Origin of the sequence: Shewanella piezotolerans WP3 (assembly GCF_000014885.1) — a bacterium.
Lineage (GTDB): Bacteria > Pseudomonadota > Gammaproteobacteria > Enterobacterales > Shewanellaceae > Shewanella > Shewanella piezotolerans.
Genome location: NC_011566.1, coordinates 5,305,774 through 5,363,444, shown reverse-complemented (window position 1 = coordinate 5,363,444; position 57,671 = coordinate 5,305,774). Strand labels below are relative to the sequence as shown.

Below are 57,671 nucleotides of genomic sequence, written 5' to 3'. Positions count from 1 at the left end.
AGTGATTAAGAAATCAACGCTTAGAAAACTTCTTAAAATAAGCGCTTGACGCCGACACTGGAGAGTGTAGAATACGCCTCCTCAAGCCAACGACCTAGCGTCTTCGGCGAAGTATGAAAGATGACTTCACGCTCTTTAACAATATGACAAGCAAATCTGTGTGGGCACTCACAGGTGTTGAGTTATTCGAAATTGCATCTTAGATGCAATCAAAAATATTTCTCAATGAACCACTGAGTGACCATAGCAATATGTAAACTTTGAATATCTTCGGATATTTGAAAAACAGTATAATTCATTGAGCCGTTTCACTCTTAACCGAGTGGGGCAAAAAACTTTAATTGAAGAGTTTGATCATGGCTCAGATTGAACGCTGGCGGCAGGCCTAACACATGCAAGTCGAGCGGTAACACAAGGGAGCTTGCTCCTGAGGTGACGAGCGGCGGACGGGTGAGTAATGCCTAGGTATCTGCCCAGTCGAGGGGGATAACAGTTGGAAACGACTGCTAATACCGCATACGCCCTACGGGGGAAAGGAGGGGACCTTCGGGCCTTTCGCGATTGGATGAACCTAGGTGGGATTAGCTAGTAGGTGGGGTAATGGCTCACCTAGGCAACGATCCCTAGCTGGTCTGAGAGGATGATCAGCCACACTGGAACTGAGACACGGTCCAGACTCCTACGGGAGGCAGCAGTGGGGAATATTGCACAATGGGCGAAAGCCTGATGCAGCCATGCCGCGTGTATGAAGAAGGCCTTCGGGTTGTAAAGTACTTTCAGCGAGGAGGAAAGGTTGTTGGTTAATAACCAACAGCTGTGACGTTACTCGCAGAAGAAGCACCGGCTAACTTCGTGCCAGCAGCCGCGGTAATACGAGGGGTGCAAGCGTTAATCGGAATTACTGGGCGTAAAGCGTACGCAGGCGGTTTGTTAAGCGAGATGTGAAAGCCCCGGGCTCAACCTGGGAACTGCATTTCGAACTGGCAAACTAGAGTCTTGTAGAGGGGGGTAGAATTTCAGGTGTAGCGGTGAAATGCGTAGAGATCTGAAGGAATACCGGTGGCGAAGGCGGCCCCCTGGACAAAGACTGACGCTCAGGTACGAAAGCGTGGGGAGCAAACAGGATTAGATACCCTGGTAGTCCACGCCGTAACGATGTCTACTCGGAATTTGGTGTCTTGAACACTGGGTTCTCAAGCTAACGCATTAAGTAGACCGCCTGGGGAGTACGGCCGCAAGGTTAAAACTCAAATGAATTGACGGGGGCCCGCACAAGCGGTGGAGCATGTGGTTTAATTCGATGCAACGCGAAGAACCTTACCTACTCTTGACATCCAGAGAATTTTCCAGAGATGGATTAGTGCCTTCGGGAACTCTGAGACAGGTGCTGCATGGCTGTCGTCAGCTCGTGTTGTGAAATGTTGGGTTAAGTCCCGCAACGAGCGCAACCCTTATCCTTATTTGCCAGCACGTAATGGTGGGAACTTTAGGGAGACTGCCGGTGATAAACCGGAGGAAGGTGGGGACGACGTCAAGTCATCATGGCCCTTACGAGTAGGGCTACACACGTGCTACAATGGTCGGTACAGAGGGTTGCAAAGCCGCGAGGTGGAGCTAATCTCACAAAGCCGGTCGTAGTCCGGATTGGAGTCTGCAACTCGACTCCATGAAGTCGGAATCGCTAGTAATCGTAGATCAGAATGCTACGGTGAATACGTTCCCGGGCCTTGTACACACCGCCCGTCACACCATGGGAGTGGGCTGCACCAGAAGTAGATAGCTTAACCTTCGGGAGGGCGTTTACCACGGTGTGGTTCATGACTGGGGTGAAGTCGTAACAAGGTAGCCCTAGGGGAACCTGGGGCTGGATCACCTCCTTACCTATACGACTAACTCACATCTGTTAGTAAGAAATTACGTTGAGTGTTCACACAGATTGCTTGTTAATGAGCAAACATATCCTGCCTTGTTGCAGTGATATCGTTCTTTAAAAATTTGGAAAGCTGATAGTGTTAATCTGAAAGGGATAACAGCTACGATTTATCGTATTGTTATTTATAGGATTAACGCGAAATTAAAAAATTGAGTTCTAAACACTTAAACATTAAGTGTCTTGGCTTGTGACTTAACGGTTACGAGTTAAAAATTCTAATTTTGGCGAAAGTAGAAACCATTAGTTACGATACGACTGTTTTGAGCTTACCCGCTTAAAACAACGGATATCTCTCATAGAGACTTATTTGGGTTGTATGGTTAAGTGACTAAGCGTATATGGTGGATGCCTTGGCAGTCAGAGGCGATGAAGGACGTAGTAACTTGCGAAAAGCGTTGGCGAGCTAGTAACAAGCATTTGAGCTAACGATGTCCGAATGGGGAAACCCACATGCATAAGCATGTATCTTTAACTGAATTCATAGGTTAAAGAGGCAAACCCGGGGAACTGAAACATCTAAGTACCCGGAGGAAAAGAAATCAACCGAGATTCCCCTAGTAGCGGCGAGCGAACGGGGATTAGCCCTTAAGCGTAGAGGGTGTTAGTGGAATGTGTTGGAAAGCACAGCGGCACAGGGTGATAGCCCCGTACATGAAAACTAACTTTACGTGAAAACGAGTAGGACGGGACACGTGACATCTTGTCTGAACATGGGGGGACCATCCTCCAAGGCTAAATACTCCTGACTGACCGATAGTGAACCAGTACCGTGAGGGAAAGGCGAAAAGAACCCCTGTGAGGGGAGTGAAATAGAACCTGAAACCGTATACGTACAAGCAGTGGGAGCGGTTCTTGAGACCGTGACTGCGTACCTTTTGTATAATGGGTCAGCGACTTACATTTTGTAGCGAGGTTAAGCGAATAGCGGAGCCGTAGGGAAACCGAGTGTTAACTGCGCGTTTAGTTGCAAGGTGTAGACCCGAAACCCGGTGATCTAGCCATGGGCAGGTTGAAGGTTGAGTAACATCAACTGGAGGACCGAACCGACTTATGTTGAAAAATGAGCGGATGACTTGTGGCTGGGGGTGAAAGGCCAATCAAACCGGGAGATATCTGGTTCTCCTCGAAAGCTATTTAGGTAGCGCCTCGTACGAATACCATTGGGGGTAGAGCACTGTTAAGGCTAGGGGGTCATCCCGACTTACCAACCCTTTGCAAACTCCGAATACCAATGAGTACTATACGGGAGACACACGGCGGGTGCTAACGTCCGTCGTGAAAAGGGAAACAACCCAGACCATCAGCTAAGGTCCCAAAGTTATTGCTAAGTGGGAAACGATGTGGGAAGGCTTAGACAGCTAGGATGTTGGCTTAGAAGCAGCCATCATTTAAAGAAAGCGTAATAGCTCACTAGTCGAGTCGGCCTGCGCGGAAGATTTAACGGGGCTAAGCAATACACCGAAGCTATGGGTACTAGTGTTTACACTAGTGCGGTAGAGGAGCGTTCTGTAAGCCGTTGAAGGTGAAGGGGTAACCCACACTGGAGGTATCAGAAGTGCGAATGCTGACATGAGTAACGATAAAGGGAGTGAAAAACTCCCTCGCCGAAAGACCAAGGGTTCCTGTCCAATGTTAATCAGGGCAGGGTGAGTCGACCCCTAAGGCGAGGCCGAAAGGCGTAGTCGATGGGAAACAGGTTAATATTCCTGTACTTCTGCTAACTGCGATGGAGAGACGGAGAAGGCTAGGCTAGCGCGGCGTTGGTTGTCCGCGTTTAAGGCTGTAGGCTGTGTACTTAGGCAAATCCGGGTACACACTAGGCTGAGAGTTGATGACGAGGTCCTAAGGGACTGAAGTAGTTGATGCCATGCTTCCAGGAAAATCTTCTAAGCTTCAGGTTAGTAGGAATCGTACCCCAAACCGACACAGGTGGTTGGGTAGAGAATACCAAGGCGCTTGAGAGAACTCGGCTGAAGGAACTAGGCAAAATGGTACCGTAACTTCGGGAGAAGGTACGCTGCCGGCGGTGATGGGACTTGCTCCTTAAGCTGTTGGCAGTCGCAGATACCAGGTGGCTGCAACTGTTTATCAAAAACACAGTACTGTGCAAACTCGCAAGAGGAAGTATACGGTATGACGCCTGCCCGGTGCCGGAAGGTTAATTGATTGGGTTATCTTCGGAGAAGCTCATGATCGAAGCCCCGGTAAACGGCGGCCGTAACTATAACGGTCCTAAGGTAGCGAAATTCCTTGTCGGGTAAGTTCCGACCTGCACGAATGGCGTAATGATGGCCACGCTGTCTCCAGCCGAGACTCAGTGAAGTTGAAATTGCGGTGAAGATGCCGTATACCCGCGGCTAGACGGAAAGACCCCGTGCACCTTTACTATAGCTTGGCACTGAACATTGAACCTACATGTGTAGGATAGGTGGGAGACTTTGAAGCTTCGTCGCTAGATGGAGTGGAGTCAACCTTGAAATACCACCCTTGTAGTTTTGATGTTCTAACCGCGGCCCCTGAATCGGGGTTCGGGACAGTGCCTGGTGGGTAGTTTGACTGGGGCGGTCTCCTCCCAAAGAGTAACGGAGGAGCACGAAGGTTGGCTAAGTACGGTCGGACATCGTACGGTTAGTGCAATGGCATAAGCCAGCTTAACTGCGAGACATACACGTCGAGCAGGTACGAAAGTAGGTCATAGTGATCCGGTGGTTCTGTATGGAAGGGCCATCGCTCAACGGATAAAAGGTACGCCGGGGATAACAGGCTGATACCGCCCAAGAGTTCATATCGACGGCGGTGTTTGGCACCTCGATGTCGGCTCATCACATCCTGGGGCTGAAGTCGGTCCCAAGGGTATGGCTGTTCGCCATTTAAAGTGGTACGCGAGCTGGGTTCAGAACGTCGTGAGACAGTTCGGTCCCTATCTGCCGTGGGCGTTGGATGATTGAAGGAAGCTGCTCCTAGTACGAGAGGACCGGAGTGGACGAACCGCTGGTGTTCGGGTTGTTATGCCAATAGCATTGCCCGGTAGCTACGTTCGGAATCGATAACCGCTGAAAGCATCTAAGCGGGAAGCGAGTCCTAAGATGAGTCATCCCTAGGAATTTAATTCCTCTAAAGAGCCGTTCGAGACTAGGACGTTGATAGGTCAGGTGTGTAAGCGTTGTGAGGCGTTGAGCTAACTGATACTAATGACTCGTGAGGCTTAACCATACAACCCTGATGGGTTTTTGTATGAGACTGATGTTTTTACCTCATCGAAGTTAGAACTACTCTGAAAAGAGTGACACTTAATGTGGTGTCGAACTCAATAATTTAATATTTACTTGCCGTAGCGAGTAACAGCTTTCTAAATTTGCCAAATTTGTCTGGAAACCATAGAGCTGTGGTCCCACCTGATCCCATTCCGAACTCAGAAGTGAAACACAGTATCGCCGATGGTAGTGTGGGGTTTCCCCATGTGAGAGTAGGTCATTTCCAGGCGCCTAATTAAGTCGTTTATTTAATTGCAGTGATGTTTCACATAAGACAAATAAATACATGCACGGTTTTGCTGATATGGCTCAGTCGGTAGAGCGCATCCTTGGTAAGGATGAGGTCCCCAGTTCGATTCTGGGTATCAGCACCATTTTAAAAGAATTTGTTTGGAAACCATAGAGCTGTGGTCCCACCTGATCCCATTCCGAACTCAGAAGTGAAACACAGTATCGCCGATGGTAGTGTGGGGTTTCCCCATGTGAGAGTAGGTCATTTCCAAGCGCCTAATTTCTCGTTAAGAGAGTATTAAGCCCGTTGCTAACGCAACGGGCTTTTTTACGTCTGTAATTTGAATCTGTTAATTATAAAGCTATAGCCCTTAGCGTTACACTGATAGTGATGTGGCTGATATATCCATGTGTGGTTAGAGCATTTTTAGGCGGCTTTGTATTCTCGAAAGAGAGGCGATATGTCTCTAGCACTTTTTGCTAGTTTTTTCGTTTAACGGATCTTTGAACTGGAAACTCGATCATAGGAAGTAAAAAGCCTAAATATAGTGAGACTCATATCCATGTGTTAAGCAGTAAATAGCTCTTGTATATAGAGCTTTCCACATCCTTGGTAGTTAAGGGGGCAGGCGCCTACGTTTATTAATATCTGTCTCGTGTAGAGAGTTGAAAGCTCACTAGCAGGTGATGGGCTTTTTTACATCTGTAAATTGAGGTTTGAGATACAGTGATGATGGCAGAAAAATTGCTATCACAACAAACATAGCTGTTTGAGTACGCGCCTCAACCTAGGATAATTAAGAGAAAAGCATGATCAAGTGTTTACTGTTAGCTTTGAATGCGAAGCAAAAGTTAGTCGTTAGCGAGAGAACAGTATATGCAGAGCGGTAAAAGCTCCTAATTCAATAATGGTAAGTTAATGTCATTAACCTAACGATAGATTGGCGTATCATGTATATACCAACATGAAAGTGGACTGTCTTAGTAGGACTTAATTGACTGGCCTTAATATTCCCAATGAGAGGTTAATTGAACATTGTCACCTGTTTTGATATCGGTGATTTATAAGGCGTTAGTCATTAGCAGATTGAATACCCCTGAAAAGACAGCCTTGTTAGTGACAATGCTGTACGGAAAGGGGGGATTACCGCTTACAGTTACAACTTGTTCTTATGCCAGTTGTTGAAGAGCAATTCGTAAATATTTCGTGCGCTAGAATAGTGGACTCTTATTCTTTTTATTCAATGTCTGCTCCTTCAGGTTTCATATAGATAAGCAGGCATCAGTGTTGGCTTGAAAGTTAAATCTATTCGATAAGATGCAAGCAATAAACTGGCATAGTGTTTACGGAACATGAATTAACTCCTATACATGGTATCAACCCATGTTAGCTAAGGTAACCTCCACCTTGTCCTAGCTAGACAGGTAGGGCTTCAATAAAGTAATGCAGCTGACATGAGTTATTGTAGTTATGGTCATTATATTTCCGATATCTAGGCACTTAAGTAAGTTAAGAGTATTTACAGTAATGTCGTGCAAGTTTTTAATACTGTACTAGACTCATTATCCCGCTTGGCGGTTCAGGTTTAGATTTTTGCCTGGATTGTGGGTAAGTCTGGGGGTAAGTAGTGTGTATGATGTGGCTTATCTGTGACTTTTAAAAAAGGTTGTTTTAATTGATAAAAGCGCTTGCGCTTGCGCAGGAACTCCCTATAATGCGCATCCACTGACACGGCACAGCAGGCCAATCGCTCTTAGCAAAAGCTAGGTAGTATGGGGCTTGCAGCGTAATCAGTACCTCTTTTGACGAAGAGGTGAGAGATTAACTTCTTCGGAAATTAGCCTCAGGTGACAATCGCTTTTAAGGCTTCGGGTAATGATGGATTTCACGAGAGTGATTAAGAAATCAACGCTTAGAAAACTTCTTAAAATAAGCGCTTGACGCCGACACTGGAGGGTGTAGAATACGCCTCCTCAAGCCAACGACCTAGCGTCTTCGGCGAAGTATGAAAGATGACTTCACGCTCTTTAACAATATGACAAGCAAATCTGTGTGGGCACTCACAGGTGTTGAGTTATTCGAAATTGCATCTTAGATGCAATCAAAAATATTTCTCAATGAACCACTGAGTGACCATAGCAATATGTAAACTTCGAATATCTTCGGGTATTTGAAAAACAGTATAATTCATTGAGCCGTTTCACTCTTAACCGAGTGGGACAAAAAAACTTTAATTGAAGAGTTTGATCATGGCTCAGATTGAACGCTGGCGGCAGGCCTAACACATGCAAGTCGAGCGGAAACACAAGGGAGCTTGCTCCTGAGGTGACGAGCGGCGGACGGGTGAGTAATGCCTAGGTATCTGCCCAGTCGAGGGGGATAACAGTTGGAAACGACTGCTAATACCGCATACGCCCTACGGGGGAAAGGAGGGGACCTTCGGGCCTTTCGCGATTGGATGAACCTAGGTGGGATTAGCTAGTAGGTGGGGTAATGGCTCACCTAGGCAACGATCCCTAGCTGGTCTGAGAGGATGATCAGCCACACTGGAACTGAGACACGGTCCAGACTCCTACGGGAGGCAGCAGTGGGGAATATTGCACAATGGGCGAAAGCCTGATGCAGCCATGCCGCGTGTATGAAGAAGGCCTTCGGGTTGTAAAGTACTTTCAGCGAGGAGGAAAGGTTGTTGGTTAATAACCAACAGCTGTGACGTTACTCGCAGAAGAAGCACCGGCTAACTTCGTGCCAGCAGCCGCGGTAATACGAGGGGTGCAAGCGTTAATCGGAATTACTGGGCGTAAAGCGTACGCAGGCGGTTTGTTAAGCGAGATGTGAAAGCCCCGGGCTCAACCTGGGAACTGCATTTCGAACTGGCAAACTAGAGTCTTGTAGAGGGGGGTAGAATTTCAGGTGTAGCGGTGAAATGCGTAGAGATCTGAAGGAATACCGGTGGCGAAGGCGGCCCCCTGGACAAAGACTGACGCTCAGGTACGAAAGCGTGGGGAGCAAACAGGATTAGATACCCTGGTAGTCCACGCCGTAAACGATGTCTACTCGGAATTTGGTGTCTTGAACACTGGGTTCTCAAGCTAACGCATTAAGTAGACCGCCTGGGGAGTACGGCCGCAAGGTTAAAACTCAAATGAATTGACGGGGGCCCGCACAAGCGGTGGAGCATGTGGTTTAATTCGATGCAACGCGAAGAACCTTACCTACTCTTGACATCCAGAGAATTTTCCAGAGATGGATTAGTGCCTTCGGGAACTCTGAGACAGGTGCTGCATGGCTGTCGTCAGCTCGTGTTGTGAAATGTTGGGTTAAGTCCCGCAACGAGCGCAACCCTTATCCTTATTTGCCAGCACGTAATGGTGGGAACTTTAGGGAGACTGCCGGTGATAAACCGGAGGAAGGTGGGGACGACGTCAAGTCATCATGGCCCTTACGAGTAGGGCTACACACGTGCTACAATGGTCGGTACAGAGGGTTGCAAAGCCGCGAGGTGGAGCTAATCTCACAAAGCCGGTCGTAGTCCGGATTGGAGTCTGCAACTCGACTCCATGAAGTCGGAATCGCTAGTAATCGTAGATCAGAATGCTACGGTGAATACGTTCCCGGGCCTTGTACACACCGCCCGTCACACCATGGGAGTGGGCTGCACCAGAAGTAGATAGCTTAACCTTCGGGAGGGCGTTTACCACGGTGTGGTTCATGACTGGGGTGAAGTCGTAACAAGGTAGCCCTAGGGGAACCTGGGGCTGGATCACCTCCTTACCTATACGACTAACTCACATCTGTTAGTAAGAAATTACGTTGAGTGTTCACACAGATTGCTTGTTAATGAGCAAACATATCCTGCCTTGTTGCAGTGATATCGTTCTTTAAAAATTTGGAAAGCTGATAGTGTTAATCTGAAAGGGATAACAACTACGATTTATCGTATTGTTATTTATAGGATTAACGCGAAATTAAAAAATTGAGTTCTAAACACTTAAACATTAAGTGTCTTGGCTTGTGACTTAACGGTTACGAGTTAAAAATTCTAATTTTGGCGAAAGTAGAAACCATTAGTTACGATACGACTGTTTTGAGCTTACCCGCTTAAAACAACGGATATCTCTCATAGAGACTTATTTGGGTTGTATGGTTAAGTGACTAAGCGTATATGGTGGATGCCTTGGCAGTCAGAGGCGATGAAGGACGTAGTAACTTGCGAAAAGCGTTGGCGAGCTAGTAACAAGCATTTGAGCTAACGATGTCCGAATGGGGAAACCCACATGCATAAGCATGTATCTTTAACTGAATTCATAGGTTAAAGAGGCAAACCCGGGGAACTGAAACATCTAAGTACCCGGAGGAAAAGAAATCAACCGAGATTCCCCTAGTAGCGGCGAGCGAACGGGGATTAGCCCTTAAGCGTAGAGGGTGTTAGTGGAATGTGTTGGAAAGCACAGCGGCACAGGGTGATAGCCCCGTACATGAAAACTAACTTTACGTGAAAACGAGTAGGACGGGACACGTGACATCTTGTCTGAACATGGGGGGACCATCCTCCAAGGCTAAATACTCCTGACTGACCGATAGTGAACCAGTACCGTGAGGGAAAGGCGAAAAGAACCCCTGTGAGGGGAGTGAAATAGAACCTGAAACCGTATACGTACAAGCAGTGGGAGCGGTTCTTGAGACTGTGACTGCGTACCTTTTGTATAATGGGTCAGCGACTTACATTTTGTAGCGAGGTTAAGCGAATAGCGGAGCCGTAGGGAAACCGAGTGTTAACTGCGCGTTTAGTTGCAAGGTGTAGACCCGAAACCCGGTGATCTAGCCATGGGCAGGTTGAAGGTTGAGTAACATCAACTGGAGGACCGAACCGACTTATGTTGAAAAATGAGCGGATGACTTGTGGCTGGGGGTGAAAGGCCAATCAAACCGGGAGATATCTGGTTCTCCTCGAAAGCTATTTAGGTAGCGCCTCGTACGAATACCATTGGGGGTAGAGCACTGTTAAGGCTAGGGGGTCATCCCGACTTACCAACCCTTTGCAAACTCCGAATACCAATGAGTACTATACGGGAGACACACGGCGGGTGCTAACGTCCGTCGTGAAAAGGGAAACAACCCAGACCATCAGCTAAGGTCCCAAAGTTATTGCTAAGTGGGAAACGATGTGGGAAGGCTTAGACAGCTAGGATGTTGGCTTAGAAGCAGCCATCATTTAAAGAAAGCGTAATAGCTCACTAGTCGAGTCGGCCTGCGCGGAAGATTTAACGGGGCTAAGCAATACACCGAAGCTATGGGTACTAGTGTTTACACTAGTGCGGTAGAGGAGCGTTCTGTAAGCCGTTGAAGGTGAAGGGGTAACCCACACTGGAGGTATCAGAAGTGCGAATGCTGACATGAGTAACGATAAAGGGAGTGAAAAACTCCCTCGCCGAAAGACCAAGGGTTCCTGTCCAATGTTAATCAGGGCAGGGTGAGTCGACCCCTAAGGCGAGGCCGAAAGGCGTAGTCGATGGGAAACAGGTTAATATTCCTGTACTTCTGCTAACTGCGATGGAGAGACGGAGAAGGCTAGGCTAGCGCGGCGTTGGTTGTCCGCGTTTAAGGCTGTAGGCTGTGTACTTAGGCAAATCCGGGTACACACTAGGCTGAGAGTTGATGACGAGGTCCTAAGGGACTGAAGTAGTTGATGCCATGCTTCCAGGAAAATCTTCTAAGCTTCAGGTTAGTAGGAATCGTACCCCAAACCGACACAGGTGGTTGGGTAGAGAATACCAAGGCGCTTGAGAGAACTCGGCTGAAGGAACTAGGCAAAATGGTACCGTAACTTCGGGAGAAGGTACGCTGCCGGCGGTGATGGGACTTGCTCCTTAAGCTGCTGGCAGTCGCAGATACCAGGTGGCTGCAACTGTTTATCAAAAACACAGTACTGTGCAAACTCGCAAGAGGAAGTATACGGTATGACGCCTGCCCGGTGCCGGAAGGTTAATTGATTGGGTTATCTTCGGAGAAGCTCATGATCGAAGCCCCGGTAAACGGCGGCCGTAACTATAACGGTCCTAAGGTAGCGAAATTCCTTGTCGGGTAAGTTCCGACCTGCACGAATGGCGTAATGATGGCCACGCTGTCTCCAGCCGAGACTCAGTGAAGTTGAAATTGCGGTGAAGATGCCGTATACCCGCGGCTAGACGGAAAGACCCCGTGCACCTTTACTATAGCTTGGCACTGAACATTGAACCTACATGTGTAGGATAGGTGGGAGACTTTGAAGCTTCGTCGCTAGATGGAGTGGAGTCAACCTTGAAATACCACCCTTGTAGTTTTGATGTTCTAACCGCGGCCCCTGAATCGGGGTTCGGGACAGTGCCTGGTGGGTAGTTTGACTGGGGCGGTCTCCTCCCAAAGAGTAACGGAGGAGCACGAAGGTTGGCTAAGTACGGTCGGACATCGTACGGTTAGTGCAATGGCATAAGCCAGCTTAACTGCGAGACATACACGTCGAGCAGGTACGAAAGTAGGTCATAGTGATCCGGTGGTTCTGTATGGAAGGGCCATCGCTCAACGGATAAAAGGTACGCCGGGGATAACAGGCTGATACCGCCCAAGAGTTCATATCGACGGCGGTGTTTGGCACCTCGATGTCGGCTCATCACATCCTGGGGCTGAAGTCGGTCCCAAGGGTATGGCTGTTCGCCATTTAAAGTGGTACGCGAGCTGGGTTCAGAACGTCGTGAGACAGTTCGGTCCCTATCTGCCGTGGGCGTTGGATGATTGAAGGAAGCTGCTCCTAGTACGAGAGGACCGGAGTGGACGAACCGCTGGTGTTCGGGTTGTTATGCCAATAGCATTGCCCGGTAGCTACGTTCGGAATCGATAACCGCTGAAAGCATCTAAGCGGGAAGCGAGTCCTAAGATGAGTCATCCCTAGGAATTTAATTCCTCTAAAGAGCCGTTCGAGACTAGGACGTTGATAGGTCAGGTGTGTAAGCGTTGTGAGGCGTTGAGCTAACTGATACTAATGACTCGTGAGGCTTAACCATACAACCCTGATGGGTTTTGGCCAAAAATGCTCCATGCATTTAAGGCACTTCCTCCATCCATGGAGGGTGTATGAGACTGATGTTTTTACCTCATCGAAGTTAGAACTACTCTGCAAAGAGTGACACTTAATGTGGTGTCGAACTCAATAATTTAATATGTACTTGCCGTAGCGAGTAACAGCTTTCTAAATTTGCCAAATTTGTCTGGAAACCATAGAGCTGTGGTCCCACCTGATCCCATTCCGAACTCAGAAGTGAAACACAGTATCGCCGATGGTAGTGTGGGGTTTCCCCATGTGAGAGTAGGTCATTTCCAGGCGCCTAATACGAGAAAGCCCGTTGCTAACGCAACGGGCTTTTTTACGTCTGGGATATGGATAAGTTAATCATTTAGCTGTAGTGCTACACTGACTGTGGTGTGGTTGATATGCCCATGTATGAGTAGGTCATTTCCAGGCGCCTAATTACGATAAATCCCTAGTGCTCTGCGCTAGGGATTTTTTCGTTTATTAGCTTTTGAATTATACCAATTGCATTAAAAGTTTGACCATTCAGCGGGAATTCAAAACGTTGTAGGCAAGTAATGGGATTTGAGCTAATAGTTATTCTATATCCAAACCTCATAGCGAAGCATACAGCGTTTTGAAACCCGCACTACGTGAGCCCTTCAGTCTTTCCACTTCTGCTTTGCATTGGCTTAAAAGGGAACAACCATTTCTTTACCAATGCGCTTTGAATTGAAAAGACTGAGGGGCTCTGAACTGGTCAAATACTTAATGCAATTGGTATTACTGACTCGAACGACACCTCGCTTAACATAAACTCGCGTTGCTGCTGAGTTAACGGCTCATGTGGCATAATAATGACCTCTTTTAATCATACGAATTAGGGTTGCCAACCTGCTAGCAGCAATGCTTTGAAACGGCTACTTATTCTTCATCTGTTGGGAGATATTTACCGGATGTGATGATAGCCGCAAGCTTTTTTGATTGAGCGGTATTTTTGAGGTTAACAGGGGGAAGTAACCTCATTATTTGTTATTGCTTCAATGCTTTACTATATGTGCAAAGAGCGAGGATCTGTAGCTATTTGCTAAGTGCTTTTAGTTGAAAAAAAAGAAGTAGGCTAACAGTAGGAATGACAGTAGAGCACCTGCTATAACAGGATAAATTAGGTAACTATCGCTCGATCTGCGTGCACGCTTAAAACACAAATTGACTAAAAGGAAGTTAAACAGTGTCACCATAATTGAGGCGGCGACCCCTTGCTTAAATGGCATCTCTTTCAGCTCAGTGGTTAAGTACAGTAGGATAAACCAATCAAGTAATATCAAATACAGAAAGAGCTTTTGTAGACCATCCGGGCCTTTTCGCTCATATGATGAAGCCATTATTATCTCCCTACTGTCGATGATACTCATTCTGTATTACGCTGATTTATCGCTTAATGCTTGTATTCTCTTAATAATATTAAGGGACTTATCTTGATCTTCTATTGCCCATCTAGCACCAATAAAATTAAGTTTGTCATTGATAACCTGTACTCGCATTACTATGATTGGTATCAATTCATCATCGACGGCTATTGATACTTGCTGCTCATGTTTTAGCTTGCTGCGGCTTATAAACCCTACGCCACCTAAGCCAATATCCTTGATATTGGCTATACCTATAGCTTTATTGCCGTGCCAAGTCGACTGGTATAGGGAAACTGTTACACCGTCACAGGCAAGCACTATGCTCTTGTCAGTGTCTTCTCGTAACGAGTGCCTAGTGTGTTGCCGGCTATCAATGCTTGGTGTTGATTGCTGTTCCTGTTGAGTGGCTGGTATGAATTCACCATGCTGTATTAAGGGATCGTTCACGGCTAGCGATATCTCATTCTAGGTTTATTGGCTTCAGCTGTATTCTTTGCGCTATCTAGCTCTTTATTGGGCTGCGGCTGTTCGCTAGACATGCCCATCATCTGTCTTATTTGAGTTTCTGCTGCAGAGGTCATCACGAGCATCTCTATTCTTCTATTGGCCGCAGCTGCTGGATCGTCAGCAATATAGGGCGCTTGGTCTGCCATTCCTGTGACCTGAATGACTTGGTCACGTTGTACGCCTGAATATTCCAATACACGTCGAGCTAGCAACGCTCGCTTGCTTGAAAGTTCCCAGTTAGTAAATGTCTTGCCTGCGTAAGGGCTTGAGTCTGTATGACCGGAGATACTCATTTTGTTTTCGACTTTGCCCAGTATCGGCCCTAATGCCATAAGCAGGTCTTCAAAGTAAGGCTTCATATTTGAACTGCCACGGGTAAACATGAACTGGTTGATGTTGTCGTGCATGAGTATTCGCACCCCTTGGGGGACAACTTGCAGTTCAACATTCGCATTCATGCTTACATCAGTGATCACTTGCTCTATTTCTCTCGCTAGGAATTCAAGCTGCGCTTGAGTTTCGAATTTACCTGGAACCAGTGAATTGAGTTCTGGGCCTATTCCTGCCTTAACATTATCTTTTCCCAAAGGGATATGATTATGCATTGCTGGCCCACTACGATCGACACCGGTTGATGTTGCAGGCAGAACGGCTTGCTGGATGGCTATATTGCCCTGAAAATCTATTAGTGACGGCGAGCGGCTCAAGTCGAATGGGTTAATCGATCCAGTTGAGTAAAGATCACCTTTTAGATATTGCACTATCATGGTTCGCTCTTGCTGATCTGCAATTTGCATAATCCATAACACCATGAAGAGTGCCATCATTGCGAGGGTAAAATCTGCAAAGGCGACTTTCCAAGCGCCACCATGCCCAGGCTTTGCTTTGGTTCTCTTTTTGCGCCGAATTACGATAGGTTCAGGACGAGTGGCCATTAGCTTTGCTGCTCCACCATCCAGCGTTCTAATTCGACAAATGTAGGTCGATTCTCACTTTGTATCTGCTTACGACCTGCATCGATCGCCAGCATTGGCGGTTTGCCTTTAGCAAAGGAGGTTAGCATTGCTGCAACACATCGTAGTTGTGCAGCCTTACGTTCAACTAGATGCTCTAATGCTTTAGATAATGGGTCGAACAGACAGTAGCAGGCAAAAATACCAATAAAGGTGCCGACTAATGCCGCTGCTACCTTTACGCCAATCATCGTTATGGGGCCATCAATATTTGACATGGTGATGATGATCCCCATTACGGCAGCCAAAATACCAAAGCCAGGCATAGCTTCTGCCACTTTATTTAGCGCAAGTGATGGGCGCATCCAATCTTCTTCCATGCGATGTATCTCTTCATCCAATATATGTTCAAGATCATGGGCTGAGAGTTTACCGATAGACTGTAGACGTAGATTGTCGATAAGAAATTGCAGTACTGTTGGGTGCTCCAGCACAGTGGGATACATTAAAAATAGAGAGCTCTCTCGAGGTTTTTCTACGTGGTCGTCAAGCACCTTAAGACCTTGGGATTGGATCTGAGTCATCAACATCCCCATCAAGCCAAAAAGTTGTGGATATAGCTCAGGATCTTCTTTTTCTATGGTGACGAGTTCTCTTAATTGATCATACATCTCCACGAGTACCGGTTTAGGATTGGCAATGATGAGGGCACCTACACCAGCGCCAAAAATGATCAATATTTCAGCTGGCTGCCACAGAGAGGCGAGTGTGCCACCCGCCCAAACATAACCGCCAAAAACTGAAAAGATAATGATCACTAGCCCTAAAAGTTTACTCATACTATCTCACCTGCTTACCGATCCCATTGTTGGTATATGTTCTGAAGTTGCTTTACTGCTTGTTTATGCAACTGACAGATCCTAGTTTCCGTTAATCCCAACGTGGCAGCGATTTCTTTTAAATTGAGTTCATGTTGATAGTAAAGCGACAGGATTACCTGTTCTCTTTTGTTTAATTTCGAAATTGCTTGGAATAAAGTTTCTTTGGCTGATATTTGTTCAAATACATCTTGCTTATCTTCAAAATGTCCGCCATCACTAATGAGTTCATCTAAGCTTCGCATCGACTCGGATAAAGAGGCGTGTAGCCGCTTACGATAGTCGTCCTGACTTAGCCCCATTGCTTGTGCGACTTCATTGTCGCTTGGCGCACGTTCAAGCATTTTAGTTAGCTTACGGACGGTATCGTTGAGTTCATGAGCCTGCTGTCTTACTGGGCGAGGTCGCCAATCTTGCCGACGAAGCTCGTCCAATATAGCGCCACGAATCCGCTGGCCAGCATAGGAGATAAAACCATTGTCGTACTCTCCTGGGTAACGCCTTGCGGACTCGAGTAACGCCATCATGCCAATTTGTTCCATGTCTTCGATGGCCAAAACAGCACCACAATGACTGCGAAGTTGTGAAACAGAGCGCTTCACTAGCGGTAAGTACAGCATCATCACTTGGCTTTCGGACAGGCGATTAACCGTGGGCTCTTCTGCTGTTGTTTGGTAAGCGACTTGTGCAGCGTTCATAGCATAGCTCTCCTATTGAATGACCATGCGGGTGAACAACACATCATCAAGCTCTATGCTGAACTCATTTTCTGCTAGAACGACCGTGAGCAGTTGGTGGGCTTCTTTTTGTAGAGACTCGAACTGCTGGGAATCATTGAGTTCGTTGAAATGTTTTTTGGCAAACATTTTCATCAAGGAGTTACGGATCACTGGGTCGGCCTGCTTGATGGTGCTTTCGACATTTTTGGATCGGCTCTTAAATGCCATTTCCAGCAGTAAGTAATGGGGGTAATCGTCGCCTGGTACCGAGATTACAAATTTATCTAACGGGTAAAATTTGGCGGTAACAATTTCATCTTCAGAGGGAGAGAATGGACCGCCAATAATTGTCGGCGATTGCCAACCAGCCCAAAAGACAGCACTACTCCAGATCATAATAATTAGGAGTATTGTTATTTTCTTTCCTGTTGTATTACTAAATGCCATGAGTATTTCCTAAGTTATGCCAACAGATCGACGTCGTCTTGCTGTGAGAGATCATTAATGGAACTGTCAGTATTTGTGACGGAGGCAGGTGCTATTGAAGCTGTGTTTGTTTGATTACTTTCTTTTTTTTGCTGACCATCTTGATTGATATCAACGTCAATTTGGCCGCCATGATCCATCGCTAATTCGTTGCGTAGCCGATCGAGTCCCATCAATAGAGCGTCTCGAACGGCAGGGTTAGCCGCGTGCATTTGAATATGAAGCTTATCTCCGTCGAGACGGATATTGAGCTCTACTTTGCCAAGCTCTGGAGGATCTAATCTGAGTTCTGCTTGCTTAATTTGTTGGTCAATCTGAAACCGTAACTGCTCTCGTAATGGGGAAAGCATCTCATGAGCCTGTTGCATCATTGGGGCGGCTTGAGAGACTGACACTGGTCCCCATTGGGCAACGGTAGACGGATTGCGAGATGCTGAAGCTATAATATGTTGAGCCGAATCTCCCCCTTCTCTCGCCGATGCCTCAGTCACTAGAGCAGCAATCGCAGACTTTGCCGAGGCAAAACTGTTAAATGCCTCGTTAGCTATTGGCATTGAGCTGCTGGCAAGAGTCGTAGGTACAGACTGAGGCGAGTAGCTTTGTTGTGGTAGATATTGTGCTGGCACAGGCTGTGATGTTTGGGAGCCGACCTGGCTTGTTGCCATATGGCTACTAGGGCGAGTTGAGCCTGTATTGGTCTCCATGTGAGTTGCTGGAGTGCCAACTGAAATTAGGGGCTCTGCAGTTTTGCTGATTGCTGGCAACTGCTGTAACGGTAAGCCCGTTACTCCGGGACTCTGAGCGGTTAAAGTTTGTGGCACTGTCATTGATTCGACGACTTTTAATGTCGTGCCAGCTTCAGAAGCCACAGGATGGCGACTCGCTGCATCTAGGCTCTGGGAGGCAAGGATTGCGAAAGGAATTATTTCGCTTGGATCTATGCCTTCCAAGTTATCATTTGCCACATTGTGCATGCTAGTTGCAGTCGCTAATGGCGATGAAGGAGCTGGATTGGTGCTCGTTGTGCTATGAAGTAGTGTTGAGGGGCTAATCATATGCATCTCCGCTTGATTGAGTGAGTTGATAAGCAGCTAGCCCATCTTGTTGCTGCTGAAATTGGCGCATCTCGACTGCCAATTTTGATTTAACCTGCTCTAACTGAGCCAAAACTTTCTGGTGAGTGAATGCCAGTGATTTACGCGCCCGCAGTTGTGCGGCATTACTCGGCTTACCCGCTTTCTTTAGGCTATCTATCATTTTTGCATTCACTTTTTCGAGTGATTGCCAATCTTCAGCATCTGCATGAAATTGAAGCGCCTTCTCAAAGTAAAGCCATTGCTTAATTGAGGTTGGTCCAACCTTCTCTGACATTGGTGATTACCTTCGTTATTGGCGCTAGAGCTTGGGTGTCATTTTCGACGCTTGCGGTAACCAGCTGACGGCTACAATAGTCATAAAGACGGTTGAGACCAGCGGCTACTTCCCCGCCATTTTCGATATCCAACATTGAGTCGAGTCCGTGCACGATATTGAGGCACTTGTTGATACTTTGGCCTTTATCTTCGTAACTTCGGCGTTGCATAAAGCCACTGGCTCTCTCTATTTCCTCTAAGAGTCCATCGAGCAACATGCGCACCATTTCATGCGGGTTTGCCGCAGCGGCTCTCGCATCTAACGAGGTCTGCTTGTAAGCATTAAACGGATCGTGCTCATTTAACATTTGTTAAAGTTCCTTAATAAAACAGCGCACTGGCTGAATTAAGTTGGTTAATGGTGTTTTCCATTGCGGTAAATTGAGAAAGATAGATTTGATATCGCTGTTGCATCTGATAGTCATGCCTAGACATACTGTCTTCGACTCTTTCAATCTGCTTATCTAGGTTGTTTTGCTTTAAGTCTAAGTAGCCACTCGACTTGGTAAATGGGTCGATAATGGTGTCGATGCGATCTACAAAGCTACCACTGGCGGTAAACATCTCTTTGATTGCAGCGGGGTCATCTTTGAGTGCTTGATTGAGCTTATCTTCGTCAATGTTAAGCTTTCCATCTCGGTTCATCTCGATGCCAACATCTGATAAGCGCATGCCGTTTGGGGCAGCATCAAACACGCTATTACGCATGCTGTTTTGCAGCATTCTTAAACTGGAATCACCTTTAAGCACACCCAGCTGATCTTCGGTAATCGATGAAGGGGCATCTTCGTCCTCTTCGTCATCATCTTTATCTTTGTCCTTATTGGCTTCGTCAACAACACTGCTACCCATCGAGCGGGTGAGTTGGTTAATCTGATCCATTAAATCATTGAAAGATTCAACAAAGTCTTTAACGGCTTGTTCGCTAGTACTCGAGTCCGATTCTATTTTTATACTGCTACTTTCGCCGACTGCGTGAGCCCTATTGAGTTCGATAGACACGCCGTCGATGACATTGCCTAAGTAGTTGCTACTGCTTGTTATATCGATGCCGTTGAGGGTAACTTCTGCATCTTGGGCTGCTTTTCGCTCTGTCATTCCCCAATCAACACCGTCCATTTTGACATCGATGTTTTTAGCAGCGCCTGATTCTTTGGAGGTCATCATCAGCTCAACTTGACCACCAGTTCGAACTAATGAGGCTTGAACCCCAGGGTTGTCTGAGTGGTTGTTTATAGCGTCTCGCAGATCGGACACGGTACGTGTTCCATCGGCATTCAGCACCGCCATATCAATATCTATGGTGTCTGCTGCATTAGGGCCAACTTGAATACTCAAAACGCCTGTAGTCGGTAGCACTTCTGTCTCGCTACTAAAGCTTTTAGATAGCTGATGTGATTGTGCAAGTTGCTTGACGTAGAGATCATAGCTGCCCGCGGGAGCATCGCTTTCTACGGTTATCGAGGCGTTTTCGTCACTGATTGATGAGGTTTTACTCTCGAATGCATCACCATTGATTGCTTCAAGCTTACTGGTCATCTTTTTCAGGCTGCTCTCTAAGATCTCATAAGCATCAAGCTGGCTCTGGTGCTTGGTCATGCTGGTTTTATAGAGTTGATCTTTGCCCATGCGTTCAGCCGATATAAGCTGTTCTGCAAATGTTGCTGCACTCATTCCTGAAATCATTACGATCCTCCAATCTAGCTAATGTGGCAATCTTTATGCCAAAGGTTAACTGTTTGTTTTTAATGGTTTCTAACTTGTATCTGTTGCACTTTACAGCGAGACTATTTCCGTTATTTGCTGCGAGAGGGAAGCATTACTTCCGCTCTAAAATTCGAATTAGAGAATTAATCTAATAGTGTTAATAAGGCGACATTAGGGCGGGGTTCTGAAGTGTTCGGAGTTATTTAGGCAATAAAAAAAGGGCCGTGAGGCCCTTAGGAAAAATTGGGTGGGGGGAAGAATTAACCCAAAAGACCCATAACTAAACCAGTGTTTTGGTTTGCAGAAGAAAGAATGTTAGTCCCCGCTTGAACTAACAGTTGGTTCTTGGTCATATTTGCAGATTCAACAGCGAAATCAGCGTCCATGATACGACCAGCCGCAGCTTTAGTATTTTCAGTTACGTTAGCAAGGTTTGAACCTGTGTGACCTAGACGGTTGATGTTCGCACCTAATGTAGAACGCTCAGCACCAACTTTGTCGATGAAGGTATCGATCTTGTCGATAGCGCCTTTTGCTGCACCTGCAGCTGAAATATCGTCGGTCACACCAGCAAGATCTGCTTTAGTAACTGATACTGAAAGTTGCTCAGTTGCTCCGGCACCGATTTGGAATTCAACACCTGCGTTTAGCGAATCAAACAACTTGTTGCCTGAGTATTCAGTGTTATCAACAATTCGAGTGATCTCTTTCGTCAGCTCTTGGAACTCATCGTTTAGTGCTGTTAAGTCTTCAGCAGAGTTCACGCCGTTAGCTGCTTGAGTAGCAATCTCTTTCTGGCGGTTTGCAATCGTTGAAAGTTCGTCTAATGCACCATCTGCAGTTTGGAGCATAGAAGTCGCATCGTTAACGTTACGGCTGGCTGTTTCCATACCTGTTACGTTGGCATTTAGACGAGTTGCGATTTGTAGACCAGCAGCATCGTCAGCCGCGCTATTGATACGTAGACCAGTCGATAGACGCTCCATAGCATTGCTTAGTAGGTCATTGTTTTTAGTCACAGAGTTTTGCGAAACGAGTGAAGCATAATTAGTATGAACTGATAACATAACGTGTTCCTTTAGGCTTTCGAAGAATAATTGTGTGTCACAATTGATAAAACGACAGTCAAAATCAAAACTGAAAATTCAGACAAAATTTATTCATAGAAATCACCTTAAGCTTATGAAATCAATATTGATTTATTTTTGCTTTTTTTGATGCTATCGCTGATATTTATGCATAAAGCTCTTTAGATAAACCCAGATCGAGTCGCCTTGTTAAAGTAACTTTAAGCGTAAAGAGACTGAACATGGAAAAGTCACTTATTAGACCCAGTTTTGTTACTCAATTTAGTTGTATTGGCAGTGAGTGCGAAGATAGTTGCTGCTATGGCTGGGATATTCATATCGATAAGCAGAGCTATAAGAAAACCCTTGCTAATCCAGACTTGAAAGGTCTGGCTCAGACTGCGCTTAAGAAGGTAAAAAGAAGTGAGCAGGCCTGGGCAAAAGCTGTGCTTAACCAAGAGGGGGCATGTGGTTTCTTGGATGGTAATAAGCTGTGCCAGATCCACGCGAAAGCAGGGGAGTCACTATTAAGCCACACCTGTAGAACCTATCCAAGAATGTCTCATATGAAGGACGGTGATCGTTATGAAAGCTTGTCTCTGTCTTGTCCTGAAGCTGCCCGAGTCATTCTAATAAAACCAGATGCGTTTCATTTTGAGCGGATGAGCGTGCGTCATAACAATGAGTTTGATAGCACACCTTTGTGGGCTCAAAAGGCACATGATTACTCTATTCAGCTGTTGCTCAATAACAAATTAGCGATCAGCCATAGTTTGACTGCTATCGGTATTTTGATGAAAACCGTTGAGTCCGTTAAGGCACAGCAGCAAGACTCTAGCCATATTGACGCAATGTTTCGGCAACTAGAGAGTCTGGGAGATAGAGGTGAGTTGCAGCAACATGTAGCTGGTTTTAATCAAGATACCGAGTTGCAGAAGAAGCATGCCTTTACATCGATCCATTTATGGTTAAATACCAATAAGCCTGTACGGGGAAGAGCGCGATTTGAGTTGATTAATCAGGCGGTATGCCGTGTGGTGGACGAAGAGGGTAACTTCAGTGTAAAACAGCTCAATAATGCTTGGTTGCAGCACGCTTTACCTGCATTAGAGAAGCATGAAGATCTCTTCAATCGCTACCTATTCTACTACTTTTACCATATGAACTTTCCACAAGTAGATAAGTTAAGTCCGACTGAAGCATTTCGGGTCATGATGGTTGATTACTTTATGTTGCGTTGTTATCTGGCGGCAATGGCTGCTGATAAACAGGGTCTGACTGAGCACGACATCATTATGTGTTTTCAGGTTTATCACACCAGTCGACAGCATAAAGCAAACTACAGTCAGTACGTGGTTGATCTGCTAGATAAATGCCACTTTGATGATCTTGCAACTATTTTAACTCTGCTGGCTTAGTGGTGTTGCCAGCGATAGGATTTACTGTTGCTGGCTATTTATGACAGCAGTGCTGAGACTTGAGTGCGAGTTATATTGGCCTGCGCCATTAAAGAGGTCACCTGCAAATTAAACGGTGAGGGTTGCATTAGGCTCGTCAGTTTATTCATGGTCGTATCTAAGTCAGCAGCGGTTGGTTTTTGGCTATTGATGCGCTGTAGTTGTTGCTGGATTTTTTGCTTACTTTCAGCTAGTTCCTGTAACTGTAGCTCAACTTTATGCAGTGATTTCGCTATCTTAGCAATGGCTTGCTTTAGCTCCTCGTTACTGCCAAATCGCCACTCTCTAGGGTCTTGCCAGTTGAGCTCCTCATTGACTTTGATACTTCTCGCTTCTCCTGCAGGTAGACGTTGGCCTTGTCCGGTCATCAATAACCCAGCTTGCGCTTGTTGCCATTGAGATTTACTGCCTTGGAAGACAAATTTACCGCTTTTATTTACCGCGACCAGTATATCTAAAGGTTGCAGCGCGCTGCTTAGGTGTTGGACTAAGCTGTTGGCTGTTTCATTAGCGGGCAATAAGACTCGGGAACTGTCGCTCCCGAGTTGGATTGTAATGTATTCATCACGCTGTTTCTCTACACTCAAATCTACAGATTTTAAACTGAAGTTATGCTTTGCGGCTGGTCTTGTCGCCGAGATGAGGTTGAGCTGGTGATCGACCAATGGCTGATCTTGATAACGAATATCAAGTTGGGCAAGTTGCTTTTGTAATTGTTTGGCTCTCGATTGTTGTAGTGTGCTCTGTTGCATATTCAGCGACTGTTTTGCTTGATTGTGTAGTTGCTTCAGTAGAGCTTTTACCTGTTGTAATCCTTGCTCTGCAACCTGAGAGGCGCTGATTTTATGTTGCCCCTGGGTGACTTTTGCCCACTTACTGTAGCTTTCAAGTCGATGAGTGGGAATCGCGGCTACATTTGATGCTTGCTGGTCCTTTAGTACTTGTTGAGCGCCCATGGCTGGCGCAACCGATTGGCTGCGCTGCTGAATATTTAATGTGTCAGTAATACCCTGGAGCATCAGTCAGTGGCACCTTATTTACATATGATTAAACAGTGAAAGTTGTGTCACCTGTACGAATGTTTGCTGGGTGACCTTGAGTGCAGTGAGCTTTAAATTAAACTCTGCAGTGGCTTGAGCGTAATCGAGCCCTTCAGTTTCACCTATGACCTCTTCATTGAACAGGACGCGTTCTTCATGGGAAGTTTGTATAAGGCTGATGGTGTTTTGCTTGCCACCAATGTCAGTGATCGCCGAGCTAATACTGGTGAGGGTATCATCTAAGCTAGTTAACATATCGGTTGCCGCTTGGCTAAAGGTCGGGTCACCCGGCGCTAAACTAGGGTCATTCAATACATTGATGAAATCTTGGGTTTGATTCAGAATATCTGAGCTGCCATTGGAAAACAGAAACTCAGATGCTGTAACGTTTGCTGTCATCCAAGATGAGCCTGAGGTTTGTACTTCACGGTGGTTATTATCACCCTGATACAGGTAATTTCCACTGGCGTCTTTGCTTATTGGTGCTGTGTCGGTGAGATTACCTGAAAACAGATAGTTACCGCCTTCATCTTTAGCGTTTACGGTATCGGTAAAGGCTTCTAACAGCTCCTCCATCTCTGCGGCATACGCTGCTCTATCTTCCGGTGATAGGCTGCCATTGTTGGCGGCAACGGTGATCTCTCGCATACGCGTTTGCAGCTCAACCATACTCGACATATAAGTTTCGGCGCGGCTGAAGCTAGTGCTCAATGATTCAGTATTTTTAATATACTGGTTGGTGGCTGCTAAGTCGCGCTGGCCGCCAATGACTTTGACCGAACCGATAGGATCATCAGAGGGGCGCAGTATCGACTTACCCGTCGCCATCATCTGATTTAGCTTGGAGATATCAGCCGTCGAGTTTTGTAAGCTTTGCAGGTTATTACTGTAAAGGTTGAGCATACTCACGCGCATAAGAGATCCTTAGATACTGTTTAAAATAGTCTGGAAAAGCTGATCTGCGGTCGAAATGACCTTGGCGTTAGCCTGGTAGGATTGCTGATAGATAATGAGGTTAGTGCCCTCTTCATCCATGTTTACCCCACTGGTGCTGGCCCATTGTGATTGTGCTTCCATTTGCAGTTTGACTGCTGTGTCTTCCGCCATTTGCGCTTGACGAGATGCAGAGCCTAATTCACCAACTTTACTGGCAAAAGCATCTCCCATAGTGGTATCTACGCCTAACGAGTTAAAAGTGAAGCTGGCATTCGCTAGTTCAACCAAATCCTTTAAATTGCTATTGTCACCTGGGGTACCATCTTTGCCGAAAGCCAACATATCAGCGTTGAAGCCAGCGGTGATTTTCATGCTGCCAGCAGGATTACTGGGATCGTAGCTAAACAGGTCTTGGGTCGGTGGATTACCATTAAGATCGGTACCGCCTGCAAGCACTGCATTAAATTCATCCGCCATAGTCATGGCTAACTCATCGATGAAAGCCATAGAGTCGACCAAGCTATTATCACGGTAATCAATTAAGGCGCCTAAACTGCCGCCAGCTTTTTCATCGAGCGGGAAGTTTGATTGACCAAACTGAATGCTTATTTGACTAAATTGTGGATTAGCAGGATCCGGTGAGACCTGAATTTTTGATGCTGTTGTTCCCGCAAGCAGGGGTTGCCCTTGGGCAAGAGAGATATTGACTAGGCCATTAGACTCTTCAACCACCTTAACGTCGACTATTTCAGAGAGGTCATCGATGGCAGCATCGCGTGCATCAAGTAACGCCAGTGGTACATTGCCATTGGCATTAGCGGCCTGTATTTCGGCATTGAACTTAGCGATGCTATCAAGTTGAGCGTTGATCTCTTTAGCTGAGGCACCTATTTGACCTTCGACTTGGGTGATCTGGGAGCTGACTCCTTCGCTGATTGAGTTAAACCTTTGGCTGATCGCTCTCGCTTCGTTTAGCACGCCTTGACGATAAGCAATTTCATTGGGTTGTTCCATGGCGGAATTGAGCGATGCAAATAACAGATCAAGTCCGGCTGATATACTATTGCCCTCGGAACCAAAAACTTGTTCAACTTGACCAAAATAACTTGATTGCACCTTGGCAAAGCCTAGATTGCTGGTGGTGTTCCACAACTGCGCCACTTCATATTGATCTGATATACGACGAACACCATCGACCATCACACCTGCGCCACTACCGTATACACCGTTGCCGACTGAGCTCATCATCACCTGCTGACGAGAGTAGCCAGGAACCATTGCATTGGCGACGTTATTGGAAGTGGCATTGAGGGCTGCCATACTGGCGTTTAACCCCGACATACCAATATTGAGCATGCTCATAGTGTGTCCTTATATCTGTCATAGGTGGCATGACTGCCACCAAAGTTACTGCGCTTGCGGCTTAGCAATGAATGGCACTATTAATGCTGGTTGCATGGCTGTTGTATTGGCATTTGCAGTCGTATGACTATTAGAAGCGACCATCTCGGGTTGAGACTTAAGCGCGCCTTCCAATTGTTTGCTCATTACGCTGGCAAGCCCGGTGCTCTGCATCTGACTGAGTCGCCCTGCAAGCTCCGCATCATGCCAGTCACGGTACATACCGTTATTTTGCGAAGACAGTGGGCTATCTTTATCTGCCATCACATCCGATGCAGAGCGCATCTGCTTAAGCACAGTTTGTAGAAACTGTGCTTCGAACTGTTGGCTAACTAACTTAAGTGCACCATGCTCACCATTGGCTTGGATTAACTCGGAAGCGTTAAGTTGATTTAGATAGCTATGGTTATTATCGAGTTTCATTAGATCACCACCAATTCAGCTTCTAGGGCGCCAGCTTCATTTAGGGCTTGCAAGATGGCCATCAAATCCATGGGGGAGGCGCCTAAACTATTTACCGCACGAACGATATCGTTGAGCGCAATACCTTCTGGCCAAACGAACATATGTCCGTTGCCAGTATCTATATCAACTTGGCTATCAGATACCACTACGGTTTCACCTTGGGCTTGGCCTAAAAATGCGCCGTTTGGTTGGCTGACAAACTCCTGCTCTACGATGGTGACAGTTAAGTTACCGTGGCTGACCGCCGCTTTTCGCACAACCACGTCGCCACCCATAACGACGGTACCAGTGCGACTGTTGAATACGACTCGAGGTGCTTTTCGTCCTTGCTCTATCTGCAATTCTTCGAGCATCGACATGAAAGTGACGCGTTCGCGGTTTGTAGCTGGAGCACGAACCAGAACTTTAGCGCTGCTGTCTGCTTCTGCTACGCTGGGGCCAAAAAGGTTATTGATGGCTCGCTCAATGTTGCGCGCGGTTTTAAAACTTGGCGCCCTAAGGTTTAGGACAATCTTCTCTGTTTCATTGAAGTTACTGTGCATCGGCGCTTCTAATAGCGCACCATTTGGGATGTTGCCTACTGTGGGAACATTGATTGTCACCGAGGTGCCATTTCGTCCTTGCGCAGACACGCCGCCGACCACTAAGTTACCTTGAGCGACGGCATAGATCTCTCCATCTACGGCTCTTAGCGGCGTCATTAATAATGTGCCCCCGCGTAAGCTTTTAGCATCGCCTAACGAGGAAACGGTGATATCAAGAGTTTGCCCTGGGCTGGCAAGAGCTGGAACTGTTGCATGCACCGCAACAGCGGCCACGTTCTTCAGCTTTGGGTCGATCTTGTCATCTATCTGCACTCCAAACTGTTTGAGCATGTTGACAATGGACTGACTGGTGAATCTAACTTGAGTTCTGTCGCCCGTGCCATTCAGACCAACCACTAAACCATAGCCAACCAGCTGGTTATCACGTATTCCCTGAACGTCGACAATGTCCATCAAATAGCGATTTTGCGCTGCGGCTTGAACGTTGAAAAGCGGCGTTAAGCCTAATAGGGCTCCGACTAAAAATAGCGCTATTTTATTCATTTAGTACACCGTACATTTTGAGCATTTAAATTGAAGATCATAGCGGAGACCAGTGACTGCTGAAGTAGCCTGAGGTCCAAGCATGACGGCTACGTTCTGACAGGGAACCCTCGCCAATGTACAGAACCCTTACATCGTTAATGCGCTGGGAGGAGATGTCATTGTTAGCGCCTATATCCTCTGGTTGTATTATCCCTAGTAGATACAAGTACTCGCTTTTATCTGTGTGGGTTAACCACTTTTTTCCGCTAATAAATAGTGAGCCTGTTGGCAGCCGCTTGTTAACCGTTACAGTCATTGAGCCCGCGAGCCGCTTCTGTTGATCGCTAACAATGTCAGTATCTTGAGTTATTGAATCCAGGTTCGGTCCTACACCCTTGTTTAAAGTGACTATTAAGGTGTCGCCTTCGCGGCAATGATGCCTCCCTGTGAATAAATTGGGAAACATGCTTTGTGGTGAAAAATGAGAGAGTAAACTCTTTAAATTATTATTCGAAAGGGAGTGATTAAACTTCATTGGATGCCCCCAAGGAGATTAGCTTATAACTCATAGCGGGAACCAAGGGCTGTTAAAGTAACGAGAGGCCCAACCCATGCGATTGCTGTCCGATATTGCACCTTGGCCACCATAGATAATTCGTGCATCGGCGATGCGCTGAGAAGAGATAGTATTGTCATTGCCAATATCATCGGTGCGGATCAAACCAAGCAGACGTAAGTATTCATCCCCTTGATTGAGTCTGAGCCATTTTTCGCCGCGGATAAGCAGTGCCCCGTTAGGCAGTACCTTGGCAACGGTGACGGTGATTGAGCCCGACAGCTGATTTTGCTGGGTACTGGAGCCAGTACCATTAAAAGAACGCCCCATATTGGCTTCTCCGCTACCCGCAACACTGTTACTGCCCGTTGTACCCTGACCATCAATAGATAAACCACTCGCTTTATTGGTTTTGGTATCGGCACGCTTACTTGAATAGGTTTTTTCATCCAGCGCAACGGTTAAAATGTCGCCTTCACGGAACGCACGCTTATCTTTAAACAGGGTCAGCATAAAACCGGGACGATAAACGCTACCATCTTTGGCATCGGGTAGGCTGTAATCAATTTCTGGGGGGGCCCACTCAGGTTTACCTGGCTCGGTATCTGGCTCTGGAAAGTGCGCAACACAGCCTGAAAGTAATACAAGCATCGCGATTCCAAGTCCTATCCGTAGTTGTTGCATGGTGATCCTTTTCAAGTCAATTAATTGAGCTAAGCGTTAGCTAGCCTCAGTGTTATAAGGCTTGGTTCAAGAATTTGAGCATGTCATCTGATGCAGAAACGACCTTGGCGTTCATTTCATAGGCCCGCTGAGTCGAAATCATCTCTACCATCTCCTCCACCACATTGACGTTGGCACCCTCAAGCGCTCCTTGGCGGATCTGACCCAATGCTTGGTCGCCTGCCACCCCTTCAATGGCAGCGCCTGAAGCACCAGTTTCGCGATATAAGTTGTTACCGCGTGCTTCGAGTCCCGCGGGGTTGGTAAAGTTAACCAATGTTATTTGTCCTAGCTCTTGGGCATCGGCTTGACCTGCCATCTGGGCTGAGACGATGCCGTCGGTGGCAATCGTGATGGTGAGAGCTTCTTCTGGGATCTCAATATTTGGCACCAGCGGCAAGCCTTGTGAGGTCACCATTAATCCTTCACTGTTGCGGTAAAACTGGCCATCACGAGAAAAGCTTAAATCACCATTGGACTCCTCAATTTGAAAGAAGCCCTGACCTTCAATTGCAAGATCCAATTGTTGGTTAGTTGTCAGCATGTCTCCTGAGGTAAAGACTTTTTGCGTACCGACTACCCGCGTACCAGTACCTAACTGTAGTCCTGATGGCAGTTCATTCTGCTCATCGACTTGGCCGCCTGGTTGGCGCTGTACCTGATAAAAAAGGTCGTTAAACGCGACACGGTCGCGTTTGAAACCTGTGGTATTCACGTTAGCCAAGTTGTTGGCTATGGTTGTCATTTTGGTATCTTGAGCGGTCAAACCTGTTTTGCTGACCCATAATGCTGATTGCATCTGCTTAATCCTTTATGTTTGCGCTAGGCGTCTCTAAGTAGCCTGTTACCTGCTTCTGCAAGTTTTTCGGCGCTTTTCATTAATTTGACTTGGATCTCGAACTGACGGCTTAGATCCATGGCGGCGATGAGTTCCCCCACTGCCTGCACGTTACTGGCTTCTAAAAATCCGCTGCTCACCGTAACCTCATCATTCGCTGGTAAGGGCTGGCGATCTTGGGTGTAGAGCAAGCCATCGAGCCCCTTAGACATGATATTCATATCCGGATTAACCAGCTTTAGCTGGCCGACCTCTTCAATAATGCCGTTCTCGTCAGCCACAATGCTTAGTCGGCCATCATCACCGACAAACAGTTCGCGGTACTCAGGAAGGACAATGGGACCATCGACTCCGGCAATAGGGCGGCCATCTAAGGTCAGTTGACCATTGGCGTCGGGTACTATGGCACCTGAGCGGGTATAACCTTCGCCGTCATCGGTCATGACCGAGAACAGTCCCGCATCGTTAATTGCTAGATCTAAGGTTCTGCCAGTTGGGTTGAGCGCGCCACTTTGCTGGCTAAAACCGCTGCTTTGGGTTTGTGCTAGCACGCGTGTTTGCAGGCTATTGCCTGTCGCGGTAACGCTCATTGCATTGACCCGCTCAAGATCTGCTTTAAAGCCTGTGGTATCGGCATTGGCCAAGTTATTGGCTCGAATAGCTTGCGCTTCCATCACTCTGGCTGCACCGGTCGCTGCGGTATAAAGCATTCTGTCCATGAGTGTCCCTTAAATTGCGTTGAGCAAGGCTTGCTGCATGGTCGAATTGGCATCGAGCACTTTGGCATTAGATTGGTAGTTACGTTGCGCCGTCATTAGGCTCACCATTTCAGCAGTGGTATCGACGTTTGAGCCCTCTAAATAACCTGACGCAACCGAACCGAGTGTGCCAGTTGTAGGCGTACCAACTATTGGCTGGCCAGCGGCATTGGTTGCTGTCCATGCGTTGTTGCTGACTGGGATGAGGCCATTGGGGTTATTAAAATCCGCCAGAACCACTTGTCCTTGAAGCTGCTCTTGACCATTGGTGTACGTGCCGTAAAGCATGCCGCTTTCATCAAGTCGAATACCGTTAAGCTCACCTGAGGTATAGCCGTTCTGATTTAAACTTGAGTTGTTATAGTCAGAGGCGTACTGAGTACTCTTGTCGTAACCCAGTGCTAGGTTCAAAGTCGAAGCTCCGCCAATAATGGCAGGGTCATTAATATTAAGGGTCAGTGAGTCACCGCCGGTGAGCATACCGTCTGAGTCAAAAGTGAGTTGATGGCCAGCTGCTGGCGTCACATCAACGTCATCCATCATGTAGTGTACCGACCAAGTATTGTCGGCTGTTTTGACATAATACTGGGTAAGAGCGTGCTCATTTCCGAGCGAGTCATAGGCTGCAACAGTACTCGATGAGTGGTAAGTCGCTGCATTGTCAGGATCAAATGGATTAACCACTGGATCGATAGGATCGACTCGTGCGTCCAGGTTTGAGATAAGTCCAATGGTTGAGGTTGCTTTCGCTGGCAAGGCTCCAGCTTGAACTTGTAGATCGGTGACGTTACCTGTTTGCAGGTTACCCGTGCCGCTCACCGAATATCCTTGCAGTCGGTTACCAGCAGGGTCAGTAACGAAGCCATCGGCATCTTGATTAAACATGCCTGCACGGGCGTACATGGTATTGCCATCTTGGCTGCTAAGTACAAAGAATCCATCGCCCTGTATGCCCATGTCCAGTTGGCGACCGGTATAGACTAAGCTGCCGCCCATCGAAAAGTTTTGGCTGGTGGACATGACGTTAACGCCGCCAGCTTGGCCGCCGTTATAAATGGCAGAGAACTCACTACGTCCACTACGAAAGCCAACAGTTGAAGAGTTAGCAATGTTATTACTGATAGTGTTTAGATCTTGTGTGGTCGCTTGTAGGCCACTTAACGCAATATTGAAAGACATCGATTAATCCTTTGCTAACGAGTTATGAGACTTCAGATATTTCTAGCACTGACAACGTGCCTAGACCATTGCCAAGCTCTGCCATCATCATTCCTGAGGCGCTGACAAAATGTATTTTTTCAATTTCTGCTTTGAGAAAGGTATCTGCTGTTGCAGTCACTTCTCCGTTGGTGGTGTTAGCCACTATGCTGTAATCACCAGGAGTTAGCCCGTGAGCCGCGGGATCGATAGTGAATGCCGTATCGCCAGCTTCTTGTGATCCAAGCTCTATGGTATGCACTACATCACCAAACTCATCGACCAGATCAATACTGAGGTTTTCAACTGCGCTACCTAAGTAGACTTTGCCATCAAGTGGCTTGTCTTCGATGTTGAATTCAGTCGCAGGCACCATGGCATTTTTACCGACAAGGTGTGCGGATTGCACTATGCCGAGGTTTTCCATCATCACCATTTGTGAAGATTGGTTGGCGCGCATCTGCTCTAAGCTTTCTACCTGAGAGAACTGCGCTAGTTGAGTAACGTACTCAGTGCCATCAATCGGATTGGTAGGGTCTTGGTTCTTGATCTGCGCAATCATCAGCGTCATAAATTCGTTTTTAATTGCAGCGGCATCATTCCCCGGAGAGTTCATGACATCGGCTGAGCTGGCAACGTCGCTGTTATTGCTGGTGGAAGTGACATTCATTATTTAGCTCCTAGCTGTAATAGACCTTGCTGCATTGAGCGAGCACGGTTCATCACTTCTACACTGGTTTCAAATGAGCGACTTGCGGCCATCATGTCTGCCATCTCTTCAACAGTATTAACGTTTGAGTAGGCCACGTAGCCTTGCTCATCGGCAAAGGGGTGATCCGGTTCGTAGCGCAGGTCGAGGGGGGCATCGGTTTCGACAATGGCAGATACTTCGACGTGTGCACCTGCAACTTGACCCTCTTGGGTCTGTTTGTAGATCGTAGAGAACACAGGTTTAAGTGCGCGAAAGGCCTGGTCTGGACTTTCAGCTGCCGCGCCAGCATTGGCGAGATTACTGGCTACGGTGTTGAGTCGAATTGTTTGAGCATTCATGCCTGCACCGGCAATCTGGTAAATCTCTGAAAATGACATAATGGCGCCTATTGACCTTCGATAGCGGAGCGTAAGCCAGAAATTTTCATATTGAGAAAAGTGAGGCTGGTTTGATAATCCATGGCATTTTGTGAGTATCTTGCTTGTTCTTTTCCTAGCTCAACCGTGTTTTGATCGGCAGAGCTTTGGTATGGAATGCGATAGCTTGCTTGATAATCTCGACTCGGTGACATTCCGGCATTGAGCTGACTCATCACGGCCTTAAAATCAAGGTCGCGGGCTTTATAACCAGGAGTTTCAGCATTGGCTAAGTTCCCCGCGAGCATTTTGCTTCGCTCGACCCTGAAATCTAATGTTTGCGGATGAATGCCTAATGCGGCTTCGAGGTTGATAGCCATTGCGACTCCTTGTATGGTGAATGCAGTTTAGTTATGCTCTACCTATCCAATTAGTGTGCCAACAAGTTTACATTAGGATTATCAATGGCTTATCTTTATAGGGTGTTAAGAGACGGAACCTGTGTTTCCTGCTTCCTACTGATGTTTTCCTGTTTACTTCCGCAGCAGGTTATGGCGCAGGAGACTGTCTCGGCTCAACAACAAATTGAACGGCAGTTAACCCAATTACTCAATAAAGAGCTCGATGGTTGGCAGCTACAAGCTGGTCTCACAAAGGTAGATAGTGTGGTGAAAGTGAGACTGCCGTCAGGGGCGAGTAAACTAAAATCTTGTCCTACAGCGTTGATAATTGAAAGCTCTGGTGCACTGCCATTGGGCAATGTTCAGCGAAGAGTGGGCTGTGACTCGCCAAGATGGAATCTATACGTGCGAGCATCGGTGCAAGTGAGTGCCCGCTTACCTGTTGCCAATCGTATCCTTAAGCGTGGCGAACACATTTCGGCTGCAGATATCGAATGGCAGCAAGTTAAGTTGTCTGTGTCAGATCGCGATTTAGTCACCGAACTCGAACAGATTATCGGCCAGCAAGTGGTGCGTAAATTACGTCGTCATCGCGTTATAAAAGCTCAGCAACTCGGTAAACCTCAGTGGGTAAATATTGGTGATAAAGTGATCATCGAAGCACGCAGTAATGGCTTTTACGCCAATATGTCTGGAGAAGCGTTGGAGGCTGGTGGCGAGGGGAAAGCTATTCGAGTGCGTAACTTGAGCTCTGGTAAGATAATCTCTGCTTATCCAATTGCGAAAGGGCGTGTAGCAACTCAATTTTAATGCCTGTCAGTTGCTTGGTTTATCAGCAACCCAAATTATCTCTTCATTGCCAAAATAAACTCCACCGTTGATTTTAGAATGATGCATATTCAGTCGCTCTACTTCTTATAGTGGGCGTATATGAAGGCGGACCTGTATGGAAATCAACAAAATCAATAGTGCGATTAACACCGAAATGGGCACTAATAAGAGCAATAGAGGCGCTGTACAGCCTTTAAAAGTAAGTGCAGAAGTCGCTGCGGCAACAGCCGTTGTCAGCGATGATTGTAAACTTATTGCACATGGCAAATCGCGACTCGAACAGCTACCTGATGTTGATATGGCTAAAGTGGCTGAGGTGAGACAAAGTTTGATCGACGGCAGCTTCGATTTGAATATCGACAAGCTGACCGACGCGATGGTGTTACAGCATGGTTGAGCCAATGAGTAAAAATGCTAAACGAGAGATTATTCAAGGTATCGTGCGTGGGATCCGTCAAGACATTGATGGGTATAAGCAGCTTAAGAGTTTGCTCAAACGACAACGAGAGCTGATGCAAAGTCGAGATAACCAAGGCTTACATCACCATAATGAGCACCAATCTCATCTGTGCCACAATCTAATGATAAAGGCTGGCGAGCGGCGAAAAATGCTCAAATCCTTGGGCTTTGAAGCGACTGCTAGCGGAGTACGCTCTTTGATTGAACGTTTGCCAGAGCCTTCTTCTGAGCAAGTGTCTATGTTGTGGAACAACTTGGTTTCATTAGTCAAAGAGAGCAAGCAGATGAATGAAGCCAATGGCAAATTATTGGTCGCGCAGCAGGAGGTCATTAATCAGATCTTACAACGAGATGAGCTGCCAGCTGTAGATTATGGTGAGCAGCGTTAGTTTATCGTGAGCCAGCATACCTGTTGACTTTTTTTGGACAAAATCGAGTCATCACCAAGAGTTTAAAGGTAGGTCAAGAGAATGTATCGCAATCATATGCATTTCACCTGCCTTGAGCTTTTGCAAGCCGCCGTAAATATATCCCTATAGGCTCTACTAAATCATCCATGATTTAGAAGCTTGCATAGCTCAAAGCAAGTGAGTAGCTAATATTAGATCCAAACTCGTTATTGTCGGATAGGCGGCACTTGTTACCAAGTGCCGCCCTCCTAAGAACCGTACGTGCAACTTTCACTGCATACGGCTCAAGCCTCCACAAAGGCGTATTCTGTTACCCAGCACCCTACATAGCAGCCAAAACAGGATCAAACCAAGAGTTTCTGCCTTCCTTTGCCCGTTTCCGCTTACTTAAGTAAGCTTCGTATTCGGGGTCGTAAGGTATAGCTGCGCTCCTGATTTTCACATGTCTTTTTATCGGCGTTTGAGCTATCTGAACCAGATTAAAATGGCAGTCCATGTTGGCAATCTTCTGCCAGCCATGGAATTGCCACCCACCTATGCGATTCATGTAATATTTACGCCTCACCCAGTCCTTACTTTTCGTTGGATGACGCCTTACCGCCCATCGCCATAACAGCCAGAAAAGTTGATGGCCTACATAACCGAAAACTTGCTTTGCAACACTGTGGCGATAATAGTTCGCCTATCCTCTCAGTTTCGGATTCAATATTTTGATTAAATCGTTAACGGGGATTGTTGGATGTTTTCTGATGAATTCACGTAGATTACTCAAAAATGATAGAACGTTACTCTTGCTCGGTTTAATGAGCAGTTTGCCTTTGTACTTCCTAAGATTGAATCCCAGAAAGTCAAAACCATCATCGATATGAGTTATGTGCGTTTTCTCATCAGAGAGTGTTAAGCCTCTTTCCTGTAGAAAGCCAATGAGTTGCGGTTTGATTTCATTGACGAGCACTTCCTTCGAAGAACTTGTGATAACAAAATCATCTGCGTACCCGATAAAGTTGACTCTATTCCCTGTTTTACAAGCAATAGACTTAACCAACTGTTCTAACCCAGCCAGCGTCAGTAACATCAGCGTTGGGGAGATTATCCCGCCTTGCGGTGTTCCTTCTGCTGTTTTGTAGAACAATCCTTTATCAACATAACCACATCCAAGCCATTGTTTCAGCATTCGCTTATCTAATTGAATGTTATCGATGAGCCATTGATGACCAATCTTATCGAAACAGGCTTTGATATCTCCCTCAAGAACCCACTGACTAGAGCGCTTCATACACAAACATTTGAAGCACTGTGCAATTGCATCTGCTGCGCTTCGGTTAGGTCGAAAGCCATAGCTATTGAGGTCGGCTGCCGTTTCTGAAATAGGCTCCAAGGCGAGAAGATGAAGCGCTTGTTGCGCTCTGTCTATCATGCAGGGAATGCCTAAAGGTCTGAGTTTGCCGTTTTTCTTGGGGATGTAGATCCGCCTGAGCGGTTTGGCATGATAGCCCTTTCTACTCAGTTGATTGACCGCACCTATACAACGAGCATCACTGTTCCAAATGATCCCGTCGATTCCAGGTGTTTTGCTGCCTTTGTTTTGAGAAACTCTTTTAACTGCAAGCAATTTTGCTGATTTAGAGTGAGTTAATATCCACTGCAACGCTTTCGCCTTACCGTGTTTACCTTCTCGGGTTGCTTTTGCAATGCGCATTTGAAGCTTTAATACATGTTGCTTAACCGCTTTCCAGTTAATGGATTGCCATTGAGCGCTGTCAGGAGATGCACTAACTTCGATTGAAGCCATCATTTGCGTTTCTCCTTGAATAAAGTTCTTCAAATCATCTTGCAACGGGAGACCAGCTAGAAGTCAGCTCGCTTTTGCGCCAGATAACAACCTGTATCCGCATCATTACAACACGGCTTTCGCTTTTTCCAGCCTCCTTTACCTACATCACTATCAGTAGCCTTCGCAGGCCACTTTCCCCAAAGGGAGCAATACAGGCTTACCCTGTTCCGTATGTCGCGCACGTCAGGTTAGATGCCCACTATAGTGCGGAGAGTTATTTGATCACGAAAGAGCACTGTCCAATCTCTTTCCAACTCTCGTGCCTTTTGGCCACAGCGTATTAACCACTTCCGCTGTTTCTCATATAACGCACCTTACATGGATTCACATACGTTCATCATACTGACACCCTAGCACTTACCCGATTGTGGTTATCAGGAAGAACGTCCTCTCACGATTCAGTTCCCATTTGACATAAGCCAAATATCGTTACATTGTCAGACTCGCTACTTTATTCAGAGTCTTAGGGTCATCTGGTGATACAGATGGTTCACTCTTACCGTGGTGAACAACGCTTCATACGACTTCAGGTCGCACGGACATAAATGAGCTAGAAAATCTGCTCTAGCTCATGAGTTTTTGATTAGACAAAGTATGGGAATTTCTCTAATTAGCTCCGCCCCCTATACTCTTTATCCAGAGTTAGGCTGCGTCTAACAACTAAAGTCGTGGTTATGCCACATATCAAGCTTCGCTTGCCCAAGGTCGTGGCGCTTCGCCCACACCCGAGCCAAGGGGCAAAGCGCTTACGCCCCTTAACAATCCCTCAGCGCCCCAAACGAAGTTGTCTTCCTCATACTTATTCGAAATAGCCTAACGCTTCCGATGGGACATCCTGTCCCGCGAAAGCTATGCCCACGTCCGTGTGGGCATTACGGCTATTTCTTCAACGTAATTCGGCAACTCCGATGGGGAGTGGTGTATTAGGTGAGTCTGTAATGGCTGTTAGTCGCTAGGTATTTGCCCAACGGGCAAGCTCATTAATGGACTGGAATGCCTTAGCACAAAGAGTTTAAAGGTCAGTATAAGGGTTCAGAAAATATATGGTAATTCAGCTGTATTGAGCTTTTGCAAGTCGCCGTGAATATATCCCTATAGGCTCTGCTAAATCATCCATGATTTAGAAGCTTGCACAGACCAACCCAGATGAATACTTGCAAGTCGATGGTAGTCGTTAACTCATTTTTGGACAGAAATGGCTTAGAGTAAGGAGTCTAGCTAACCTGACATTGATTAGAAAAAGTATCTTAGTCCCCTAATTAGCTCCGACCCCTTTATCCTCATGCAGGATGGTGTGGAGGTTAGACTGGGTAGTTGCAAATAATCTAAGGAGGCGGAGTTCGCCTGTTATTGACTGGCTATTACGCGTAAATCACTTCAACATTGAATAATCTATTCATGAAGTCAGGTATCTCCCGCACAACGGAATAATTTTGCTCTCCCCGTAACCAAAAATCAAACTGGCCTTTATTTAACATTCTTAATGACTCAAAGCCTTGGGGCGATCACTCTCAGACGTACCTGGACCAAAGTGAGTTAGCCAAATAATCTAATACGCCATGCAACTCCAAGATAAAATGATGACTAAGATCGTGACTCCGTGTGAAGATAACATCTGGCTAATCAAACAGCAGTCAAATTTAGTATGCCACTACAGTCTAATGAAACTGGATAGGAGGTAAATTCTGAGTCTAGAAGGTGTCAAATTAAATTGGTGTTAATTATAAAACCACAGCCCAGATAATTATCTGGGCTTTCATGTCTATGGGAGGCATTTGTTATTTCGTACTTGCAACGTAGACCTAGCCACAACAAGAGATAGATGAACCACCGCAGCCACCATTACTAGTTTTGTTTCCACCACCAAGGTAAGTCTTATCACTTAAATAAAAGTTGACGAAACTGTCTTCAAAACTATCATGAACCGTTTTTGCAGCAATACCTGTAGCCATCACGTTGTCGGCCCAAATTTGTAAAAGGGGAAATCCTTCAAACAATTTGGTTCCAGAGTGCTTTTGAACCAGCGCTGCGCGGTGAAACAAAGGTAACCAAGCAATATCGATGTTACCTATAATATCGGCACAGAAATATTTGGTTCCAGTGTGGCCGCTGAGAAAGCTCTCAACCTTGGCAAACTGATTATGCATAGATTCTTGCCGTTCTTCAAATATTTGCTGATTGCCACTTTGCATATGGCTGCACTGTTTAAGATAAAGTTTGGTTCCCTGAAAAACCCAAGCTCTCTGCCTTGCACGACAAGCGGATTTGTTTATTTCTGGTCTAAGCAATGGAAATTCATCATCTAGATACTCTGCAATCGCATCGGACTCAAATAATGCAATATTATCTTCGGTGATCAGCAGTGGCACTTGGCCGTTAGGTGCAATGTCGAGAAACCATTGTGGCTTATCCTTAAGACTAATGTATTCAATTTCGTAAGGAACACCTTTAGCTTCGAGTAAACCAGTAATACGTTGGACGAATGGACATATTACATAGCTAACTATTTTTAACATTTTTAAACCTTTATTATGAATGAGTTTCGTATGTAAGACGGGCGCAGAATGAAAAAGACGATATTATTTAGCATTTTTTGCAGTTAACCGATTTTTGCTCAAATTCGAGCAAGTTACCCTGTGAATCTAAGTTGTAATGGCAACAACCTTCAAATAAGCCCCTCAATTCAGATCTTCCCTTTTGTACTCTGGATTTAAGTGTGGTGTAACTGAGACCTAACTCCTCAGCATAAGCTTTTTGGGATTGTCCCTCTAAGTCGACGGCTCGCAATAGCTGAGCCATATCGTCGGGTAATGCTTTTAAAAAGGGTTCAATGCAGGGAGCAAGCTCAGCTTTGATATTCTCTTTCCTTTCTTCATACCAGAGTTCTTCAGGTTCTAACTCTTTGATACGATTTTTTTTCCTATAAAAATCGATCGTCGTTCGGTTTGCTATTTGAAACAACCACGATTGAATACTGTCGCCTTTTTGCAGGCTACCAAGACTACTGTGGGTTTTTATTAATATATCTTGCAGCAAATCTTCAACATCTGCTGGATTTGAAACTTTTGAATGTAAAAATGCTTTCAACTTACTTCGATAAGCAGACCAAATTTGTTCAAGCTTCATCAGTCACCTCCTAAAAGGATAAAAAATCATATAACTAAAGGCAACTGTGAAAAGATGCCTCAGCATTGGGGTAATATCATGCGCTTAGGTTAGTCTCTGCTCCGAACTCTATTGAACTTCAACAATAGCAAATAAAATACCAAGCCTGTTTGTCTATGGCACCAAGTAACATCAATTTTCTAGCAAGTACCAGAACATGAACATTGACAAGGTGATGATGTTCCCGTTCTAGCTAGGTTTTTAAACTCTTTTATCGACTCTTTTCGAATGTTATCTAGCTCTTTAGTACGTACGGTGACATTCATGCCTGCTATCGGTTTAGTAGCACAAGCATAGCTTTGCTTCCCATCGACTTCAATTAAGCAGGCTTTGCAGCAACCATCTTTACGTTTATTTTTCAAGCAAGGTGCCGGAATATCAATTTTGAGTTTTGCGGCCACTTCGACTAAGTTGTTATCTTCTGGGCTGATGAGGATCTCTTGATTATCGATTTTGATTGATGCTAGTGAAAATAATTTCATACTTTAATTCCTAGAAAAGCCATTGAATAAATGAGTCGTTGTGACTATAAGACGATAGACATTGGAAAAAGACGAAATTTATTTAGGCTTTATTTGAAAAGCTAAATTGTGATGGCACAGTTGGAAAGATGTATGCGGGTTGATGAGGACTATATACACTTTTCGGCACTCCACAACGCGCAGGTATGTAGTGGTCAAGTTAAGTTGGCCACAGTTTTATCAGTCAGCTAGAGGTTTACCTGACTCATTCAGTGTTTACATCATTAGATAAAGTTATGGTACTGGAAATGGCTCGTAACTCGTTTCGGGGCAAAGTTAGTTTCAAAAACTTACAGAACACACAACTCCCCATCGGAGTTGCCGAAGTACGTTGAAGACTCTTCATAAACCAAAGTCCGTAATGCCCACACGGTCTTTCTTATGCATCCATGCACTTCAAGACATTCAGGCATCCTGCCTATCAGAGTTGGGCATAGCTTTCGCGGGACAGGCCGTTCTTTGGCATCTGACCCATATGGATATGGCAAATGTCTATATGATGTCGGGAACATCATTGACTATGCCATCACGGCATTCGTAAATCCATTTACATCAGATGTCCCATCGGAAGCGTTAGGTGATTTCAAATAAGTACGAGGGAGACAACTTCGTCTGGGGTGCTGAGGGATTGTCAAGGGGCGGAAGCGCTTTGCCCCTTGGCTCTACTCTCTGCTACAAGAATGGGCGAAGCGCCACGACTTAGGTCAAGCGTAGCTTGATAAAACTAATAGAAGGCCAACTCACTTTGGCGCATTTCCGCATTAAGCTTCAAACCGCAAGGGGATAAATTGAATCACACAGTTACCCGCTGTAGGTACGGGCGTGACTGTCTATGACAGGGATATATTTATAGCGTGTCACGGAAGTGTCTGCATATGCGGTCGTTCTTACATATCCGTATGCTCACGACATTCAGGCATCCTGTCCAGCACCCGCTGCAGCTGATTAGGTTCACCTTTACTTATAGGTAAACACTAATTGATCAAACCCAAATTAGCCCTAACGGTTAGATCTCGTAAACATCAATCAGGATAGGGCATAACGACTGGCGAAATCGTCTTGCTGTTTTTGCTCTTGGCGTTCGAGTTGTGCTCGCTGTTGCTGTTTTCGTTCTTGATATAGCCACTTTATTCCTTGCTGACGCCCCAGCTGTTGGCGCCATAAATTATCCATTCTTTGATGTTCCTGCTGCAATAATAACTGCTTGCGAGTCAGCTGCTTTTGCATTGGTGCGATCGTTTCTATCATCTGGGCGCTATTTTGCAGCGTTATTGGCGACAGTGCGTTGCAACTTAGCTCGGTATACTCTTTTACCATCTGGCTTAATAGCTGCTTTTGTTGCGACAAGGAGTCGATTCTGTTTTGAGCTTCGCTGCGCTGCTGACCTAGTTGGCCCAGTTTTTTCTCCTCTTGCTGGCAAAGTCGTAATAGTTGCTTCATGACTGCTCCGTATTCGCTGAGGTATATCCCATACTATTTACGAGTTGGGTTAACGCATCAATGCTGTGTGCGTGATCCGCTGCTACCGTAATCGGCTGCTTTAAAAAGGTCGCCATATGCGGATAAGCACTGACCGACAGGTCCATCTCTGGATCATGTCCGGCTTGATAGCCACCTAGCGGCAGCAGATCCCGGATCTCGTTATAGCGGCTGTTTATGTGCCTAAACCACTGCCCCTGTCTTAATGTCTCTTCGTTTGCGACTTGGGTGGCTAGTCGACTGACCGAGGCGGCAATATCAATCGCCGGGAAATGCCCTTGTTCAGCTAATTTTCGGCTTAAAACGATATGACCATCTAAAATCGCTCTAGCTGAATCAGCAATAGGATCTTGTTGATCATCACCCTCGGTCAGTACGGTATAGAACGCGGTTAGGGTACCAGTAGGGTGTTGGCTGTTGCCTGCCATCTCTACTAAGCTTGGCAGCTGGGCGAACGCCGAAGGCGGATAGCCTTTAGTGGCGGGCGGCTCTCCTAAACTTAAGGCTATTTCTCGTTGAGCTTGGGCGTAGCGAGTCAATGAATCGACCAGCAGCAGTACCTGTTTGCCTTGATCGCGATAGGCCGCAGCAATTTGATGACATAAGCGCATCGCGCGCATGCGCATCAGTGGTGTGGTGTCTGCGGGAGCGGCAACCACAACCGCGCGTTTGCGCCCCTCTTCACCCAATGATTCGTCGATAAATTCGCGAACCTCTCTGCCGCGCTCACCAATAAGCCCAACTACCACTACATCGGCTTCTGTGAAACGGGTCATCATGCCTAGCAGGACGCTTTTACCGACTCCTGAGCCGGCAAAAAGTCCAAGGCGTTGCCCGCGACCAACCGGGAGCAGTGCATTAATGGCTCTAATCCCCACATCGAGTGGCTCTTTGATTGGTTTACGTAATAAGGGGTTAGTGGTTTTAAATTGCAGCGGCACATGCGGCATATGCTTAATACAGCCAAGATCATCTAGCGGTTGGCCAAGTCCATTCAGCACTCTACCGAGCAGGCCCTGGCCTGAGGGGATTTGATAGCGCCCCTCTATTGGCATGACTCGCGCACCGGGCATAAGGCCGTCAGTAGGCTCGATTGGCATTAGACACAGTGTATCTCTATAAAAGCCAACCACTTCAGCTTCTACTCTATGTTGATCACGGCACTCGATATAGCAGCGATCTCCTGTGCCTAACTGGCAGCCTACGGCCTCTAACAGCAAGCCGTTTACACGGGTTAAACGGCCGTATACTTGTGCGACGGGAACATTAGGCCAATCAAGGATATTACTATGCAGTTTCAACCTGGGCCTCAGGTGTGATGGTGACGTTCTGTGTGGTTGATTGCTGTAGATGGTTCTCTACTTGTGCCATGCAGCTATTTAGGCGGGTCTCAACGGATGCGTCAGCATCAGAAGTCGCACTGACTATACGGCAACCTCCAGCGCTAATGCTGGCATCGGCAACTAAGCTCCAATCTTGAATTTTATCGGCAGCCAATTCCCTTAGTTTGTCTACTGCGCTAGGCTCTAGGTGGATCTTCACTTGAGAAGGATCGTCTGGCAGCGCAGCTAATGTCTCTTCGACTAAGCCTAGGATCTGTTGCGGTTGCAAGGTTAACTCACACCGTATTACTTGTAATGAAACCCGTTTTACCAGTTCTAAAATCAGTGATTGCTGCTGGCTGACTTGCTCGGCATGACCTTCTTCAAGCAGTGCTTTTAGCGCTCCCAAAGGAGCAATTATGCTGTTGAGATCAGCATCGATACTGTCTTTGCCTTTCTGTTGACCTTCGATTCGACCTTGATGAAAGCCCGCCGCATGGCCTGCTTTTCGCCCTTCTTCTGCACCAGACTCAAAGCCGGCTTGATGGCCTTTTTGCACTCCTTCGTCATAGCCCTTGTCAAAAGCTTGTTGGAAGTCCTGCCAATTGCCTTCAGCTTGCTCTTGGTTGGTTTCGATAGTCACCAGTGGTGAGAAACGATGCTTGCGAGCATGATCGCCAGTCAGCCTCCAGTGTGGCAAAGGTTTTCTACTAGCACTAGTCATTACTCAACCACCTGCTCTTCAAATAGTTGCAACTCGATTTCTCCTTCGTCCATCATCTGCTTAGCGATCTCCATGATCTCTTTGCGAGCAGCAATCGCCTGGCTTAATGGAATGGTGCCAATGGCTTCAATTTGGGTCTCGATCGCCGATGACATTCGCTTTGGAAGCGCTGTGAGGAGGGCGGTTTTAAGCTCAGGTTCGATACCTTTGAGGGCCAGCGCTAGCACATCGGCAGGAACGGCAGCCATAATTTCTTGCAAGGTTTCAGCTTTCTGTCGGCCTAAAATAATAAAGTCGAACATGTTGTCGGCGACATTATTGGCTAACTGCCGATCGTGAAGCTTGATCATCTCCATCAGCTGCTCTCTATCACCTTCAAATCGGTTTAAGATATCGGCGACTTGTCGAATACCGCTAACTTGTGTGTGACTTTTTTCCATAGCCATCAGCATGCAGCGCTCAACTAATTGCCGCAGTTCATCGACCACCTCTCGGTCGAGATCGCCTAATTGAGCGATACGAACGAGTACTTCATCTTGGCCAGCTTCCGGTAAGCCTTGTAGCACTTGTGCAGCGCTTTCAGCGGGCAGTAATCCCAGTAAAACGGCTTGCAGTTGGCTATGTTCGTTGGCTATCTCATGGGCAAGTAATTGTGGGTCAACCCATTCTAACCTTTTAACTAAGGTCTTTATCTCATCGCCATAAATACTATCGATCAAGCTTTTTGCGACCCGATCACCTAGGGCTAAGTCTAATGTTTTTTGCAAGTAAGAACGTGATGCGCGAGCGATACCAGATTGCTCTTGATAGCCCTTGAAGAATCGCCCCAGTACAGCTTCGGCTTCATGCTGAGTGATACTCGAAAGACGCGCCATCTTATGGCTCAGGTGCTGCACATCATTGCGATCTAAATGTGCCATGACATGTGCAGCGCCTTTCTCACCCATGCTTAGTAACAACATGGCGGCTTGTTCTAGATTATCCATCTTTATTACGGGTTCGCTATTATTCACAGTTGGGACTACCTATGTTCAAAGCTAGAATGCTATTAAGGATGTGATAATGAGATTTACTGCTCATCTTTTTCACTAATCCAGTGACCGATGACCTCAGCAACTCTGGCTGGCTCTTGATTAGCAAGTAAGCTTAAGTGCTCCATTTTGACTGCAAGTGGTGAGCCAGCAGCTGGTAGGCCTATATCAGAGCTCCATTCGCCATTGCTAGGGTTTTTATCTAGGCCCATTAGTTTGTCAGCCATGGCTTGCGGATCGTCTTTGTTATCATTATTCAGTGTTAAGTCTGTTGGTGAAACGTCTGCAGGTGGTATGCGTTTCGGCTCTATATTGCTGCCATCATCTTTAAGGTTGTATTCAACGGTGCGAGTAAGGTGTGCAACCAGTGGTCGCAGCACGAAAATGATCATCCCTAGGCCTAATACTGCACCGATAAAATAGCGTAAGTAAGCTTGGTAGCTTTCACCTTGCCACCAAGGCATAGGCTCAAACTGGGCGACTGTGATTGGCGCGAACTCGAAGCTATTAATGCTGAACTGGTCACCTCGAGCTTGGGAGAACCCAATGGCGTCTTGAACCATGCTACTGAGTTGCTGGAGCTGTGGCTGGCTCCAACCTGTCTCTCCGGCCGCTTGGCTATTGAGTAGCACTGAAACTGACAGGTTTTCAAGTTGCATTTGTTGGAAGCGGGTGTGTCTTACTGAGCGACCCACATCGAACTGTCTGCTCTCTTTTTGATTAATGTTTCGGCGATTGTTGTTCTCTTCGGGAGTGGCGGCTGGCGGTTGGTTGCTCAATGCTCCAGGGATACCCAGTGCCATGTCGGCATTGGTTTCATTGCTGCTTTGATTTTCTTGGGTCACCACGGATACAGGGTCAAGAGACTCCTTGGTCTCTTCCACTTGGTTAAAGTTTACCTTTGCAGAAACCTGTACTTGGAAATTGTCTTGGCCAAGTATTGGTTGCAACATACTTGAGGCACGACCGATCAAGCTTTGTTCGAGTTCTTGGGTGTATTTAAGTTGTCGATCTCTCGCTTGGGTTATGTCTTTGTTTGCACTAATCGCTGAACTTAAGTGATTACCGTTTTGGTCTACCACTTGCACTCGCTCAGGCGTCATACCAGTCACACTACCTGCGACTAAATTGACGATAGATTCGATATTTTCAGGTTGGATATTGCTGCCTGAGTAGAGGTCTAGCATAACTGATGCTGAAGGTAACTCTGGTTGCTGACGAATAAACAGCGTTTTCTTTGGTATCGCTAAGTGAACTCTTGCGCTACGTACGGCTTTGAGTGCCATGATAGTGCGAGATAGCTCGCCCTCTAAACTATAGCGATATTTAGCTTGCTCCATAAATTGGCTGGTACCAATTCCTGAGCTATCAAGAGAATCCATGCCTGAAGGCACTTTGGCCTTTACGCCTCGAGCTGCAAGTAACATCCGTGCTCGGCCGAGTTTATCTTCTACCACAAGAACTAAACCACTGCTGGCATCTAATCGATAGCTGATCCCTTCTGATTCTAAAACTTCGATGATTTGCGCAGTATCAACATTTTCTTGATTGCCGTACAAAGGACGATAGCCCTGGCTGGCACTCCACAACATAAGTACGATGACGCAGGCTGCGACGATAGCGAAGATAGCAAGCACCGCTGCTTGGCGGTCACCGCGATTAAAATCCCGCCATTTCTCTTTTAGGGTGTTAAGGCCTGCATTGGTGGTAGCTGTATTAGCTACTGGAGCCTCGGCTTGGGTTATTGTTGTCGACATCGTCTAGTAATCCTTCCCCAAATATATCACTTGAGTAGTTTGAACATATTGCCTGTGGTGACACTGCTTTATATGCATCATTAGATTGGCATCTTCATTACGTCATCGAATGCTTGCACTAGACGGTTTCTAATTTGGATCATGGTAGAAAAGGAAAGACTGGCCTTTTGAGAAGCGACCATTACCCCCACTAAGTCATCACTTTCTCCACTATCAACGGCACGCATTAGTGCCGATGAGGCATTTTGGTCGGTATTAATCGCGGCAACTTTCTCTTGCATCAAATCGGTAAAAGAGGGGGCGTGCATACCTGAATCTGCCGGGTTGGGGCTGACCTTTATTGCGCCTTTGGCCATTTCCGAGTGAATGCTTAGTTGTTGCATCATCGAATCAGCGCTGATGGAAATTGCATTAGACATGAGTTTTCTCTTTTAAATATTGTTAAGCAGCGTGACCAATTTCTGCAAGGATCTGGTCGATATCAATACCTTCTTCACGCATCTGAACTAGCTTGTAGCGTAAGGCTCGCGTAGTCATTCCTAGAGCTGAGGCGGTTTGATTGCGATGACCGTTGTGCTGTTTTAAAGTGTCGATGATGTATTGAAATTCAGCTCGACGCTTAGATGCCTTTAAGCCCAGCTCGCTTTGTTCGCTATAAGGTTGAGCATCTTGGTCGACAAGGCCGAGTTCTGCAGCTTGCAGAGCCTGTCCACGACGCATTACTAATGCTCTTTGGATGGTGTTTTCTAGCTCGCGCACATTTCCTGGCCAATTGTGGCTCAACAGTAAATTTTTAGCCTGATCACTGAAGTAACAGCTCTGTTCACCGGCCAGCATTTTGTACTTCTGTAAAAAGTGCTCCGCCAACGGCAGAATGTCTTCTCGGCGTTGGCGTAAAGGTAGAATTTTTAGCGGCAATACATCTAAACGGTAGAAAAGGTCTTCTCTGAATTGACCATTTTGAACTGCACTGCGAAGGTCTTTATTGGTAGCCGCAATTACCCGAATGTTTAAAGGAATTGATTTGTGCCCTCCTAAGCGCTCGACCTCTCTTTCCTGTAAAACGCGCAATAACTTGGCTTGTAGTAAAAGTGGCATTTCACCTATTTCATCAAGCAGCAAGGTGCCACCATTGGCCATTTCAAATTTACCTGGCTGTTCGTTCATCGCGCCAGTAAAAGCACCTTTGACATGACCAAATAGCAAGGACTCTAAAATGCTTTCCGGTATCGCGGCGCAGTTGATTGCGACAAAAGGTTGCTTGGCTCTATTTGAATGGCGATGAATGTACCGAGCAATAGGTTCTTTGCCTGTGCCACTTTCTCCGGTTAATAAGACGGTTGCTTCTGTCATGGCGGCACGATGAGCAAGCATCAGCAGTTGTCGACTTTCGCGAGCAGCGCTGACGAGATCGTTTTCGGGTAGCTCTATGCGGCGTAATCGATGCAACAGCGAACTGAGTTGCTCGTCATCAATGGGTAACAATAAGTAATCTTGAATTCCTGACTGCATGGCAATGCTAGCCAGCTCCGTTTGTTCGGGGTTCAGCAGTGCTACTTGATGCTTGCCTGGAAACTGACGCAAGCGTCGATCCACTTCTGTATTGTCACACTCTGAAAGGTTGACCAAACTTAGCCAAGGGCGAGAGCTGTCAGGATCTTGCCAAAGGTTAAAGCCTTGTAGTGTCAGTTTCGCTAGGCTTGCTTCAGGCAAACTAGAGTCTACAAATCTTAAACTCGAACGGTTCATTGTGATGCTCCTGAAGTCAAACTTGAGGCAGTTTGAGCTGAAGTTTTAACTAAACGTATCGAGACCCGACGATTTAACTCCCGTCCCTGCTGGTTATTGTTAGCTGCAATCGGGGCGCGGGTTCCATGGTGTCTGACTTGGATCATCCTTGCAGGCACGCCAAGCTCAATTAGCATCGATGCAACCTCATCAGCACGTTCTTTACTCAGCACTAGGTTGGCTATGCGGTTGCCTGAAGCATCCGCGTGGCCATCTATAAGTACCTCTGCAATGGTGCTGTCGGCTTCAATGTAGCGAGATACGGCGACTAAATCTTTGCTGTGAACTGTATTTAGATGGCTAGAGCTGGTATCGAATAGAAGATCTAACCTGCGAACGTAACTAAATGGTTTAGGCAGTAGCTTTTGTCTGCACAAGCGAAAATTATTGGCTACAGCTCTTGTTGCTACTGGAGTTGAATCAACTCTATATTGACTACCATCCGTGCTATTAATAGAGACTTCCCATTTGAGGCCTTGTTCTAGAGCCTCTAAAAAGGGGGCGATCGACTGTTTGCTGCTGGCTTGATTCCCTTGCCATTTTAAAGACGTTGTCGCTTCTCGCTGTGAGGTATGATTTTTCCACGCTGGTGACACCACCGATGCTTGGCTGTGGGTGTTATTCATACTGAGCCAATCTGCCGCTAATATTAGCGCTAAAGGTTCACCTGGCTGTGCGGTCAGCGATAGCGAGCCAAAACTCTGAACATTGTGGGTAATGACACAGCCAAAAACATCCCCTGAAAATTGCCATTGTGCTTGCTCAAGAGGTGTTTGGTAATTTGTTGTTAAAGCCATAGCATTATTTATGAATGCGATATAAATAACTAATAAATAGTTTAGCTTATAAACTAGTGGTTTCAATTGTTAATAATCCTCAGTTTTATCCCTTTACAGTTATTTTTGTTTTTAGTTGCTGCTAGGAGCTGACAATTAAACACATAATGTCGAAGTATGTAAAACAATTTATTCTCTTTATTAATAAAAATAACCCCATATTAAGAAAGGCTGGTTTATGTTTATTTGTGTCATGATTTAAAAAGCTGGCAAATTATATACAAAGTGTAACAAAGCTAAGTTTTTTTCATGTATATGTTAGGGGTAAATAACGTCTGCGGTTATTTTTTTGGTGGATTATTGCGTACTTACAGATTTTTTGGGAAATTTTAAAAATGTTTAAAATAAAATTAAAGTTTTCGTTGTATCGGTCGCTTTAATTACTCCTCTAAAATTAATTGTGTGCTGTATTTTTGTTTTTTTATTTTTTAAGTTCTATTTATTTGTATTAGGTATTACTATGTAATTCTGTTTTAAATGCTGCGTCATTAAGTTGTCGTTAGTCAATTTAATAACTATTAATTTGTGTCTGTCGGTTATTTGGCAGTATTCTTTGTTACAAGGTTTATAATGAAAACAACCGCGAAAGCAAAGCTGGTAAAACAATCTAATAATGTAGAAGTAAGGCCTGTTGCTTTATTAAAAGAGAAACTTGCAAGAAGTCGATTATTGATACAATTGACACATTGTCAGCGCCCTATGATGGACGCAGTCAATGAGCTGTTGAATCCAATTATTCGGCAGGGACATCATGCTTTATCTCAAGTGGTCATGTCGGCTAAATCTGATGCTATAACACCAGAGCTTCACCATGCTTGGTTTTTACTAAGCTATCAGCGCATTGAGTTAGGCTGGTGGAAAATAGATAAATGCACTTTAGATCAGCTTGCAAGTGGTTATTACGGCAGCTTTACGAGTGCTGCTAAATCGCCTCTTAGAGCGCCAAGCCAATCTGAATTTCGTTTAGTTAAAAGACTGATGTTGGCGGCGATAAATACTTTACCAGTTGCTGATATTGATACTGATGAGCTGGAACTTGAGCTGATAACTAACACTACTCCGATAAAAGCTCCTGTATGTTGTGAGCTGAATTTTCCTATTGCCCATATAGGTCCTGGCATCCGCTTTTACATGGCTGAGTATCTTTTAGGTTTGATGGCTGAGCAGCCAAGTCAATACCAAGCCGATCCGGATTTGAATGACAAACTGGCAAAGAGTCTCAAACAACTGCCGTTTAGAGTCATGCTTGAATTGGGGCAGCAGAGTATACCTGTGACAGGGCTACAGCAGCTTAAAGTCGGTGATATTTTACCGATGAATTTGCATTCTCGCTGCCCAGTAACTGTGGGTAAACGGCCTATTTTTTACGCCACCGTCCATGCTCATGAAGGGCAAATGGTTGCCAAATTGACACAAGAAGCCTTTCAAACAGAGGAACAATCCAATGGCTGAACAAAACATTTTGCAAGATGAAGATTTTTTACTTGATGACGAATTTTTTAGTGAAAATAGCGCTAGCGCACAGCCAAAGCCTAAAAAAGATATGTCCTTTTTTCATCAGCTGCCGGTTCAGGTCACGTTAGAGTTAGCCAGTGCTGAGATGTCACTGGGAGAGCTGACTCAGATGGGCGAGGGAGATGTCGTCGCCTTAGATCGAATGGTGGGCGAGCCGCTAGATATCAGAGTTAATGGCGCACTGTTAGGCCGCGGAGAGGTTGTAGAGGTTAATGGGCGGTACGGTGTGCGTTTACTGGAAGTTGAGGCGATTAGCCTAACCGGAGCCAACGACTAATTATGTGGCGAGTTTTGCTTCTGCTTCTTGTTGGCTTTTCCTCTAGTGCATACGCCAATGATGGTTTTACGCTATTTACATTAGGCGATGGAGCCCAAGCCCAATCAGTAAACGTGAAGTTAGAGATCTTGGCATTAATGACAGTGTTAAGCTTTTTACCTGCACTGTTAATGATGCTGACAAGCTTTACTCGCATCATAGTGGTATTAGCAATATTACGTCAGGCTTTGGGTTTGCAGCAGAGCCCACCAAACAAGGTATTGATCGGGATCGCGCTAGTGATGACCATTTTCATCATGCGGCCCGTGGGGCAAGCAATCTATGACGAAGCCTTCTTACCATATGATCTAGGCCAAATCGAGTTAACCGAGGCCGTTGTTAAGGCGGAGGTACCACTACGAAAATTTATGCTGGCTCAAACTCGTGAGACTGATCTTGAACAGATGCTAAAAATAGCGGATGAGCCAACAACACTTACTGCCGATGAGATCCCATTTTTCGTATTGATGCCTGCATTTGTGTTGAGCGAGCTAAAAACAGCGTTTCAGATAGGTTTTTTACTTTTCCTGCCTTTTTTGGTGATCGATCTGGTTGTCGCCAGTGTGTTGATGTCGATGGGGATGATGATGCTTTCTCCTTTGATTATCTCCTTGCCATTCAAGTTAATGGTTTTTGTACTGGTTGATGGCTGGTCAATGACAGTGAGCACCCTCGTGGCGAGTTATGGTTAGCTGCCTTAACTTGGTATTGGGTTATTAGAAAGGAAAATGCTGATGAGTATTAGAGGCACAGAGCAACAACAGAGCCCTTGGGCTTCGATTGGTGATGGTTGTTTCATGGTATCGGGAGTACTAATGATTGTATTAGTGCTGGTCAATGATTGGTTGATGGTCATCAACTTTCTGCTGTACAGGAACGGGTAGAAATATGGATGTAAATGAACTGACATCTATGTTTGCAGAAGCTATTTTTTTGGTGGTGGCGATGGTCGGGGTGCTGGTTGTTCCTGGATTACTGGTTGGTCTGTTGATTGCGGTATTTCAAGCGGCTACACAGGTGAATGAGCAAACCCTTAGCTTTTTGCCGCGACTGGTATTGACCTTATTGATGGTGCTCTTTGCAGGGGAGTGGTTATTACAGCAGATAAGCGACTTGTTTCAACGCTTATTCCTCAATATTCCGCATATCATAGGTTGATGAAGATGGCGCGGACGTTAATCTTGGCAGAGGCACGCGCTTAATGCTGTCGCTCACTGCGGTGCAAATCAGTACCTTTATAGCAACATTTTGGTGGCCGTTTTGTCGAATTATGGGCGCCTTTATGGTGATGCCGTTTCTGGGCAGTAGCTATGTTCCTGTGATGGTGCGTATTCTTTTAGCCATTAGCATCTCGGTATTGATTGCGCCAATTCTGCCACCTTTTCCTGAAGTGGATGCTATCTCGCTACAAGCATTGTTTCTCGGCATAGAGCAACTGTTGGTTGGTTTTATGTTGGCGTTATTCTTGACCATTATGATCCATGTTATGTCCCTAGTCGGCGCGATGATGTCAATGCAGATGGGGTTAGCAATGGCGATCATGAATGATCCGGCAAATGGCGGCTCGAACCCTATTCTAGGGCAGTGGTTTTTGCTTTATGGCACGCTGCTTTTTCTTGCATTGGATGGTCATCTCGTGGCGTTGGGCATCTTGGTTGACAGTTTTCGACTCTGGCCGATTGGGATGGGGGTGTTTGACCTGCCTTTAATGGGACTCATTGGCCGAATAAGTTGGATTTTTGCGGCTTCATTCATGTTGGCACTACCTGCTGTGCTGGCGATGTTAATGGTGAATGTCACTTTTGGGGTGTTAAGCCGCGCTGCGCCCTCTTTAAATGTGTTTGCTTTGGGCTTCCCAATGTCGATGCTAATGGGCCTTTTGTGTGTGTTCTTCTCTTTTAGCGGGCTACCTAGTCGCTATAGTGACTTGTGTTTAGATGCTCTCTCGGCCATGTATCAATTTATTGGTGGTGTGCCATGAGCAATAAAGATAGTGGCCAAAGTAAAACTGAACAAGCCACACCACAGAAGCTTAAAAAGGCTAAGAGTGAAGGCCAAGTTCCTCGCTCTAAAGACCTCGCTTCATCGGCACTTATTATTGGCTGCTCATTAATGCTGACCACCAGTGCGGATTGGATTGCTGCTAAAGTGGCAAAGATGACGCGTACCAATATGTCATTTACCAAGGCGCAACTGGATGAGCCTGGCATGATGATGCGCCACTTAGGGCAATCATTATTAGAGGTGCTGAATATACTTGGGCCGCTTTTTCTGATGGTTGCCTTGATCGCTATGGTCGCAGGAGCAATGCCTGGTGGGCCAATATTTAACTTTAAAAATGCGGCATTTAAATACAGCCGAATTGATCCTATCGCCGGTATAGGTCGAATGGCATCGGTGAAGTCTTTAGTTGAGTTAGTTAAGTCGATTCTGAAGATTGTGTTGTTGATGGGCATTATGTGGCTCTTTCTTGAGAAAAATCTACAAACATTGCTGAGCTTTAATCAGTTACCGGTAGATGAAGCGGTATCTAAAGGCATCGAGATGTTATCGCTTGGGATGTTTTTTCTAGGGCTCGGTCTACTGCTTATTACCTTTATTGATGTGCCTTACCAATATTGGCATCACCACAATGAGCTAAAAATGTCTCTGCAGGAGGTGAAAGATGAGCATAAGCAGCAAGATGGCAAGCCTGAAATCAAAGCGAAAATACGACAAATGCAACAACGTATTAGTCGGTCTCGAGCCGATATATCAGTCCCAAAAGCCGATGTGTTGTTAGTTAATCCGACCCACTATGCTGTAGCACTTAAATATGACATTGATAAAGCTGACGCGCCTTATGTGCTGACAAAAGGCACAGATGAGCTCGCGCTGCATATGCGTGAAGTGGCTAAACGCCATGATGTCGAGGTTATTGAGCTGCCGCCACTAACTCGCGCTATTTATTACTCTACAAAAGTGGATCAGCAGATCCCCGCAGCGCTCTTTATCGCAATTGCTCATGTTTTAACTTATGTGCTGCAAATCAAAGCCGCAAGACAGGGTAAGCAAGCTCAGCCCGAGCCGTTACCACACTTTTTTATTCCGAAAAACTTACGACACGACTAAAGGATATTCGATTTCATGAACTGGTTCTCGCGCACTTTTTCCGGCAGTCCAAGCTATATCGGCATTCCGATTATGCTACTCACCATTTTGGCAATGGTGATTTTACCTTTACCGCCATTCCTACTGGATATTCTCTTTACCTTCAATATTGTATTGGCGGTGATGGTGTTACTTGTTGGCGTATCGATTCGGCGACCACTAGAGTTCTCGGTATTCCCTACAGTGTTGTTACTGGCGACGCTTTTGCGCTTAACCTTGAATGTTGCTTCTACGCGGGTGGTATTGATAGAAGGGCATCAAGGTGGTGATGCTGCTGGTAAAGTGATTCAAGCTTTTGGTGAGGTGGTGATTGGCGGCAACTATGTGGTTGGTGCGGTAATATTTTTGATCTTAATGATCATCAACTTTGTGGTGATCACTAAAGGTGGCGAACGAATTTCTGAAGTGTCAGCGCGTTTCACACTCGATGCATTGCCCGGTAAACAGATGGCAATTGATGCCGATCTAAATGCGGGGATCTTGACCCAAGAGCAAGCAAGAGATCGTCGACAAGAGGTGGCACGCGAGGCTGATTTCTACGGTTCTATGGATGGTGCCTCCAAGTTTGTTCGTGGTGATGCCATTGCAGGGATTCTAATTTTAGCCATCAATATGCTGGGCGGTCTCGCTATTGGGGTCTTCATGCATGACCTTAGTGCAGCCGAAGCCTTTAAAACCTTTGCTTTACTGACGATTGGCGATGGCTTAGTGGCGCAGATCCCATCACTGTTATTAGCGACAGCTGCGGCGATCATTGTTACGCGTGTCTCGGACGCCGAAGAGATGCCCGAGCAGTTGCGACAACAACTTCTGGCTAACCCTAAAACATTAGCCACGGCCGCCATCGTCATGCTGATCTTAGGCTTAGTACCTGGAATGCCTACTTTTGTCTTTCTAGCCTTTGCCGCTTTACTTGGTTTTTCTGCCTGGAAACAGAGTCAGCGCAATCCTGTGATAGCAGAGTCGAAAGTCGAAGCTCAAATCGAAACTAACTTAAGTGAGCCTTCGGCCCCTAGTTGGGATGCTTTGCCATTCACTGATTTGATTGAAGTAAGACTGGGATATCGCTTGGTACACTTGGTTGAGCGCAGCAAAGGTGCCGAGCTGCAAAAGCGCTTAACGGGGATACGCAGAACGCTGTCTGAACAGGCTGGTTTTCTTCTGGCAGAAGTTAGAGTTAGGGACAATTTGTCGTTAGCCCCGAATGCGTATCAAATCAGTTTAATGGGTAACCCTGTGGTATCTGCAGAGCTGGATCCTGAGCGGTTGATGGCAATTAAAAGTGGTCCTGTATTTGGAGATATAGATGGTGTTATTACCAAAGAGCCTGCTTATCAGATGGACGCAACTTGGATTGAACAAGAAGCTAAAGCCAATGCGCTTAACCTCGGCTATTCAGTTGTAGACAATGCCACTGTGATTGCCACCCATGTTAGTAAATTGATCCGGGAGTCACTTCCAGATATGTTGCAGCATGATGACGTTCTGGCATTGAGCGATCGCCTAGCGAAACAATCACCTAAGCTTGCTGAGTCGCTTAATGCTGCACTACCTCCTATTTTACAGCTCAAAGTATTTAGGTTGCTGTTGAAAGAGCAGGTCTCTTTGAAAGATATTCGCACCATTGCTACTACTTTGCTTGATTGCAGCGAGAATAGTAAAGATCCAGTATTGCTGGCGGCAGATGTTCGCTGCGCACTGAGAAATACAATTTTGCACTCAATCGTCGGTGCAGAGCCTAAATTGAATGTGATGACCTTGGCGCCAGAGTTGGAACAGACCCTGATCACTGCGCTTAACCAAGCCCAGCAGCAGGGCAAGGTTGCACTGGATAGTTTTCCGGTTGATCCGCAACTACTGGCACAGTTACAGCAAAGGATGCCAGAGTTACTGGCGCAAGCAAAAGAGCATGGTCATAGCCCATTGCTGCTGGTCTCGCCGCAATTAAGACCTATTTTGGCACGGTATGCATTAGCGTTTGCCCGAGGTTTGCACGTGCTGTCATATAATGAGATCCCTGAGACTCGAGAGCTAATGGTGGCGGGGCAGTTAGGATAATAAATTGCTATTTGACCTATTAGGCCAAATAGCAATTGAGCATGAGGGGGGTTTAAGTTTGCTGTAAAAATGCCAGCAGTGCGCTTAGGGCTAGGTTTCTGGCCTTATCGCGCTCCATGAATATTTCATGGCGAGCATAGGGAATTTTGAGCAGCTTGCATTGACCTGTAGCCGCTTTTTTTTGAGCGGTATTACTGACAATAGTGTCTTCTTCAGCTTGCAATACTAGCAAGGGAATATCAATATTCTGTGCGGCCTTAATGGCATCATCGCCGGCGTCGATTGACTCTACCAGCCAATGATTAGTCGGCGAACCTAGCTGTAACTTGGGCTCTTGCTCATAGAGTTTGCGATAATCTTGGTAACGCAGTTTACTGTTGGTGAGATCGTTCTTGTCGAACTCATCTGCATGGTAACCTTTGCCACCCAATACATAATTTGGTTGCTGTTTGTTATGATTATCGAGTCGTGCTGCTAACCAACGAATAAAGCGTTTAGGCAAAGGTAGTTTAATGCCATACATAGGTGCAGAAAAAACGGCGGCTTTAAACACTCCTGAATGCTGCTCTAGGTATAAAGTACCAATTGCGCCTCCCATGGAATGTCCTACTAGAAAGTAATCTTCTTCTGGCTGTGGCTTTACAACTTTGTTGATAAAATCGCCAAAATCGTCGACATAACGCTGGAATTTGTCGATATGTCCTTTATGTGGATCTGTGGTTGTTCTGCTGGAAAGGCCCTGTCCACGATGGTCAATGGCAAATAAACTGTAACCTTGCAGGTACAGATCAAACATCAACTCTTTATACTTCAAATAGGACTCAACTCGGCCGCTACTGAGTACAATTGTTCCTATGCTATTTGGATTGATGATGCAGGCATAAGCCAGGCTGACATCATCATTTGCTTTGAAACTTGATTGAGTCACTTGCTGCCAAAATGCAGTTTGTTCTGGGCTAT

Annotated in this window: 48 protein-coding genes, 1 tRNA gene, 7 rRNA genes and 2 pseudogenes (1 of these 58 running past the window's edge); 20 read left to right on the top strand and 38 right to left on the bottom strand. The window is 46.1% G+C overall.

Features of this window, described 5'->3' with window-relative positions:
* Window positions 1–338: 338 nt before the first annotated feature.
* From SWP_RS22790 to rrf (SWP_RS22755), 8 genes are all read left to right on the top strand, one after another.
* Window positions 339–1,880 (top strand): 16S ribosomal RNA (locus tag SWP_RS22790).
* Between the two features lie 371 nt (window positions 1,881–2,251).
* Window positions 2,252–5,146 (top strand): 23S ribosomal RNA (locus tag SWP_RS22785).
* A 154-nt stretch (window positions 5,147–5,300) separates the two neighbouring features.
* Window positions 5,301–5,416 (top strand): 5S ribosomal RNA (rrf, locus tag SWP_RS22780).
* Between the two features lie 69 nt (window positions 5,417–5,485).
* Window positions 5,486–5,561 (top strand) — tRNA-Thr (locus SWP_RS22775).
* A gap of 15 nt (window positions 5,562–5,576) precedes the next feature.
* Window positions 5,577–5,692 (top strand): 5S ribosomal RNA (gene rrf, locus SWP_RS22770).
* Between the two features lie 1,958 nt (window positions 5,693–7,650).
* Window positions 7,651–9,193: ribosomal RNA gene (locus SWP_RS22765) — 16S ribosomal RNA — on the top strand.
* Between the two features lie 371 nt (window positions 9,194–9,564).
* A 23S ribosomal RNA gene (locus tag SWP_RS22760) occupies window positions 9,565–12,459 on the top strand.
* Window positions 12,460–12,662: 203 nt separating this feature from the next.
* A 5S ribosomal RNA gene (gene rrf, locus SWP_RS22755) occupies window positions 12,663–12,778 on the top strand.
* Together the 16S, 23S and 5S rRNA genes with 1 tRNA gene alongside form the textbook arrangement of a ribosomal RNA operon.
* 783 nt (window positions 12,779–13,561) lie before the next feature.
* Here rrf (SWP_RS22755) and SWP_RS22750 read toward each other — a convergent pair.
* The 11 genes from SWP_RS22750 to SWP_RS22700 form a co-directional block, all read right to left on the bottom strand.
* On the bottom strand, window positions 13,562–13,849 hold the full coding sequence (locus SWP_RS22750) for a hypothetical protein (RefSeq protein ID WP_044556202.1): 288 nt from the start codon (window positions 13,847–13,849) through the stop codon (window positions 13,562–13,564).
* Between the two features lie 36 nt (window positions 13,850–13,885).
* A complete protein-coding gene (locus SWP_RS22745; protein ID WP_020915068.1) occupies window positions 13,886–14,323 on the bottom strand; it encodes a hypothetical protein in 438 nt (145 codons plus the stop codon).
* Between the two features lie 2 nt (window positions 14,324–14,325).
* Window positions 14,326–15,318 (bottom strand): flagellar motor protein MotB, encoded by a 993-nt coding sequence (locus tag SWP_RS22740; protein ID WP_020915067.1) that lies wholly within the window; start codon window positions 15,316–15,318, stop codon window positions 14,326–14,328.
* Window positions 15,318–16,175, bottom strand: coding sequence for a flagellar motor stator protein MotA (gene motA, locus SWP_RS22735; protein ID WP_020915066.1), 858 nt, complete (start codon window positions 16,173–16,175; stop codon window positions 15,318–15,320). Before motA ends, SWP_RS22740 begins: the two co-directional genes overlap by 1 nt.
* Window positions 16,176–16,189: 14 nt before the next feature.
* Window positions 16,190–16,912 carry an RNA polymerase sigma factor FliA gene (locus SWP_RS22730; protein WP_020915065.1) on the bottom strand — a complete coding sequence of 241 codons (723 nt, stop codon included), beginning with the start codon at window positions 16,910–16,912 and terminating at the stop codon, window positions 16,190–16,192.
* 12 nt (window positions 16,913–16,924) lie between these two features.
* Entirely contained in the window at window positions 16,925–17,380 is a 456-nt protein-coding gene (locus SWP_RS22725; RefSeq protein ID WP_020915064.1) for a flagellar basal body-associated FliL family protein, read from the bottom strand.
* 14 nt (window positions 17,381–17,394) lie between these two features.
* Entirely contained in the window at window positions 17,395–18,474 is a 1,080-nt protein-coding gene (locus tag SWP_RS22720; RefSeq protein ID WP_020915063.1) for a flagellar hook-length control protein FliK, read from the bottom strand.
* The gene (locus SWP_RS22715) at window positions 18,467–18,790 is read right to left on the bottom strand and encodes a hypothetical protein (RefSeq protein ID WP_020915062.1); all 324 of its coding nucleotides are present in this window, start codon (window positions 18,788–18,790) and stop codon (window positions 18,467–18,469) included. Before SWP_RS22715 ends, SWP_RS22720 begins: the two co-directional genes overlap by 8 nt.
* Window positions 18,759–19,139 carry a flagellar export chaperone FliS gene (fliS, locus tag SWP_RS22710; protein WP_020915061.1) on the bottom strand — a complete coding sequence of 127 codons (381 nt, stop codon included), beginning with the start codon at window positions 19,137–19,139 and terminating at the stop codon, window positions 18,759–18,761. Before fliS ends, SWP_RS22715 begins: the two co-directional genes overlap by 32 nt.
* A gap of 13 nt (window positions 19,140–19,152) precedes the next feature.
* A complete protein-coding gene (gene fliD, locus SWP_RS22705) occupies window positions 19,153–20,517 on the bottom strand; it encodes a flagellar filament capping protein FliD (protein WP_020915060.1) in 1,365 nt (454 codons plus the stop codon).
* Window positions 20,518–20,798: 281 nt separating this feature from the next.
* The gene (locus SWP_RS22700; protein WP_020915059.1) at window positions 20,799–21,605 is read right to left on the bottom strand and encodes a flagellin N-terminal helical domain-containing protein; all 807 of its coding nucleotides are present in this window, start codon (window positions 21,603–21,605) and stop codon (window positions 20,799–20,801) included.
* Window positions 21,606–21,847: 242 nt separating this feature from the next.
* On the opposite strand from SWP_RS22700, the gene fliB reads away from it, so the two are divergent.
* Window positions 21,848–23,023 (top strand): flagellin lysine-N-methylase, encoded by a 1,176-nt coding sequence (fliB, locus tag SWP_RS22695; protein WP_020915058.1) that lies wholly within the window; start codon window positions 21,848–21,850, stop codon window positions 23,021–23,023.
* 38 nt (window positions 23,024–23,061) lie between these two features.
* Here the strand turns inward: fliB and SWP_RS22690 are convergent, their stop codons facing one another.
* From SWP_RS22690 to flgB, 13 genes are read right to left on the bottom strand one after another with little or no spacing between them, the layout of a single operon-like run.
* A complete protein-coding gene (locus SWP_RS22690) occupies window positions 23,062–24,081 on the bottom strand; it encodes a hypothetical protein (protein WP_020915057.1) in 1,020 nt (339 codons plus the stop codon).
* 18 nt (window positions 24,082–24,099) lie between these two features.
* Window positions 24,100–25,017 carry a flagellar hook-associated protein FlgL gene (gene flgL, locus SWP_RS22685; protein WP_020915056.1) on the bottom strand — a complete coding sequence of 306 codons (918 nt, stop codon included), beginning with the start codon at window positions 25,015–25,017 and terminating at the stop codon, window positions 24,100–24,102.
* A gap of 9 nt (window positions 25,018–25,026) precedes the next feature.
* Window positions 25,027–26,400 carry a flagellar hook-associated protein FlgK gene (gene flgK / locus SWP_RS22680; RefSeq protein WP_020915055.1) on the bottom strand — a complete coding sequence of 458 codons (1,374 nt, stop codon included), beginning with the start codon at window positions 26,398–26,400 and terminating at the stop codon, window positions 25,027–25,029.
* Between the two features lie 45 nt (window positions 26,401–26,445).
* The gene (locus SWP_RS22675; protein WP_020915054.1) at window positions 26,446–26,862 is read right to left on the bottom strand and encodes a rod-binding protein; all 417 of its coding nucleotides are present in this window, start codon (window positions 26,860–26,862) and stop codon (window positions 26,446–26,448) included.
* On the bottom strand, window positions 26,862–27,992 hold the full coding sequence (locus SWP_RS22670) for a flagellar basal body P-ring protein FlgI (protein ID WP_020915053.1): 1,131 nt from the start codon (window positions 27,990–27,992) through the stop codon (window positions 26,862–26,864). Before SWP_RS22670 ends, SWP_RS22675 begins: the two co-directional genes overlap by 1 nt.
* Before the next feature lie 37 nt (window positions 27,993–28,029).
* Window positions 28,030–28,509: a flagellar basal body L-ring protein FlgH gene (locus SWP_RS22665; protein ID WP_079891976.1), complete on the bottom strand. Its 480-nt coding sequence runs from the start codon at window positions 28,507–28,509 to the stop codon at window positions 28,030–28,032.
* 30 nt (window positions 28,510–28,539) lie between these two features.
* A complete protein-coding gene (gene flgH / locus SWP_RS22660; protein ID WP_020915052.1) occupies window positions 28,540–29,214 on the bottom strand; it encodes a flagellar basal body L-ring protein FlgH in 675 nt (224 codons plus the stop codon).
* Window positions 29,215–29,266: 52 nt separating this feature from the next.
* A complete protein-coding gene (gene flgG / locus SWP_RS22655; protein ID WP_020915051.1) occupies window positions 29,267–30,052 on the bottom strand; it encodes a flagellar basal-body rod protein FlgG in 786 nt (261 codons plus the stop codon).
* A 23-nt stretch (window positions 30,053–30,075) separates the two neighbouring features.
* On the bottom strand, window positions 30,076–30,810 hold the full coding sequence (locus SWP_RS22650; protein WP_020915050.1) for a flagellar basal body rod protein FlgF: 735 nt from the start codon (window positions 30,808–30,810) through the stop codon (window positions 30,076–30,078).
* Between the two features lie 9 nt (window positions 30,811–30,819).
* On the bottom strand, window positions 30,820–32,028 hold the full coding sequence (gene flgE, locus SWP_RS22645; RefSeq protein WP_020915049.1) for a flagellar hook protein FlgE: 1,209 nt from the start codon (window positions 32,026–32,028) through the stop codon (window positions 30,820–30,822).
* A gap of 22 nt (window positions 32,029–32,050) precedes the next feature.
* Window positions 32,051–32,716, bottom strand: a complete 666-nt coding sequence (locus SWP_RS22640; RefSeq protein ID WP_020915048.1) for a flagellar hook capping FlgD N-terminal domain-containing protein — start codon at window positions 32,714–32,716, stop codon at window positions 32,051–32,053.
* Window positions 32,716–33,135: a flagellar basal body rod protein FlgC gene (gene flgC / locus SWP_RS22635; RefSeq protein WP_020915047.1), complete on the bottom strand. Its 420-nt coding sequence runs from the start codon at window positions 33,133–33,135 to the stop codon at window positions 32,716–32,718. The genes SWP_RS22640 and flgC overlap by 1 nt, the downstream gene beginning before the upstream one ends.
* An 8-nt stretch (window positions 33,136–33,143) precedes the next feature.
* Window positions 33,144–33,494, bottom strand: coding sequence for a flagellar basal body rod protein FlgB (gene flgB / locus SWP_RS22630; RefSeq protein WP_020915046.1), 351 nt, complete (start codon window positions 33,492–33,494; stop codon window positions 33,144–33,146).
* An 84-nt stretch (window positions 33,495–33,578) separates the two neighbouring features.
* Here flgB and flgA point away from each other — a divergent pair, with 84 nt between their 5' ends.
* The 3 genes from flgA to SWP_RS22615 all read left to right on the top strand — a co-directional run bounded on the left by flgA (window position 33,579) and on the right by SWP_RS22615 (window position 35,194).
* The gene (gene flgA / locus SWP_RS22625) at window positions 33,579–34,325 is read left to right on the top strand and encodes a flagellar basal body P-ring formation chaperone FlgA (RefSeq protein WP_020915045.1); all 747 of its coding nucleotides are present in this window, start codon (window positions 33,579–33,581) and stop codon (window positions 34,323–34,325) included.
* Window positions 34,326–34,461: 136 nt separating this feature from the next.
* Window positions 34,462–34,743, top strand: coding sequence for a flagellar biosynthesis anti-sigma factor FlgM (gene flgM, locus SWP_RS22620; RefSeq protein WP_020915044.1), 282 nt, complete (start codon window positions 34,462–34,464; stop codon window positions 34,741–34,743).
* Window positions 34,736–35,194, top strand: coding sequence for a flagellar protein FlgN (locus tag SWP_RS22615; RefSeq protein WP_020915043.1), 459 nt, complete (start codon window positions 34,736–34,738; stop codon window positions 35,192–35,194). Before flgM ends, SWP_RS22615 begins: the two co-directional genes overlap by 8 nt.
* A 343-nt stretch (window positions 35,195–35,537) precedes the next feature.
* On the opposite strand, the pseudogene ltrA reads toward SWP_RS22615, so the two are convergent.
* The 13 genes and pseudogenes from ltrA to SWP_RS22555 form a co-directional block, all read right to left on the bottom strand.
* A pseudogene (gene ltrA, locus SWP_RS22610) lies at window positions 35,538–37,010 on the bottom strand (group II intron reverse transcriptase/maturase).
* Between the two features lie 1,400 nt (window positions 37,011–38,410).
* A pseudogene (locus SWP_RS23780) lies at window positions 38,411–38,548 on the bottom strand (IS6 family transposase); the annotation flags it as partial.
* Window positions 38,549–38,851: 303 nt separating this feature from the next.
* Window positions 38,852–39,565, bottom strand: coding sequence for a glutathione S-transferase family protein (locus SWP_RS22605; protein WP_020915041.1), 714 nt, complete (start codon window positions 39,563–39,565; stop codon window positions 38,852–38,854).
* A gap of 67 nt (window positions 39,566–39,632) precedes the next feature.
* Window positions 39,633–40,175, bottom strand: coding sequence for an RNA polymerase sigma factor SigZ (gene sigZ / locus SWP_RS22600; protein ID WP_020915040.1), 543 nt, complete (start codon window positions 40,173–40,175; stop codon window positions 39,633–39,635).
* A gap of 179 nt (window positions 40,176–40,354) precedes the next feature.
* On the bottom strand, window positions 40,355–40,696 hold the full coding sequence (locus tag SWP_RS22595; protein WP_020915039.1) for a 2Fe-2S iron-sulfur cluster-binding protein: 342 nt from the start codon (window positions 40,694–40,696) through the stop codon (window positions 40,355–40,357).
* Window positions 40,697–41,761: 1,065 nt separating this feature from the next.
* Window positions 41,762–42,175, bottom strand: a complete 414-nt coding sequence (locus tag SWP_RS22590; RefSeq protein WP_020915038.1) for a flagellar FliJ family protein — start codon at window positions 42,173–42,175, stop codon at window positions 41,762–41,764.
* Entirely contained in the window at window positions 42,172–43,515 is a 1,344-nt protein-coding gene (locus SWP_RS22585) for a FliI/YscN family ATPase (protein WP_020915037.1), read from the bottom strand. Before SWP_RS22585 ends, SWP_RS22590 begins: the two co-directional genes overlap by 4 nt.
* The gene (fliH, locus tag SWP_RS22580) at window positions 43,502–44,260 is read right to left on the bottom strand and encodes a flagellar assembly protein FliH (protein WP_020915036.1); all 759 of its coding nucleotides are present in this window, start codon (window positions 44,258–44,260) and stop codon (window positions 43,502–43,504) included. Before fliH ends, SWP_RS22585 begins: the two co-directional genes overlap by 14 nt.
* Window positions 44,260–45,246 carry a flagellar motor switch protein FliG gene (locus SWP_RS22575; protein ID WP_044556200.1) on the bottom strand — a complete coding sequence of 329 codons (987 nt, stop codon included), beginning with the start codon at window positions 45,244–45,246 and terminating at the stop codon, window positions 44,260–44,262. The genes fliH and SWP_RS22575 overlap by 1 nt, the downstream gene beginning before the upstream one ends.
* An 83-nt stretch (window positions 45,247–45,329) precedes the next feature.
* Complete coding sequence (fliF, locus tag SWP_RS22570) at window positions 45,330–47,048, bottom strand: flagellar basal-body MS-ring/collar protein FliF (protein WP_020915034.1); 1,719 nt, start codon at window positions 47,046–47,048, stop codon at window positions 45,330–45,332.
* Window positions 47,049–47,128: 80 nt separating this feature from the next.
* Window positions 47,129–47,467, bottom strand: a complete 339-nt coding sequence (gene fliE / locus SWP_RS22565; protein WP_020915033.1) for a flagellar hook-basal body complex protein FliE — start codon at window positions 47,465–47,467, stop codon at window positions 47,129–47,131.
* A gap of 22 nt (window positions 47,468–47,489) precedes the next feature.
* Window positions 47,490–48,797: a sigma-54 interaction domain-containing protein gene (locus tag SWP_RS22560; protein WP_020915032.1), complete on the bottom strand. Its 1,308-nt coding sequence runs from the start codon at window positions 48,795–48,797 to the stop codon at window positions 47,490–47,492.
* Window positions 48,794–49,633 (bottom strand): MotY family protein, encoded by an 840-nt coding sequence (locus SWP_RS22555; protein WP_228371096.1) that lies wholly within the window; start codon window positions 49,631–49,633, stop codon window positions 48,794–48,796. Before SWP_RS22555 ends, SWP_RS22560 begins: the two co-directional genes overlap by 4 nt.
* Window positions 49,634–50,242: 609 nt before the next feature.
* Here SWP_RS22555 and SWP_RS22550 point away from each other — a divergent pair.
* From SWP_RS22550 to flhA, 8 genes are read left to right on the top strand one after another with little or no spacing between them, the layout of a single operon-like run.
* The gene (locus tag SWP_RS22550; RefSeq protein WP_044556199.1) at window positions 50,243–51,124 is read left to right on the top strand and encodes a FliM/FliN family flagellar motor switch protein; all 882 of its coding nucleotides are present in this window, start codon (window positions 50,243–50,245) and stop codon (window positions 51,122–51,124) included.
* Complete coding sequence (gene fliN, locus SWP_RS22545; protein ID WP_020915029.1) at window positions 51,117–51,464, top strand: flagellar motor switch protein FliN; 348 nt, start codon at window positions 51,117–51,119, stop codon at window positions 51,462–51,464. Before SWP_RS22550 ends, fliN begins: the two co-directional genes overlap by 8 nt.
* Window positions 51,465–51,466: 2 nt before the next feature.
* Complete coding sequence (fliP, locus tag SWP_RS22540) at window positions 51,467–52,195, top strand: flagellar type III secretion system pore protein FliP (RefSeq protein ID WP_020915028.1); 729 nt, start codon at window positions 51,467–51,469, stop codon at window positions 52,193–52,195.
* A 42-nt stretch (window positions 52,196–52,237) separates the two neighbouring features.
* The gene (locus SWP_RS24295) at window positions 52,238–52,387 is read left to right on the top strand and encodes a hypothetical protein (RefSeq protein WP_187148523.1); all 150 of its coding nucleotides are present in this window, start codon (window positions 52,238–52,240) and stop codon (window positions 52,385–52,387) included.
* A 4-nt stretch (window positions 52,388–52,391) separates the two neighbouring features.
* A complete protein-coding gene (locus SWP_RS22535; protein ID WP_020915027.1) occupies window positions 52,392–52,661 on the top strand; it encodes a flagellar biosynthetic protein FliQ in 270 nt (89 codons plus the stop codon).
* Between the two features lie 43 nt (window positions 52,662–52,704).
* On the top strand, window positions 52,705–53,484 hold the full coding sequence (fliR, locus tag SWP_RS22530) for a flagellar biosynthetic protein FliR (RefSeq protein WP_020915026.1): 780 nt from the start codon (window positions 52,705–52,707) through the stop codon (window positions 53,482–53,484).
* Window positions 53,481–54,614, top strand: coding sequence for a flagellar biosynthesis protein FlhB (gene flhB / locus SWP_RS22525; RefSeq protein WP_044556198.1), 1,134 nt, complete (start codon window positions 53,481–53,483; stop codon window positions 54,612–54,614). The genes fliR and flhB overlap by 4 nt, the downstream gene beginning before the upstream one ends.
* A 15-nt stretch (window positions 54,615–54,629) precedes the next feature.
* The gene (gene flhA / locus SWP_RS22520) at window positions 54,630–56,711 is read left to right on the top strand and encodes a flagellar biosynthesis protein FlhA (protein WP_020915024.1); all 2,082 of its coding nucleotides are present in this window, start codon (window positions 54,630–54,632) and stop codon (window positions 56,709–56,711) included.
* 52 nt (window positions 56,712–56,763) lie between these two features.
* Here flhA and SWP_RS22515 read toward each other — a convergent pair whose 3' ends face one another.
* Window positions 56,764–57,671, bottom strand: partial view of an alpha/beta fold hydrolase gene (locus SWP_RS22515; protein WP_020915023.1) — the 3' portion only. It continues 70 nt past the right edge of the window; only the last 908 of its 978 coding nucleotides appear in the window; the start codon falls outside the window, past its right edge; its stop codon occupies window positions 56,764–56,766.

Coding starts and splice junctions, on each gene's coding strand:
- SWP_RS22750 (WP_044556202.1), bottom strand. CDS start 13,849: ATGGCTTCATCATATGAGCGAAAAGGCCCGGATGGTCTACAAAAGCTC.
- SWP_RS22740 (WP_020915067.1), bottom strand. CDS start 15,318: ATGGCCACTCGTCCTGAACCTATCGTAATTCGGCGCAAAAAGAGAACC.
- motA (WP_020915066.1), bottom strand. CDS start 16,175: ATGAGTAAACTTTTAGGGCTAGTGATCATTATCTTTTCAGTTTTTGGC.
- SWP_RS22730 (WP_020915065.1), bottom strand. CDS start 16,912: ATGAACGCTGCACAAGTCGCTTACCAAACAACAGCAGAAGAGCCCACG.
- SWP_RS22725 (WP_020915064.1), bottom strand. CDS start 17,380: ATGGCATTTAGTAATACAACAGGAAAGAAAATAACAATACTCCTAATT.
- SWP_RS22720 (WP_020915063.1), bottom strand. CDS start 18,474: ATGATTAGCCCCTCAACACTACTTCATAGCACAACGAGCACCAATCCA.
- SWP_RS22715 (WP_020915062.1), bottom strand. CDS start 18,790: ATGTCAGAGAAGGTTGGACCAACCTCAATTAAGCAATGGCTTTACTTT.
- fliS (WP_020915061.1), bottom strand. CDS start 19,139: ATGTTAAATGAGCACGATCCGTTTAATGCTTACAAGCAGACCTCGTTA.
- fliD (WP_020915060.1), bottom strand. CDS start 20,517: ATGATTTCAGGAATGAGTGCAGCAACATTTGCAGAACAGCTTATATCG.
- SWP_RS22700 (WP_020915059.1), bottom strand. CDS start 21,605: ATGTTATCAGTTCATACTAATTATGCTTCACTCGTTTCGCAAAACTCT.
- fliB (WP_020915058.1), top strand. CDS start 21,848: ATGGAAAAGTCACTTATTAGACCCAGTTTTGTTACTCAATTTAGTTGT.
- SWP_RS22690 (WP_020915057.1), bottom strand. CDS start 24,081: ATGCTCCAGGGTATTACTGACACATTAAATATTCAGCAGCGCAGCCAA.
- flgL (WP_020915056.1), bottom strand. CDS start 25,017: ATGCGCGTGAGTATGCTCAACCTTTACAGTAATAACCTGCAAAGCTTA.
- flgK (WP_020915055.1), bottom strand. CDS start 26,400: ATGAGCATGCTCAATATTGGTATGTCGGGGTTAAACGCCAGTATGGCA.
- SWP_RS22675 (WP_020915054.1), bottom strand. CDS start 26,862: ATGAAACTCGATAATAACCATAGCTATCTAAATCAACTTAACGCTTCC.
- SWP_RS22670 (WP_020915053.1), bottom strand. CDS start 27,992: ATGAATAAAATAGCGCTATTTTTAGTCGGAGCCCTATTAGGCTTAACG.
- SWP_RS22665 (WP_079891976.1), bottom strand. CDS start 28,509: ATGAAGTTTAATCACTCCCTTTCGAATAATAATTTAAAGAGTTTACTC.
- flgH (WP_020915052.1), bottom strand. CDS start 29,214: ATGCAACAACTACGGATAGGACTTGGAATCGCGATGCTTGTATTACTT.
- flgG (WP_020915051.1), bottom strand. CDS start 30,052: ATGCAATCAGCATTATGGGTCAGCAAAACAGGTTTGACCGCTCAAGAT.
- SWP_RS22650 (WP_020915050.1), bottom strand. CDS start 30,810: ATGGACAGAATGCTTTATACCGCAGCGACCGGTGCAGCCAGAGTGATG.
- flgE (WP_020915049.1), bottom strand. CDS start 32,028: ATGTCTTTCAATATTGCGTTAAGTGGCCTACAAGCGACCACACAAGAT.
- SWP_RS22640 (WP_020915048.1), bottom strand. CDS start 32,716: ATGAATGTCACTTCCACCAGCAATAACAGCGACGTTGCCAGCTCAGCC.
- flgC (WP_020915047.1), bottom strand. CDS start 33,135: ATGTCATTTTCAGAGATTTACCAGATTGCCGGTGCAGGCATGAATGCT.
- flgB (WP_020915046.1), bottom strand. CDS start 33,494: ATGGCTATCAACCTCGAAGCCGCATTAGGCATTCATCCGCAAACATTA.
- flgA (WP_020915045.1), top strand. CDS start 33,579: ATGGCTTATCTTTATAGGGTGTTAAGAGACGGAACCTGTGTTTCCTGC.
- flgM (WP_020915044.1), top strand. CDS start 34,462: ATGGAAATCAACAAAATCAATAGTGCGATTAACACCGAAATGGGCACT.
- SWP_RS22615 (WP_020915043.1), top strand. CDS start 34,736: ATGGTTGAGCCAATGAGTAAAAATGCTAAACGAGAGATTATTCAAGGT.
- SWP_RS22605 (WP_020915041.1), bottom strand. CDS start 39,565: ATGTTAAAAATAGTTAGCTATGTAATATGTCCATTCGTCCAACGTATT.
- sigZ (WP_020915040.1), bottom strand. CDS start 40,175: ATGAAGCTTGAACAAATTTGGTCTGCTTATCGAAGTAAGTTGAAAGCA.
- SWP_RS22595 (WP_020915039.1), bottom strand. CDS start 40,696: ATGAAATTATTTTCACTAGCATCAATCAAAATCGATAATCAAGAGATC.
- SWP_RS22590 (WP_020915038.1), bottom strand. CDS start 42,175: ATGAAGCAACTATTACGACTTTGCCAGCAAGAGGAGAAAAAACTGGGC.
- fliH (WP_020915036.1), bottom strand. CDS start 44,260: ATGACTAGTGCTAGTAGAAAACCTTTGCCACACTGGAGGCTGACTGGC.
- SWP_RS22575 (WP_044556200.1), bottom strand. CDS start 45,246: ATGGATAATCTAGAACAAGCCGCCATGTTGTTACTAAGCATGGGTGAG.
- fliF (WP_020915034.1), bottom strand. CDS start 47,048: ATGTCGACAACAATAACCCAAGCCGAGGCTCCAGTAGCTAATACAGCT.
- fliE (WP_020915033.1), bottom strand. CDS start 47,467: ATGTCTAATGCAATTTCCATCAGCGCTGATTCGATGATGCAACAACTA.
- SWP_RS22560 (WP_020915032.1), bottom strand. CDS start 48,797: ATGAACCGTTCGAGTTTAAGATTTGTAGACTCTAGTTTGCCTGAAGCA.
- SWP_RS22555 (WP_228371096.1), bottom strand. CDS start 49,633: ATGGCTTTAACAACAAATTACCAAACACCTCTTGAGCAAGCACAATGG.
- SWP_RS22550 (WP_044556199.1), top strand. CDS start 50,243: ATGAAAACAACCGCGAAAGCAAAGCTGGTAAAACAATCTAATAATGTA.
- fliN (WP_020915029.1), top strand. CDS start 51,117: ATGGCTGAACAAAACATTTTGCAAGATGAAGATTTTTTACTTGATGAC.
- fliP (WP_020915028.1), top strand. CDS start 51,467: ATGTGGCGAGTTTTGCTTCTGCTTCTTGTTGGCTTTTCCTCTAGTGCA.
- SWP_RS24295 (WP_187148523.1), top strand. CDS start 52,238: ATGAGTATTAGAGGCACAGAGCAACAACAGAGCCCTTGGGCTTCGATT.
- SWP_RS22535 (WP_020915027.1), top strand. CDS start 52,392: ATGGATGTAAATGAACTGACATCTATGTTTGCAGAAGCTATTTTTTTG.
- fliR (WP_020915026.1), top strand. CDS start 52,705: ATGCTGTCGCTCACTGCGGTGCAAATCAGTACCTTTATAGCAACATTT.
- flhB (WP_044556198.1), top strand. CDS start 53,481: ATGAGCAATAAAGATAGTGGCCAAAGTAAAACTGAACAAGCCACACCA.
- flhA (WP_020915024.1), top strand. CDS start 54,630: ATGAACTGGTTCTCGCGCACTTTTTCCGGCAGTCCAAGCTATATCGGC.